The following is a 57671-nucleotide window of genomic DNA, read 5'->3' on the forward strand; positions in this document are numbered from 1 at the left end:
GTTATAGCGTTGGGGATCCACCTCTTCCCATTCCGAACAGAGAAGTTAAGCCCAACCACGTCGATGGTACTGCGTAAAAGTGGGAGAGTAGATAACCGCCGTTTTTGTCAGGTCGAAAGACTGAATGGTAGAAAGGAGTTAGTTCGTAAGAACTGACTCCTTTTCTGGTTTTATGACTATCCACAAATACATTATTTGTTTTTGATTTATATTAATTATGTGGACTTAGCAACAACTATTTGTGGAATAATTCTACGAAAGTATTCTTTATCAAAGATGCAGTTCTATCATGCAATAGGTTTATGTCGTTAATATTTAATAGTATAGCGTTTTTTAACAGATCGTATTGAACAATGGTACGATTATTTCATTCTTACAATAGAGAGATAGAACAATAGAAAATTTAAATGTCATTTATAGATATTAGTAATGGTAGGAGAAAGATTAGTAAAAGGAAGTATCGTATTAGTCGCCCTTTTAATGCTGGCAACAGGTTGTCGTAAAAAAGAAGAACCGTTGCGTCCCCTTGTCATTGTAGACAAGCCTCAGAAAGAAGATGTGCAAATATTTGGTGAATACGTAGGACGTATCCGTGCTGCGAGTTATGTAGAGATACATGCCCGTGTGGAAGGTTACCTCGAAAAGATGTTATTCGTAGAAGGTAAACAAGTTAAGCAGAACGAGCCTCTGTTTATAATCAATTCTGCACTTTATAAGGCACGTGTAGAAAAAGCAAGAGCACAGTTGAAGAAGAATGAAGCACAGGCGGCAAAAGCCAAAAGAGATGTGGAACGTTTGCAGCCCTTGTATGAACAACATGCCGCCAGTCAGTTGGATCTCGATAACGCATTGGCTTCCCTGGATGATTCAGAAGCTAATATAGCAATGAGTAGAGCTGACCTCGATCAGGCACAACTGGAACTCGGTTATACAACTGTAACTTCCCCGATCGCCGGATATATCAGTGAACGTTTTGTCGATGTCGGTGCCTTGGTGGGGCCCGGTGTTAATTCAAAACTGGCTGCTGTTGTAAAAAGCGATACGGTATTGGTTGACTTTAAAATGACAGCACTGGATTATTTGCGTGCTGAGCGTCGTAATATTAAATTTGGTGAGCAGGATACAACCCGTTCCTGGCAACCGACCGTCACTGTAACCCTTGCCGATAATTCTGAATATCCGGTAAAAGGAATTGTTGATTTCGCCGATCCGATCGTTGATCCACAAACAGGAACTTTCGGTGTACGTGCAGAATTAGCTAATCCGAATCAGAAATTACTTCCTGGACAGTTTACCCGTGTAAAACTATTATTAGATGTGCGTGAACGTGCAATCGTTGTTCCCCGGAAAGCTATCTCTATTGAACAGGGCGGTGTCTTTATTTATATTATCCGTCGTGACAATGTAGCGGAGAAACGTTTTGTACAGACAGGGCCGGAAATAGGAAATAATATTGTTATCGAGCGTGGTCTTGGTGAAAATGAATCCGTCGTTGTAGAAGGTTATCATAAGTTAGTTCCCGGTATGTTGGTTCGTCCGGTTCAGGTTGGTGATGATAAAGCAGTCGAAGCATATAGAGAGGAGGCAGGAGAATGAAACCGGGATTTTTTATAGATCGTCCCGTATTCTCGACTGTACTTTCTTTATTAATTGTTATAGTCGGGATTATCGGATTGATGTTGTTGCCGGTGGATCAGTATCCGCAGATCACGCCACCGGTTGTGAAGATTAGTGCCTCTTATCCGGGTGCCAGTGCCTTAACGGTGTCGCAGGCTGTCGCTACACCGATCGAACAGGAATTGAACGGTACTCCGGGTATGATCTATATGCAGAGTAGCAGTAGTAATTCCGGTGGTTTGACTATTACGGTCACTTTCGATGTGTCAGCAGATGCTGACCTGGCTGCCGTAGAAATACAGAATCGTGTGAAACTGGCGGAGTCGCGTCTTCCGTCCGATGTCGTACAAAACGGTATCACGGTGGAGAAGCAATCCGCCAGTCAGTTGATGACATTAAGTTTGAGTTCGGATGATCCTCGCTTTGACGAAATCTACCTGAGTAACTTTGCTACGATCAATGTGCTTGATGTTCTTCGCCGCATTCCGGGAGTGGGACGTGTGTCGAATATCGGTAGCCGTTATTATGGTATGCAGATATGGGTATATCCCGATCGTCTAGCCAATATGGGATTGACGGTGAAAGATATCCAGAATGCCTTGAAAGAACAAAACAGCGAATCGGCAGCCGGTGAGTTAGGAAAACAACCCGTTATCGATGTCGATGTCACTATACCTATTACGGCCCGTGGCCGTCTTTCGACGGTGAAGGAGTTTGAGGATATTGTCGTTCGTGCTAACCAGGACGGTTCTATCGTCCGTTTGCGTGATGTTGCCCGTATCTCATTGGAAGCCTCTTCCTATTCTACCGAAAGTGGAATAAATGGAGAGAATGCTGCTATCCTCGGCATTTATATGTTGCCGGGAGCTAATGCGCTGGAAGTCGCTGCGAACGTGAAGGAAGCGATGAAAGAGATCAGCCAGAACTTCCCGGAAGGGCTGGAATATAAATTCCCGTTTGATATGACGGAATATATTTCACAATCTATCCATGAAGTTTATAAGACATTGTTTGAAGCTTTGTTCCTGGTTGTATTGGTTGTGTTCCTGTCATTGCAGAACTGGCGAGCCGCTTTGATCCCGACTATTGCCGTACCTATTTCTTTGATCGGTACATTCGGGTTCATGTTGATCATGGGATTCTCATTGAATATGCTGACCTTGTTGGGATTGATCCTGGCTATCGGTATTGTGGTGGATGATGCCATTGTAGTTGTGGAAAATGTGGAGCGCGTAATGCATGAGGAAAAACTGACACCCCGCGAAGCTACCCATAAGGCAATGCATGAGTTGACCGGCGCCTTGATTGCAACTTCAATGGTACTGGCTGCCGTATTCGTCCCTGTAAGTTTCCTGAGCGGGATTACCGGTGCGTTATATCGCCAGTTCTCTATAACGATTGTCGTTTCAGTATTACTCTCAACGGTAGTCGCTTTGACATTGAGCCCTGCCATGTGTGCCTTGATCCTACGTCCGACAATCGGAAAGAAGAACTTCGTGTTCCGTAAAATCAATATCTGGTTACATAAAGGAAATAATAAATATATCCATTTATTGTCGAAGGCTATCGGGAATCCCAAACGGATACTGGCAGGCTTCGGTATGGTACTTGTTTTCATCTTTGTACTGAACCGTTTCATTCCGACCAGTTTTATACCTGAGGAAGACCAGGGTTTTTTTACAGTGGAATTGGTAATGCCCGAAGGAGCAACCCTTGAACGTACCCGTAAGGTGACCGACCGTGCTATCGAGTTTTTGGAGAAACAACCGGCTGTGGCCTATGTGCAAAACGTAACCGGTAGCAGTACCCGTGTGGGAACGTCACAAAGCCGTTCTACCCTTACCGTTATCCTGAAACCCTGGGAAGAGCGTAAGTCTTCCGGTATGGGAGTCGAAAATGTAATGGAAGTTGCCCGTAAGGAATTTGAATATTATCCGGAGATATTAGCTTATCTGAACCGTCCGCCTGTTATTCCCGGACTGGGAGAAAGCGGAGGCTTGGAAATGCAGCTGGAAGCTCGTGGAGAAGCCAGTTGGGAAAATCTGGTAAGTGCAACCGATACTTTTATGCTGTATGCATCGAAAGCTCCGGAACTGACCGGTGTGTCTTCGGCTTTGCAACCGCAGATCCCTCAGTTATATTTTGATGTGGATCGCGACCGCGCTAAGTTCCTGGGTATTCCGCTGACCGATATCTTTTCGACGATGAAAGCTTATCTGGGATCGGTATATGTGAATGACTTCAATATGTTCAATCGTATATATAAGGTCTATATTCAGGCGGAAGCACCTTACCGTGCGACTCCGGAAAGTCTGGGATTATTCTTTGTAAGAGCACAGAATGGTTCGATGGTTCCTTTGACCGCGTTAGGTACGACAAGTTATACAACCGGGCCCGGTACGATCAAGAAGTTCAATATGTTCTCTACGGCTGCGATCAGTGCCGTGGCTGCACCCGGATACAGTTCCGGAGAAGCGATGGCAGCTATGCAACAGATCGCCCGCGAACATCTGCCGGATAATATCGGTGTGGAATGGAGTGGATTGTCTTATCAGGAAAAGAAAGCCGGAGGACAGACCGGTATGGTGCTTGCACTTGTATTCCTGTTCGTTTTCCTTTTCCTGGCTGCACAGTATGAAAGTTGGATTGTACCGATTGCTGTATTGTTGTCGTTGCCGGTTGCTGCCTTGGGAGCTTATCTGGGGATTTGGGCTACCGGACTGCATAACGATATCTATTTCCAGATCGGGCTTGTTACCCTGATAGGTCTGGCGGCAAAGAATGCGATCCTGATCGTAGAGTTTGCCAAGGTGCAGGTGGATGCAGGTGTCGATGTCATCAAAGCGGCCATTCATGCAGCCCAGATGCGTTTCCGTCCCATTTTGATGACTTCCCTGGCTTTTGTATTGGGAATGCTTCCAATGGTATTGGCCAGCGGACCGGGTTCCGCTTCCCGTCATAGTCTCGGAACCGGAGTGTTCTTTGGTATGCTGGTGGTTATAACCGTGGGGATTGTGCTGGTACCGTTCTTCTTTGTTTTTATCTATAAGGTAAAAAAGGTATTGAGAATGGAGCGTGTCAGCCAGTTTCTCCCGAAAGAGAAATTTTTCCGAAAGAGAAAGCTGTTCCTTTTTATTGCGGTTGCGACGGTTGCGTTGGTTTCGCTTTCTTCCTGTAAGTTGGGAGAGAAGTATGCCCGTCCGGACTTGAATCTTCCGGTTCGGTTCGAAGGAGAATCGGATACTCTTTCCGTAGAGAACATTCCCTGGGAAAGTCTGTATGCCGATACAACTTTGCAGCGGTTGATAACAACAGCCTTGGAAAATAATAAAGATATGAAGATCGCAGCAGCCAGGATCAAAGAGATGATGGCAGCCAAACGCATCACTTTTGCCGAACAGTTCCCTGAAATCGGAGCGCGTATTTACGGACAGAAGGAGCGTTTGAACTATGGCGGTGATAATCCGAAACCCGATCCGGAATATGGGGCGAAGCTGACCCTCTCATGGGAACTCGACTTATGGGGAAACCTGCGTTGGGCGAATGAAGCCGGTATTGCAGCCTACCTGCAATCGGTAGAGGCCCGGCGTAGCCTCCAACTGACTTTAGTGGCGGAAGTGGCCGCTGCTTATTATGAATTGTGTGCTCTCGACCGGCAGTTGAATATTGTTCGTCAGACGTTGGAGGCCCGCCATGAAGGAGTTCGTTTGGCGAAACTTCGCTTTGAAGGTGGTCTGACATCTGAAACATCTTATAACCAGGCATTGGTAGAGTTGGCCCGTACAGAAACGCTTGTCCCCTCGCTGGAACGTCAGGTCAGGATAAAAGAAAACGATATTTCCCTTTTGTTGGGAGAATATCCCGGCTATATACCCCGTGGATTGTCTCTCGGCCAACAACGTCTGCCCGATGCATTGCCGGTAGGATTACCCTCTGCTTTGTTGGAGCGTCGTCCCGATATGCGGCAGGCCGAATTGAAACTGCGTGAAGCCAATGCCAAGGTAGGAGTTGCCTATACCGACCTGTTCCCGAAAATCAGTCTGACAGGTAACTTTGGTCTTGAAAGTGAAGAATTAGGCGACCTGTTGAAGAGTCCGGCCTGGTTCCTGGCGGGCGACCTGCTTCAACCGCTTTTTGCAATGGGAAAGAACAAGGCAAAGCTGAAAGTCTCGAAAGCCCGTTACGAACAGGAAGTTTACAGTTATCAGAAGAGTGTGATCGGTGCCTTTAAAGAGGTGAACGATGCTATTGTCACGATCCGCAAAGCAAAAGAGATTCGCTTCTCTCAGGAGCGGTTGGAGTCTGCGTCTGCTAAATACGTTAAGCTGGCAGAACTGCAATATATCAATGGAGTAACCAATTATATCGACGTATTGGATGCACAGCGTGGATATCTGGATGCCCAGATCAGCTTGAATAATGCCGTATTGAATGAACTGCTGGCGGTAGTTTATCTCTATAAGGCTTTGGGTGGAGGATATACAATTTCTTCGGAGGATATGCACTAAGGCCTGTTTGTCCGGGAAACGATCGTTTTGCAACCGGCCGGGACCCTGGTGGTATCGAAAACGATCGTTTTGATTGCCCCGTTGCCCTATTGGCATATTATTTACTGTTGTATAAACGTCAACTCTCAACTTATTCCTATCTTTGTATTTCTAAAAACAATAAAGACAGGAATCGCGATGCCATTAAATTTACAAAAGAATTTACCCGCTATTGAGCTTCTTAAAAAGGAACACATCTTTGTGATGGATTCCTTACGGGCTTCGGAACAGGATATCCGCCCTCTACGTGTGGTGGTATTAAACCTGATGCCGTTGAAGATAACGACGGAGACCGATCTGATCCGTCTGTTGAGTAATACACCTTTGCAGGTTGAGCTTGACTTTATGAAAATAAAGGGCCATACTCCAAAGAATACTCCGATCGAACACATGCAGGAGTTTTATAAGGACTTCGACGAAATAGGGAAAGATTATTACGACGGCATGATCATTACCGGTGCGCCGGTAGAGCAGATGCCTTTTGAGGAAGTGAGTTACTGGGAGGAAGTGACTACGATCTTCGACTGGGCACGTACGCATGTGACTTCTACATTATATATATGCTGGGCGGCACAGGCAGGGTTGTATCATTTCTATGGTGTACCCAAATATGATTTGCCGGCGAAGATGTTCGGTGTTTTCCGTCATACGTTGCGGGAGCCTTCTTTACAGATATTCCGTGGATTCGATGATGAGTTTTATGTACCTCACAGTCGTCATACGGAGATCCGCCGTGAAGATATCCGTAAGGTGCCGGAGCTGACGTTGCTTTCCGAAAGTGAAGAGTCGGGTGTTTACATGGCAATGTCGCGTGGAGGGCGTGAATTTTATATCACCGGACATTCGGAATATTCGCCTTATACATTGAGCGATGAATATATCCGCGACTTGAATAAGGGTCTTCCTATTTCGGTACCTCACAACTATTATCGTAATAATGATCCGGCCCAGGGCCCGGTTGTCCGTTGGCGTGGCCATGCCAACCTGCTCTTTACGAACTGGCTGAATTATTACGTTTATCAGGAAACCCCATTCAATATCGAAGATATCAAGAATCTGGGCAGCCTGTAAGGGCGGTTCGCGAACCGCCCCTACGGTCGCACCAATCAAATAACAACCAATAACAATATATGTCAATCAAACCTCGTCGTATAGAACTCCTGGCTCCGGCAAAGGATTTAACATGCGGCATCGAAGCTATCAATCATGGTGCCGATGCCGTGTATATCGGTGCTCCAAAATTTGGTGCGCGTGCTGCTGCCGGAAATTCATTGGACGATATTCGTACCCTTTGCGATTATGCTCATCTATATAATGTTCGTATCTATGTGGCTTTAAACACGATACTTCGGGAAGACGAATTACAGGAAGCGGAACAACTGATCTGGCAACTTTATCAGGTTGGAGCTGATGCTTTGATCGTGCAGGATATGGGAATTACCCGTCTGAACTTGCCCCCCATCCCTCTGCATGCAAGTACACAGACTGATAACCGGACACTGGAAAAGGTGAAATTCCTGGAAGCTGCCGGTTTTACCCAGGTCGTTCTGGCCCGTGAATTGTCGCTGAACGAGATCCGTCAGATTTCCGAACAGACGACTGTTCCGTTGGAAGTCTTTGTACATGGTGCTTTATGTGTCAGTTATAGCGGGCAATGTTACTTGAGTGCAGCACTTAGTGGGCGAAGTGCCAACAGGGGAGAATGTGCACAATATTGCCGTTTGCCCTATTCGATGGTGGATGCGAACGGGACAGAGATCGTACACGATAAACATTTATTGTCGCTCAAAGATATGAACCGCTCCGAGCAGTTGGAAGCGTTGCTGGATGCCGGAGTCTCTTCCCTTAAAATAGAGGGGCGATTGAAAGACGTCACTTATGTCAAAAATATAACTGCTTATTATCGTAAGAAGCTGGATACTATCTTGTCGCGACGTTCTGAGTACAGCCGTGCATCTGCCGGTAAAAGTACGTATGACTTTGAGCCGGTAGCAGAAAAAAGCTTCAACCGCGGATTTACCCCTTTCTTTTTGCATGAACGTACAAACGATATAACAGCCTTCAATACGCCGAAGTCATTGGGTGAACCTGTCGGAACCGTCAAGGAATTGAAAGGGAACTCGTTTACTGTTGCCGGTGTGAAGCAACTCAATAACGGGGATGGTCTGGTTTTCTTCAATAACCGGGGCGAACTGGAAGGATTCCGCGTGAACAGGGTCGAAGCAAATCGTGTCTTTCCGCTGGACATGCCGGACATAAAGCCGAAGACACCTCTTTATCGTAATTTCGATCAGGTATTTGAAAAGCAGTTGGCAAAACCGTCTGCCGAGCGTAAGCTTTCCGTAAAGATAGAGTTTTTGGATAACGCTTTCGGCTTTACCTTAGTGATGGAAGATGAAACAGGTGCACGGGTAATGCTTACTGAACCATTTACTAAAGAATTAGCCCGTCGTGACCAGTCAGACAATATCCGTACCCAGCTTTCTAAATTGGGTAATACACCGTTCGAAGCCTCGGAGGTTGTCGTACAGATGAGTGAAAACTGGTTCGTTCCTTCCTCTTTGTTGGCGGATATGCGTCGTAAAGCAGTGGAGAAGTTGCAGGCCGACCGTGCTATCCGCTATCGGCGGGAACTGGCACGTAAGGTGGAGCCGGCCAAAGAGATTCCGTTCCCTGAAAGGCAATTAACTTATCTGGGAAATGTGTCGAACAGCCGGGCAACTGCTTTTTACAAGGCACATGGAGTAGAGAGTGTTGCCGAAGCATTCGAATTGAAGCCTGAAAAGGATGTTCCATTGATGTTTACCAAACATTGCCTGCGGTATAGTATGGGATGGTGTCCGACTTATCAAAAACAGAAATCTCCGTATAAGGAACCGTACTATCTTCTATATAAAGACACCCGGCTCCGCCTGCAGTTCGATTGCAAGCGGTGCCAGATGTTGGTGTATAAAGCGGAAGAATAAGGAAAATATGCTACTTGTTGTTATAAACAATGATTCACTTTAAACTATAATATAACATCTACTAATTATGAAACGACATCTATTAGCCTTTGTACTTATCTTGTTTACTCTTGTATCTTGTGCAGATAAACCTCTCGATCCCTCTAAACCCGTCTATGTGACAGTAAAGACAACGATGGGTGATGTAACCGTTATGTTGTATGACGATACGCCGCTGCATCGGGATAACTTTATCAAACTGTGCCAATCCGGCGAATATGAAGGAATGTTGTTCCATCGCATTATCAAAGACTTTGTTGTGCAGGGCGGCGATCCTACCAGTAAAGCCCACGAACCCGGCGTATTATATGGCGATGGTGACGGAGGTTATACCGTTCCGGCCGAGATACTCCCGAACCATTTCAACAAACGCGGTGCCTTGATCGATGCTAAAGAAGGAGATGATGTGAATCCCGAACGTGCTTCTGCCGGTACTCAATTCTGCTTTGTACAGGGAAAAGTGCTGAGTGATGCCGAACTGGATCAGAAAGAAGCACGCATTAATGAAATCCGCCGCAATTGGCTATACTATAAATTCATGGATCAACTGAAGAAAGAAGATCCCTCGCTGGCTGTCGAGTCGATGGAAACGGAACTGACCAACCGTGCTTTGATCATGGTGGAAGATACTTTGGCTGAACTGGGACCGTACGTTATTCCGACCGAACAACGGGAGGTGTATAAGACGGTAGGAGGTGTTCCCCATCTGGATAGTTCGGTGACGATCTTTGGAGAAGTGGTTGATGGTTTCGATATTGTAGAGAAAATGTCACTGGTGAAAACCGATAAGAATGACCGTCCCGTACATGACGTTATGATCAAATCGACCAAGGTATTCCAGAAATAGGGTATTTCACAAAACAAGAAGCCTATTGTATGTTGTTCTATATAAAGTAATCAAACATACATATAGTCATGAAGAAAATAGTAATCATAGGTGCAACCGGCTATGTAGGTTCTGCCATTTTGAAAGAAGCATTAGGGAGAGGGCATCAGGTAAAAGCAATCGTACGGAATCCATCGAAACTGACAATCGTAAATCCGAAACTGACAGTTGTCGGGGGCGATGTTACCGATACCGATTTTCTATCCCGTGAATTGGCTAAGTCTGATGCTGTGATCAGTGCCTTCAATCCCGGTTGGTCGAATCCGGATATATATGATGAAACATTAAAAGGGTATGGATCCATCCTTTGTGCCGTGCGTAACTCGGGTGTTCACCGCTTTCTGATGGTGGGCGGTGCAGGAAGTCTGCTGGTCGCTCCGGGCCGTCTATTGATGGATGAACCGGATGTTCCTCAAAAGCTTTTACCAGGTATACGAAGCCTGGCTAAAGTCTATACAGACCTGTTGATTCCCGAAAAGTCGGTTGATTGGGTGTTCCTGAGTCCTGCGGCGAATATGGCGCCTGGTCAGCGTACTGGGAAATTCCGTTTGGGCAAAGATGAATTGATCGTCGACGAAAGTGGCGAGAGTGCTATCTCCGTCGAAGATTATGCCGTAGCTATGATCGACGAACTCGAACAGGAGAAACACCATAAAGAACGGTTTACCCTTGGGTATTAAGGTTAGTGCTTTGATGGTAGTTGTTTTACACTTATTATTATTATCTTTGCTAGGCAGTAAAGACAAGATAGAAGTAAAAAAGCATAATTATGACAAAGATTAAAAACATTGTATTCGATTTGGGAGGAGTCCTGATCGATCTGAGCCATGATCAGGCAGTCCGTCGTTTTGAAGAGATCGGTGTAGTGGATGCAGCGCAACTGCTTGATCCCTATGAGCAAAAAGGTATTTTTCTGGAAGTAGAGAACGGAATGATCACAGCCGACGAGTATTGCCAAAAATTGCGTGAACACACAGGAAAAGATTTGTCTTATGAAGAAATAAAACATGCCTGGTTAGGTTTTATTGTCGATGTTCCTCAATACAAGCTCGACCATCTGTTGAAACTCCGCGAACATTACAATGTTTATCTTTTAAGTAATACGAATCCGATCATTCAGGAAGGTTGGGCACGCACCGATCAGTTCAGTGCTGCCGGACGTCCCATCGGGGATTATTTTGATAAGATGTATACTTCCTATGAGGTGGGCGTGACTAAGCCTGATCGAAAAATCTTTGATTATATGATCGCAGATAGCGGTCTTATCCCATCCGAAACCCTTTTCGTCGATGATGCGAAGAGTAACGTGGAGGTAGGCCGTAGTCTTGGTTTTCAAACCTATCAACCTGCGAATGGAGAGGACTGGCGTGAGGCAGTCGATAAGATATTGAATCAGTAATTTCCTGGAGAATATAAGGAATACAAAAAAGCAGGCAGAAACAGTAATGCTTCTGCCTGCTTTTTATATATTTAAACGGCTATTTATTGGATACCGCGTTCGCGCAGTCTTTCCTGCCATTTCCAGGCAGAAGCCAATGTATCAGCCAATGTTTCTTTTGCAGTCCAACCCAATACTTTGTTAGCACGTTCCGGATTAGCCCACACCTTTTCGATATCACCTTCGCGACGGCCTACGATCTTGTGAGGAACTTTTACGCCGGTAGCTTTTTCGAATGTGTTGATCAGTTCCAATACGGTTACACCGTTTCCGGTTCCCAGGTTGAAATATTCAACATTTGCATCTGTTTTACCGCCCAGCATACGATCCATAGCGATCACGTGTGCTTTGGCCAGGTCGACAACGTTGATATAATCGCGGATACAAGAACCGTCAGGAGTATCGTAATCGTCACCGAATACACTTAGTTCCTTACGGATACCCATAGCAGTCTGAGTCAGATACGGGATCAGGTTCTGAGGAACACCGTTAGGTAATTCGCCGATTTCTGCACTCGGATGAGCACCGATCGGGTTGAAGTAACGCAGGATAATGCTCTTGAACGGAGCGTTTGCGTGAATTGTATCGCGGATGATTTCTTCGTTGATCTGTTTTGTATTACCGTAAGGAGAAGTAGCCGGTTTGATCGGTGCATCTTCTGTTACAGGCAGGTTTTCAGGATCCGGCTGTCCGTAAACGGTACAGGAAGAAGAGAACACAATGCCTTCGATATTGAATTCGGGCATCAGTTCCAACAGGTTGACCAGCGTAACAACGTTGTTGCGATAGTATTTCAACGGTTGTTGAACAGATTCGCCGACTGCTTTGCTGGCAGCGAACAGGATGATACCGTTGATACCCGGGTGAGCCTTCAAGGCTTCGCGGGTTCCTTCTTTATCTTTTAAATCCAGCTTGATGAATTCAGGGCGGATACCGGTGATCTTTTCGATGCCATCCAATACCTCGATATTGGAGTTTGACAGGTCGTCGATGATTACCACATCATAACCTGCATTCTGCAACTCAACTGTAGTGTGAGAGCCAATGTATCCGGTTCCACCTGCTACTAAGATTTTCTTTTTCATGCTAGTCTCTATTTAGATTAAATTATACGATTCCAGAGAATCCCATAAACGCCATAGCCAGTAAACCGGCTGTAATGAGCGCAATAGGGGTACCTTTCATACCTTCGGGAACGCGGGTCAAAGCCAACTGTTCTCTAATCCCTGCAAAGATAACTAAAGCTAGCGCAAATCCAATAGCTGTTGATATTGCATATACAACAGATTCCAATAAATTATACTCTTTTTGTATTACGAGGATAGCGACACCCAGGATACAACAGTTGGTGGTAATCAACGGAAGAAACACGCCGAGTGCTTGGTAGAGGGCCGGTGAAACTTTTTTGAGAATAATTTCCACCATCTGAACCAAAGCTGCGATGATCAGGATAAAGCTGATCGTCTGCATAAAGCCTAATCCGAACTTATCCAGGATATATTTCTGGACAAGGAAGGTGACGATAGTTGCGATAGTAAGCACGAATGTTACTGCTGCACCCATACCTGCTGCTGTTTCTACCTTTTTGGAAACGCCCAGGAAAGGACAGATTCCGAGGAACTGCGCTAATACAACGTTATTAACGAATACGGCTGCGATAAATATTAGTATATATTCCATATCTTTCGTTTTTTAATATCAGGCTTTACGCAATTTGTTTACAATAGCAATCAGGTAACCTAATGCGATGAAGGCACCCGGAGCCAGAACGAAGATCAGTGAACCATACTGTTCCGGCATCAAAGTTATACTGAATAGTTTACCGGTTCCCAACAGTTCACGAACGGCTCCCAGCAAAGTAAGTGCAAGGGTGAAACCTAATCCCATTCCTAATCCGTCGAAAGCAGAAGATATTACACCGTTTTTAGCAGCGAAAGCTTCTGCACGTCCCAGTACGATACAGTTTACAACGATCAATGGAATGAACAAGCCGAGACTGGCATACAATGCCGGAACGAAAGCTTCCATACACATTTGTACCACCGTTACGAATGTTGCGATCACGACGATGAAAGCCGGGATACGTACCATATCGGGGATCAGGTTCTTTAAAGCTGAAATAACCATGTTTGAACAGATCAGAACGAACATGGTAGCTAGTCCCATACTCATACCGTTCAGTGCTGAAGAGGTCGTACCCAAAGTAGGACACATACCCAGCAACAATACAAATGTCGGGTTTTCTTTGATGATACCGTTCATCAATACTTTCATATTATTCATTGTCGTTTCCTCCCTCTTTAGTGTTAGCGGTTGCACCTGTTACTCCATCGGTACCGGCGAATGCGCTGTAAGCGCGGTTCACTGCGTCCAGGAATGCACGGCTGGTGATGGTTGCTGCTGTGATAGCATCTACGTCGCCACCGTCCTTGGTTACTTTCAAGCCTCCGTCTGCCAGATTGCGTCCCAGCACACTTTGTTTGTTCTTATCCGTACTGAACCATTCCTGCATCTTGGCTCCGAGTCCCGGAGTTTCCGCATGTTGCAATACTGAATAGTTTAACAGTTTACCGGTTTTATCGAATCCGACGATCACTTTGATCTCGCCGCTAAATCCTTTCTTGGTGTTACTTTCAACGGCAGCACCTACGAATTCACCGCCTTTGGTAGCCGGATAGATCTTCAGTGAGTCGCCTTCGGCTGTAACGGCCATATAGGCATCTTCCGACGGTTTGTTGTCGAACTCAGGGGTAACAGCTTTGATAGCCGTTTCCAGCGCAGCCGCTTTGGAGGCGGCAATCGGACCGGTGGTGTACATGTTCACTCCGGCTAATATCGCTCCGGCCGCCACACAAATGATGGTAAGCGACAAAAGCATATTGGGTAATGTTGATTTTAGTTTTGCCATGCTTATTTCCCTCCAAAATGTTTAGGTTTGATATAACTGTTGATCAGCGGGGTAAATGCATTCATAATAAGAATAGCAAACGACATACCTTCCGGATAAGAACCGAACAAGCGGATCACTGTGGTCAGGATACCGATACCGACACCATACACCAGCATTCCGTTCTTGCTCATCGGGGAAGTCACATAGTCAGTCGCCATAAAGATAGCTCCCAACATCAAACCTCCCGACAGCAGGTGAACGAACGGGCTTGCGTATTGAACCGGATTGACCAGATGCATAATACCTGTAAATACAAATACCGTAACCAGGATGGAAACAGGAATCTGCCAGGTAATGATCTTTTTCCATAACATATAGCATAGTCCCAGAAGCAATGCCAATGCACTTACCTCACCGAGGCTACCGCCCATTTTACCGAGCAGCATATCGACGAGTGTAGGTAACTTGTCTAAAGCACCTTCGTTCATTAATGACAAGACGGTTGCACCCGTTGTAGCGTCTGTATAAGCTGTCAACTGACCAACTTCCGGCCAGGTTGTCATTTGTGCCGGGAAAGAGATCAACAGGAATACACGACCGACCAATGCCGGGTTGAAGATGTTGTTTCCTAATCCGCCGAACGACATCTTACCGATACCGATCGCAGCCAGCGCACCGATCAGGATGATCCATACGGGCAGGTTGGAGGGTAAGTTGAATGCGAGCAAGACACCGGTCAGGATAGCTGAACCGTCGCATACGGTCGGTTCCTTTTTCATCAGGAACTTCTGGATCAGATATTCAAAAAGGACACAGGCTATAACTGATGTTGCAGTAACGATCAATGCACCCAGTCCAAAATAGTAGAGGGATACCAGGAAAGCCGGAACAAGGGCAATCAGTACACCATACATATTTTTACTTATGCTGTCGCCGCCGTGGATATGGGGCGAAGGAGATACTATTAAATTATTTTCCATATTGCTCTTTATTATGACTTTCGTGCCCGTATAATACCCATTACTTTTCCTTTACCTGAACGGATATAATCCAGTAACGGACGGTTGGCCGGACAAGTATAACTACAAGAACCGCACTCGATACAGTCGGTTATATAATTCTTTTCTGCCAGATCCCATTCGGTGAATTCTGTTGCATTCATCAGCAGGGTAGGGTTGAGGCCCATCGGACAAACATTTACGCATTTGGCACAGCGGATGCAATCATATACCGGCTTGCGTACGGATTCCTCCTTAGTCAACAACAGTACTCCTGAACTACCTTTGGTAACCGGTACTTCCGGGCTGATCAGTGCTTTACCCATCATCGGACCGCCACCGATCACTTTACCTGTGTTTTCAGGGATACCGCCGGCCGCTTCAATCAGTGCACTGATCGGTGTGCCCATACGAACCAGGAAGTTGGATGGATTGGCAACCGCCTTACCTGTGACAGTTACGACACGTTCGAATAACGGTTTGTTTTTCATCACCGCTTCATATACCGCATAAGCTGTACCGACGTTCTGTACAACTGCCCCGGCAGAGATGGGGAGTGCCCCGCTCTTTACCTGTCGGCGGATCACAGCATCGATCAGCTGCTTTTCACCTCCCTGCGGATATTGTACTTTCAGCGGCATGATCTCGATTCCTTTATAGGCGGCAGCGAGTTTACCTAAATGAGCGATGGCATCGGGTTTGTTGTTTTCGATACCGATCACAGCCTTTGTTACGTTTACGGCTTTCATCAGCAGTGTAACACCAACCAGAATCTGCTCTGCTTTTTCCATCATCAATGAGTGGTCGGAAGTCAGATAAGGCTCGCATTCGACGGCATTGATGATAATGATTTCTGCTTTGCTTCCGGGAGGGGGCATTAGTTTGACCTGTGTCGGGAAAGTTGCACCTCCCAGACCAACGATGCCGGCGGCAGCAATTTTGTCAACAATCTCTTTGGATGGTAGCGGGCATTCTTTTACGAGTGCCTCGCTGCGATCGATGGATTCTTCCCATTCGTCACCTTCCACATCAATATAGATAGCGGGACGTTTGTATCCGCTAGCGTCGAGAGCATTGTCTATTTTGTTTACTTTACCGGATACCGACGAGTGGATATTTGCCGATACAAAACCTCCGGCTTTCGCCAGGAGCGTACCTACCTTGACCTGGTCACCTTTCTTTACCACAGCCTGGGCTGGAGCTCCGATATGCTGGCTCAATGGTATAATGACCTGCTTGGGTATAGCCAGTCCGGTGATTTTCTTTCCGGCAGACAATTTATTTTCGGGTGGATGTATACCGCCGATTCGAAATGTCCTTAGCATACTATTAGATTTTTATTTTTGAGTTGTTTCTTCTGTTGTTTTTGTTTCGGGCGCTGTTGCTGGCGTAGCTTCGGCTTTCGGTGCCGGTGCTGCTTTGGGCGTTACAGGCTTTACTTTGTCGGCGTCCACAGCCGGGGTAGCTTCTTTACGGGGCGGGAAGTTCAGTTCATGAATGGCTCCGGTAGGACATACGGCTACACATTTGCGGCACAGGCGGCATTTGCGGTAGTCGATGTAAGCCACATTGTTTTCAAGTGTGATTGCCTCGAACGGACATTCTTTCACACATTTACCACAACCGATACATGCATTGGCACAAGCTTTCTTGGCAACGCCTCCCTTGTCTTTATTCACACAGCTTACGAAAATACGGCGTGATTTCGGCCCTTTCTTGCGTAGTTCGATGATATTTTTCGGACAAGCCTTGACACAGGCACCGCAGGAAGTACATTTGTCCTCTACCACTTCCGGTAGTCCGGTAGTCGGATTGATGTGGATCGCATCGAAAGCACAAACTGTCACACAATCACCAAAGCCCAGGCAACCAAATGTACAGTTTGTTTCGCCACCATACAGGGAAGATGCAATGGTACAACTTTGTACGCCATCATAACGGTTGGTACGCGGACGGGCTTCACAGGTTCCGTTGCAACGGACAACGGCTACCATCGGTTCGGCTGCTGTAGCTTCCATACCAAGGATGGAGGCGACTTTTCCCATTGTTTCGGCTCCACCGACCGGACACAAAAGTCCTTCCAGCGAATCGGCTTTTACGCAGGCAGCAGCAAAGCCACCACAACCAGGATATCCGCAACCTCCGCAGTTGGCTCCGGGAAGTGCTTCCTGAACTTGTGCGATACGAGGATCTTCGTATACTTCGAACTTCTTGGAGGCGGCGTAGAGGAATACTGCACCGATGGCTCCAATGGCTCCTAATGAAATAACGGCAATTAAAATCATGATATTTGATCAATTAAGTTTTTTCAAGGTAAATATGAATTTTCTTTTTAGTTTTTCGCGTAAAAAGTATAGTATGCAGTAGTAGGGAACTAATAGTAATAGACCGGTTAACCCGCTGGTTGTTTCGTTCCATTGCAAATAATTTCCTGCTACAATGGCCGCGACTACAATGATCAACGGAAGAATGAAGGCCAGTAATACCGCTTGTAGTCCGAGTGAACTCTGACCGCTTAACGTAACTTCTTCGTTTACGTGGAATCTACCGGCGTTGGGATCGTTCACTTCAATGATTTTCTCTTTCTGGTCGGATGCGCTGCACATACCCTTTGCGTGGCAACCGGAACAGGCCGATTGTTGAATGATCCTGACAAAGATCGTATCGCCTTCGATCTTTTCGATTCTACCGTTGTGATTGATACTTTCGCTCATGTTTGTAATCTCGACATTGCAAAACCAGGGCAAAAGTAAGGATTATTTAGATAATATGTCACGATTAACAAAGTTTATTACAGAAATAATTGAGCTTTACTTACCATTTGTAATTAAAACCAAAGCTCAAGAGTTCATTGATCTGTAAATAACTGTCGAAGTCTTCGTTTTTCGCGATTCCGTCGTCATAACGTAAGTTAAGTGAAATGATGGTTGAGAAGAATCGGCTGATCGCCATATTCAGTCGGTTTTCAAATTCACCCTGGATACGTTTGTAGTCTGTCATATAATACAGGCGGGAATACCAGATGATATTCCGGCTAAACTGAAATGTCATAGTTGCATTGACGGTAGAACCGAATAAACTTTGCTTGTACGGGAATTCTTCCTGACCCTTTTTTTTCTGGAAATGACGACCCAAGTCGATATCTTTATCTAATGTACGTACGTACGTATAAGATAAAGGTGCGAGGTTGGCACTTAAAGTTACTTTTTTATGTTTTGACGACGCGAATGTTTTATCTAGGTCGTATTTCATACCGAGACCGATATTGATACTGAAAGGAGAGAGCAGTCCGGCTAGCTTAACATCCTGGTTTTCTGCATAACTGCTGAATAGCTGGGTTTTGAAATCCACATCCAGTGTATAGTACCACTTATTGAACGCTCTATAACCTAAGTTGCTATAAATACGGAACACATCATCTCCGACTTTATAGTCACGTAATGTGTCTTTAGGTGCTGTATATAAGTTATTCTTTATTTCGAGCGAGTTCGTAAACTTTATTTTATCCTTATTATAATTAAATGTAAACAGTTCACGGTTTGTCAGGTTCAGCGTGCTTACACCTCCTTTATGCCAGTTGGGGGAGATATAGTTTTGTGCAAACTGAATAGCACTTTCAAAATGAGAAGTCCAGTAGCGTATTTCCGGAATGAATTTTACCGGGGCATCTACGTCGCTGAAATCGGCTTCGCTTTCTATTTTGATTAGTTCCGGTTCGTAATGGGTTTTCTTGATTACTTTGGCTATAACTTTATCCTGAGGTAGGTCTCTCATCGAATAACGGAAGTAATCCGGATAGTTCGATTGTACATATTTATATGCTTTGTCTTCTATCTCCTTTTTCAACTCTTCCTGCTTGAATAAAGTATCGGGAGTGAACGGTAAAGGTAACTGTTCATTCTTTACCCAGAAGTTTTCTTTATAAAATGTAAGATCCTTCGGTAATAGTTCGCCTTTAAACACGATCGGCAAGAACAACGGGTTGACGATCACTGTATCGCGAAAGGTCATATTATTATCGAATATGGTAGAGGCGTCACGTACCAAGCGGGCCCAGTACATGGCTTCATCAGATATTTCCACTTCGTCCTTTTTAAGGAAACGAAGTAGATTCTCATTGGGTACGACCGGAGCGGAATACGACCGGTTCTGTTTTTCGAACTGTCCTCGCAGACTTATGATATTGTCCAGGTCCGGATCTTCTATTTCAATCATGGGGATAGTATCCGGTGCGTCACGTTGTGTTGTATTATTATTGACATTAGTTCCGGTAATAACAACCTTTTCCTGCGCTTCTGCCAGGCTTGCCAGTGATGTAAATATAGAAAACAAAATGAAGTACCTCTTGATAACCATAATACCTTATATTTTACACTCTTTAAGTATCTAGAGTGCGAAATTAGATAAAAAGTATGAGATGTGCTAATCTTTTACATGATATAACAATCTTAACTTATCTGTTTTTATAACGGGTAGTTAAACAAAATGTTATGTAAGTCAGAACTTTATATGCCGATGCCTTTCAACTAAGTTTTATATACCTTTCAACTAAATGTTTTGTTACCTAAAACTATTATTTTTTATGCATACAACTAAGTATAAGGTGTACTACTTATTATCTATTAGCTGTACTACATATATTATATAACATGTACTATATATATATTATAAGGTGTACAGATTATTATATGTATATCCTATTACTGATGAATACTGAGTTGTAATCCGGTTGTTAGTTTTATGGGAAGCGAGAAATAGTTTTCATGCATGTAGTATTTACCGGATGCCTATGCGGTTGTTTGTATTAAATTAGGGTCGAAAAAACTTCCATACCCTTGTCGTCTGAATGAAAATGACTAACTTTGCGGTTTCGAAATGCAAGTGAGCAATTAAAGATAATTAAAATATTACTATCGTGGCAGATACAAAGTACATCTTCGTTACGGGCGGCGTAGTCTCTTCATTAGGTAAGGGAATTATTGCTGCATCATTGGGTAAACTCCTTCAGGCAAGAGGCTATAAGGTTACTATCCAAAAGTTTGACCCCTACATTAATATCGACCCGGGAACATTGAATCCCTATGAGCACGGTGAATGTTATGTAACCGTAGACGGACATGAGGCGGACCTGGACTTGGGACACTACGAACGTTTCCTGAATGTGCCGACAACGCGGTCGAACAACATTACTACCGGACGTATTTATCAGAGTGTAATAAATAAAGAACGTAAAGGAGATTACCTGGGTAAAACAGTACAGGTGGTTCCTCATATTACCGATGAGATCAAGCGCAATGTAAAACTGTTGGGTTCGAAATATAAATTTGATTTTGTCATTACTGAAATCGGTGGTACGGTAGGTGATATCGAATCACTGCCTTTCATTGAAAGTGTACGTCAGTTAAAATGGGAACTGGGTAAGAACTGTATGTGCGTACATCTTACTTATGTACCCTACATTGCGGCAGCAAAAGAGTTTAAGACAAAACCGACACAGCATTCCGTGAAGCAATTGCAGGAATTAGGTATTCAGCCGGATGTCCTGGTATTGAGAACTGAACATTTGTTGAGCAATGATATCACACGTAAGGTTGCTTTGTTCTGTAATGTGGATGCAGATGCAGTCGTTCAGTCTGTCGACGTGCCGACAATCTATGAGGTGCCTCTGGTTCTCCAGCGTCAGAATATGGATGTAACTATCCTGAAGAAAATGGGATTGGAAGTAGGTCCGACTCCTGAAATGAAGCCTTGGAAGGAGTTTTTACAGAAGAAAACCAACGCTACCGAAACAGTTAAGATCGGTTTGGTGGGTAAATATGTAGAATTGCAGGATGCTTATAAGTCGATTGATGAATCGTTGTTGCAAGCTGCAATTTACAACGACCGCAAACTGGATCTGCATTTGTTCCATTCAGAAAAACTGAACGAAGCGAATGCTGCCGAACAATTGAAGGACATGGACGGTATACTGATCGCTCCGGGATTCGGACAACGGGGTATTGAAGGTAAGTTTGCCGCATTGAAATATGCACGCGAACACGATGTGCCTTGCCTGGGTATCTGTCTGGGTATGCAATGTATGGTTATTGAATTTGCGCGCGACGTATTAGGTTTGGCAGATGCAAACTCTACCGAGATGGAACCGAACACAGAATATAAAGTGATCGACCTGATGGAAGAACAGAAGAACGTAACCAATATGGGTGGTTCTATGCGTCTGGGGGCATACGATTGTATTTTGAAAAAAGATTCCAGAGCTTATAAAGCATACGGTAAAGAACATATCCAGGAACGTCATCGTCACCGTTTCGAGTTCAATGGTCAGTATCGTGAACAGTTTGAAGCTGCCGGTATGATGTGTACGGGTGAAAATCCGGAAACAGGATTGGTTGAAGTGGTTGAGATACCTGCGCTTAAATGGTTCGTAGGTGTTCAGTTCCACCCGGAATATAACAGTACGGTAGTTAATCCGAACCCGCTCTTTGTCAGCTTTGTAAAAGCCGCAATTGATAATAAATAAGAACGTTATAGATGGATAAAAACACATTATTAGGTTTTCTGCTTATTGGTATTGTTTTATTTGCATTTAGCTGGTTGAACAAACCGACGCCTGAGCAGTTGGAAGCGCAGCGCCGTTATCAGGACTCAATCGCTCAGATTGAACTGACCAAACAGCTTGATATGCAAAAAGAAGATAGCAAAAGCATAGCTGATAACTCTTTCGATAATTTGCCGGACTCTGTGAGAGAGGCCCGGCTGAAAAGTAATTTCGGAGTATTTGCCGATGCAATGACAGGTACCGACGATGTTACTGTTTTGGAAAATAGCCTCATTGAACTTCATGTCAGCAATAAAGGGGGACGTATCTCTTACGCTCGCCTGAAAGATTATACAACGTACGATGATAAGCCGCTGGTTCTTTTCGAAGGAAAAGATGCATCGCTCGATTTTACGTTGGTGACGGCTACTAACCGTGTATTGAATACCGGTGAAATGTATTTTACTCCGGTAAAGACACAAGATCCGAATCAGTTGATCATGCGTCTGAATACCGGTGAGGGTAGTTCGCTGGACTTTATCTATACGATCAAGCCGGACGACTATATGGTCCAGTTCGATATTAAAGGTTCCGGCCTGAACGGCGTACTGGCTCCAAGCACAACCGCTTTGGATATGGTCTGGAAACAAAAGATCCGCCAGCAGGAACAAGGTATCAAGTATGAAAACAGATATACTGCTTTGTATTATAAATTTCTGGCCGATGGCGTAGAGCAGTTGAGCGAAAGTAAAAGTGAAGATAAGAAGGTATCGGGCCGTCTGAAATGGATCGGTTATAAAGATAAGTTCTTCTCGTCTGTAATGATTTCCGGAGAAGGTTTCGAAAGTGCGACTTTCGATTCAAAGATGGTTGAGGCAGACGGTATCGTAAAAGAATTTAAGACTGCGACAGCTGTTCCTTTCGACCTGAGAGGAAATGAAGCAACGAGATTCCGTTATTTCTTCGGACCGAACAGTTATACTTTATTAAAGTCATTTGATAAAGGTGTTCCTGCGGACGATCAGTTGGATCTGGAGCAACTAGTTCCACTGGGTATGAGCGTGTTTCGCTGGGTGAACCAGTATTTCGTTATCCCGATGTTCGATTTCCTGGGTAAATATATCAGTAGTTATGGTTTGATCATCTTCCTGATGACAATAATCGTGAAATTGATCTTATTCCCGTTGACTTATAAATCTTATATGTCGTCTGCAAAAATGCGTGTGCTTCGCCCGCAGGTAGAGGAGTTGAATGTAAAGTATCCGGGACAGGATAAAGCAGTGGAACGTCAGCGTGCTACAATGGAATTATATAGCCGTGCCGGAGCAAGTCCGATGGCCGGATGTATCCCGATGTTGTTGCAGATGCCGGTATTGATTGCTTTGTTTATGTTCTTCCCGTCGGCAATCGAACTGCGTCAGCAGAGTTTCCTTTGGGCACATGACTTGTCAACTTATGATGCAATCTTCAGTTGGAGCAAATATATTCCTATTATCACTCCGTATTTTGGTAACCATATCAGCTTATTCTGTCTGCTGATGACAGCAACCAACATTGTATATACGAAATATAATATGGAAATGACTAATACCGGACAGCAACAAATGCCGGGAATGAAGGCAATGATGTATATGATGCCGGTGATGATGTTGGTATTCTTTAACCAGTATGCATCCGGTCTTACTTACTACTACTTTGTCTCTACTTTGTTTACGATTGTCCAGACACTGGTGTTCCGTTATACGATCAATGAAGATAAGTTGCTGGCCAAACTGGAAGCAAACAAGAAGAAACCGCAGAAAAAATCAGGCTTCATGAAACGTTTGGAAGAAGCGCAACGTGCTCAGCAGGAACAATTAAAGAAACAAAAACAGCAGAAAAAGAGATAAAAACTTTTTTGTTAGTATAAAAGAAAAGGTGTGTCGATCCGGGAGGTCAGGCGCACCTTTTCTTTTTCTTAAAGTTGAAGATGTTAATAAAAAATTGCATATTTTGATCAGGTTGTTGAATTTTAATGCCTGGGAGAGAGTTTTGTCGTTTTATATTCATATATTTGCAATATTAGGTTATTGGTCAACGTGTGGTTGTTAGGTTGTTGTTGACGACTTTTGAGGATTACGACAGGACCTTGTTTTATCGTTTCTAAAAAATACATAAGATGAGTAAGAAGGAAAAGCTTTTACAAGGAGTTGTAACTGGGGTCTTTGTATTATCATGTATCATTTTTTTCCAGTTTTTCGGTTCGGAACATTTGTTTGAAAAGGAGCAGGTCGTTGACTTATCGTCGCTATCTGGTGCTGTGTCCGAATGTCAGGGTAAACCGGCATTGCTGGCCTGTTCTTTGGCTAAAATACTCTCATCTTTAATGGTTCCTATCGGTGGGGGTGCCTTGTTGATTACTCTTATCCTGTTGTTAGAGTGGTGGGCTTTCACTTATATATTGAAACGTTTTCATGTAGGAGAGATGGCTTTTTTATATGCCTTGCTGCCTGTCGTGTTGGAGTGGGGGACTTATTGCAGTCAGAGGTATCATCTGGCTTCTATCTTATCGCTGGTGATTGTTTTATTATTGTTTTGTGGCTATATGACTATTAAGAATAAACTGTTGTCGATGCTGATAGGGTTTGCCTTATTGTTTATAGTGTATGCACTGGTTGGTAGCAGGCTGTTCATTTTCGTCATTCTGGTTTTGCTGTATGAAGCGGAGATAGGGGAAAAAAGATGGGTGTACTGGGCTTTACTATTGATAACAGGGATTGTTTTGCCTGAATTTCTTAAAAGTGTATATGGGCTTTCGGAAGCAGATGCATATCAATATCCCAATCCATGGCTTCCGGCCTTCTTTCCGGCTATAACAATTGCTTCCGTATTGGTTATTACACAGTTCAAGGCAATCCGGCATTTGCCTGCCAACGTATGGTCAGTATCTATTATGTCCGGACTGCTGGTGTTATTTGTTATAGTTTCTGTTTTTAGCCATGCTGTTCCCTAAGGAAAGCCAGAGCTTTTTCCATGTCTTCCGGCGTGTCGATACCGATCGTTTCCTGTGAAGTGATGCCGACTTTTATTCTATATCCGTTTTCAAGCCATCGGAGCTGTTCCAGGCTTTCAGCCAGTTCGAGCGGTGATTGTGGCAGGCCGGTAATTTCTTTTAATGTATCGGCGCGGTAGGCGTATAATCCGATATGTTTATAATAGGTGTGATTGGGCAGCCATTCCTGATAGTTCTTGCCTCTCATGTAGGGGATAATCGAACGGCTGAAGTACATGGCTTCACTGTTCTTATTCAGGACAACTTTCGGTGAGTTGGCATTGAATAGCATCGTTTCGAAGTCATCGTCCGGACGGAATGGTTTCACCAGAGTGGCGATTTGTGTGTCGGCATTCGAAAAACAAGCTTTCAATGTGTCTATTTGTTCCGGATGGATGAAAGGCTCGTCTCCTTGGATATTGACGATTACGTCGTAACCTTCACCTACTTTAGTATAAGCTTCGTAACAACGGTCTGTCCCGCTTCGGTGTTGATCGGAAGTCATAACAACTTCTCCGCCGAAAGACTTTACGGCAGCTTCAATGCGGTCATCGTCAGTTGCAACGCATACTGCATCCAGAACATCTTTTACTTGTTCGTAAACACGTTGTATCATAGGCTTTCCGGCCATATCAGCCAAAGGCTTTCCCGGAAAGCGGGTTGAGGCATATCTTGCCGGTATTATTCCGATAAATTTCATACTCCGGTTATTTATTTGTTTATTTATTAAATCGTTATTTTACTGTTTTTCCTTCACTGAGGCGTACCACTTTTTCGTGCTCACCTACAATCCATACAATGTCGTTTTGTTCAAAAACAGTAGTAGGAGGCGGATTTTTGATTGAATGGGCATCCCGCTCGATACCGATGACCAGACAACCGGAATTGTCACGTATTCCCGATTCGAGAATGGTTCGTCCGATCAGTCCGGAACCTTCGCTGATAAAGAACTGCTCCATGTTTACCTCTTTTGTTTCCTGTCGGTTATTCAAAGATTCTTTATAACGCTCTTCTATGTATTGCCGGAAATGGTTCAGTTCGTCGTCTGCACCGACTACGATCAGTTTGTCGAAAGGGTAAAGTCGTTCGTTTCCACCCGGGATATTGATACGTCGGTCTCCTCGGATGATAGTAACGATGTTTACGTTACATTTTTGCCGGAAATTCAATTCTTTCAGTGTCTTTCCCATACTGGGCGAATTTTGTTTGACTTCGAAGTCGGCCAGATGGAGATCACGTTCCAGCAAGTGACTTGCAAACCTTTGTTTGATGGGGGCATTACGTTCATTTTCCATTTCCCGTGCTGTCAGGTTGGTGAAAAAGTGACGTTCCATCAGGATAGATTGCTTTTTAAGCCATTTGGAGAGAATAACAAGGGTTATTACTGTTGCAGCGATAGCAAAGGCTATTCCGGCAGCAGCATTCAGCAGGCGCGCAACAGGAAGCATTACAAGGCCTATGCATAATATGATGCGTAATACGATCAGGGAAACCAGCGGGCCCCGGTTGTATTTGCTGTCGTGCCATAATTGCTCGTATTCGACGGAGTGGTTCTTTTTCATCATGATCGCCCGTAACATCGGTGAGATCAGTATGAGGATCAAAACCAGTGAGATGACTTCTCCTCGTATGCCGGGTAGCTTGCTGATGATGAATGGGGCGATGAATTGTAACCAGATAAATATCAGAACCAGTGTGACGGCTGTATAAGTTCCGACAATACGTATCAGCGCTTTCAATAGCTTGTTCCAGGCACTTTTCTGCCGGATCGTATTAGAACCGGAGGAATAACGTTCCAGAAAACTTTTCCAACTGGCAGGAATGGTGCGTTCTGCTATTTTGTAAGCAGGTTCAGCCATTCGTATCATATATGGAGTGAAAAAGGTCGTTATAACGGAAACGGCAACAACGATCGGATAAAGGAAATTGTCCGTCACTCCAAGAGTCAGGCCCAGAGAGGCGATAATGAAGGCAAATTCACCTATTTGTGCCAGTGAAAAACCGGATTGGATAGCGACTTTTATTGTCTGCCCTGATAATAGGACACCAAAGCTGCCGAATAATATCTGCCCAACCATTACAACGATCGTTAATATCAGGATCGGTATTTTATATTCCCAGAGTAATACCGGATCTATCAGCATACCCACCGAAACAAAGAAGATGGCTCCGAAAAGGTCCTTTACCGGTTTCACTATATGTTCTATATGTTCGGCATCGATCGTTTCAGCCAGGATCGATCCCATTACAAAAGCTCCTAATGCTGAAGAGAATCCGGCTTTAGTGGCAATCATCACCATTCCGAGGCAGAGGCCGAGGCTGACAATCAGTAATGTTTCATCATTGAGAAATTTCCTGGCTCTTTTCAGGAAAGAAGGAATCAGGTAAATACCCACAACGAAACAGAAAAGCAGGAAAACGGCGAGTTTGATCACGCTGTCCAGTAGTTCCATACCTTCGACATGCTTGCTGACGGCCAGGGTGGAAAGCAGTACCATTAACAGGACGGCAAATAAATCTTCTACCACCAAAATTCCGAATACTACACCTGCAAACCGCCGGTTGCGGAGTCCCATATCATCGAAGGCCTTAAATATAATTGTTGTGGACGACATGGAAAGCATTCCACCCAGAAAAAGACTATTCATATGCCCCCAACCCAGCGAAAGGCCTGTGATATATCCGAATGTCATCATTCCGATCACGACCGTTATTGCTCCGATAACAGCAGTACCCCCGACTTTCATCAGCTTTTTGAAACTGAAGTCAAGTCCTAACGCAAAAAGCAGGAATACAACACCTATATCTGCCCAGATACGGATACTTTCTATGTCTGTAACGGTGGGAATTTCTTTTATGGCTGGTCCGGCCAGGATTCCGGCAACAATGTAGCCAAGTACGACCGGTTGCTTCAATCTCTTGAAAAGCAAAGTAACAAGTCCTGCAGAAATCAATATTACTGCCAGGTCTGAAATTAATGAAGGAATCTGAGACATGCTTTCATTCTTTTTCCGTTGGCAAAGTTAGACATTTATTTTAATTTTGTCGGTCAAATAATGTGCCAAAATGAAGAAGAAACATCCGATAGAAGCATTGATAGAGCAGGGCGAGCATCAACAACTCGACTTTAAGTTCGAGGTGAGTGACAGTAAAAAGATAGCCCGCACCTTGTCTGCTTTTGCCAATACCGATGGCGGTCGGTTGCTGATAGGAGTGAAAGATAACGGAAATATTTCCGGTGTCCGTAGTGAGGAAGAGTATTATATGATAGAGGCCGCTTCAAAAATGTACACCCGTCCGGAAGTTCCTTTTGAAGCAACCCGTTGGGAGATAAACGGAAAAACCGTGCTGGAGGTTTATATAGCACCCAGTGAAGAGAAGCCTCATCTGGCACCGGATAAAGAAGATAAATATAAAGCTTATATCCGTGTAGCAGACGAAAATATATTGGCGAACGAAGTCCTTATGTTGTCCTGGGAAAAGAAGCATAAGCCGGATGGAACTTTACTGAAGATAAGTAAGCCGGTGGAACGTTTGTTTGTCTACCTCGATGAGCATCCGTATATTAATGTAAGCCAACTTTGCCGGATTGGCCGCGTAAATTATTACACGGCCAAGAATATCCTGAGTGATCTGTTGGCAATCGATGCCCTCCAGTATGTGGTTATAGATAAGCGTATCCTGTATCAACGTATACCGGGGGCAGATCTGCCTTTATAAATGTAATGTTTCTACGTATATCTGGGCATTCTCGAAACGGACGACTTTGACCTTTGTTCCCTTTTCTATAAAGCCGGAATCGGATACACCATCGTATAATTCATCGTCAATGATTACTTTGCCGGAAGGACGGAGCACTGTAAAGGCTGTTCCCTCTTTTCCGATAAGAGGTGTGAGGGAAGGAGAGGAGTGAGCTTCTTCCAGGTCTTTATGGAGTGCTACTTTCTGCATCAGGCCTTTTGCTCCGATTTTATTGGATAGCCAGATCGTTAAAACGAATCCGAGACCGAGTCCGAACAATACTGTCAGGCAGGCTTCTCCGATTTCTTTGGTAGAAACGCCTTCAAAGTTGAAATCCGTATTATTGAGTAGGCTAAGGGTCAGGCCTGCAACCAGGAAAATTATACCACTGATCCCGGCTATCCCAAAGCCGGGAATAACAAATATTTCTGCAGCAATAAGTAGCAATCCGATGATAAATACCAATATTTCCCAGTTTTGAGCCAATCCGTCCAGATACAAAGGTGCAAAATATAAGATAGCAGCAATAATAGCTGCCGCCGACGGAAACCCTAATCCCGGCGTTTGCATTTCAAAATAAATCCCACCTATAATAATAATGATAAGCAGTGATTGTAACATCGGATTCATGAGGAAACCTTTCAGGTCGTCGAACCAGGAAGGTTTATATGTCTTCAGTTCATAGGCGTTATATCCCAGATATTTGGTAATTACTTCATCGGGAGTTTCTGCTATCCCGTCACAATACCCCCATTGTTGTGCTTCGTCAGCGGTGAAGGTGAGCACTTTCCCTGTATCGATCAGGTTAGGGATGACTACCCGCTCGTCTACCATTGCTTCAGCAATCAGAGGGTTTCTTTTCCATTTGAAAGTGGTGTCTTTCCCCTGAATGATCGTGTCTTTTCCATGAGCTTCCGCTGTAGAACGTATCATGGAACGCATATACGACTGGTATTTGTCGGGCATGGCAGTTCCGGTTTGATTGACTACCGTAGCTGCACCGATATTGGCTCCTTTCCTCATAAAGATTTTTTCACAGGCAATCGAAATGAGTGCCCCGGCTGAGGCTGCGTTGTTATCGATAAAAACATAAACGGGAACTGGATTGTACAGGATTGCCGTACGCATTGAATCTGCCGCTTCGAGCAATCCGCCATATGTGTTCATATGGATCAGGACAGCGTCGGCGCCCAGTGAGTTTGCCTCTGTCAATCCGTTACTAAGATAAATACGAGTCGTATTATCTATCTCTTTTTTTATATCAATCTGGTAGATGAGGTGCGTATCTTTAGCTTCTGAAACAAAGGTTGTTACGAGTAGTATTAATAACGTGCACAAGATTCCTGAATTTTTCATCATATTGTCTAATTATCTATGTTTTTTATACATTGTTGAAAATTGTAACTTTAAACTTGTAAATTTTATAAATTCACAAGTTTAAAACTTGCAAATGTTGTTCATTCTCAGTGATATTTACTATAAATATATTAAGTTACGATTTTTAATATTAATATTCATCAAAGCTCCATTTTTTTCAGGAAAAATTCCTATATTTGTATTGTCTCTCGATAGTGAGAGGCAATACTTAACCGGTATTAACCTTTTATAAATAAGTAATAGTATGAATGCGTTGCAATTTCAGAAAAAATTACTGAGCATGCAAGAAAACATGATGAATTTTGCACTGATGCTCACTGCAAATCGGGATGATGCCCAAGATTTGATGCAAGACACAACGCTGAAGGTTTTAGACAATCAGGAAAAGTTCGTTGACAATATTAATTTCAAAGGATGGGTCCTGACCGTCATGCGTAACATTTTCATTAATAATTATCATAAGATAGTTCGTACGCAAACAGTAGTAGACCAAGGTGTTGATTTGTATAATTTGGATGTCGTAAATGATTCAGGATTTGACTCTCCGGACGGAGCCTATCAAATTCAAGAGATTACCAAGGCTATCAATGGGTTGAACGATGAACTTAAAGTTCCTTTCTCAATGTTTTTGAGTGGTTATAAATATAATGAGATCGCAGATAAATTGAATGTACCGCTGGGAACAGTAAAGAGTCGTATATTCTTTGCCCGCCAGGAATTGCAGAAAGTTTTGAAGGATTTTCGCCTTGGATAATGGTTAATATTCTAACAAACAAGTTAATAAAAAGAAGGAGTATTCGAAAGAGTGCTCCTTCTTTTTTAATATATGGATTATAAAAATGACATATTAATGAATAAATCCGTACTTTTGCCGCAAAAATCAAGAATATAATGAGAAGTTTTGCAAGTGATAACAACTCCGGCGTCCATCCGTTGATTATGGAAGCTGTGATTAAGGCTAATGAGGATCACGCAATAGGATATGGTGATGACCCCTGGACAGCAGCCGCTGTAGCAAAGATTAAAAGTATATTTGGCGAAGAGGCTTCCCCTTTCTTTGTTTTTAACGGTACCGGAGCCAATTCGGTGGCCTTGCAGGCTGTTACACGTCCTTTTAATAGTATATTGTGTGCAGAGACTGCACATATTAATGTAGATGAATGCGGTGCTCCGGCACGTATGACCGGATGTGCGGTAGTAACTATTCCGACAAGCGACGGCAAGCTCACCCCGGAGTTGATCAGGCCCCGTTTACATAACTTTGGCGTTTGCCATCATTCGCAACCTAAAGCGGTATATATTTCACAGGTCTCTGAATTAGGTACTGTTTACACGATAGAAGAGGTAAAAGCAATAGCAGATCTGTTGCATGCCCATAATATGTATCTTCATATGGACGGTGCCCGCTTGGCAAATGCCTGTGCTTACCTGAACTGCTCCATGAAGCAGGTTACAGTAGATGCAGGTGTGGATATTCTGAGTTTTGGCGGAACTAAAAATGGTATGATGATGGGAGAAGCTGTTATTTCGTTCCGTCCTGAAGTAACCGAAAATTTGCAATATTACAGAAAGCAATCTGCCCAGCTTGCATCTAAACTCCGTTATTTGTCTGCCCAGTTCATTCCTTATCTGGAAAATAACTTATGGCTTGAAAACGCCATGAAAGCTAATATCAGTGCTGCGAAATTAGCAGAAGCATTAAAGCAATATCCTCAGATACAATTTACACAGAAGGTAGAAACGAATCAGATATTCTTTACTATCCCTTCCGAACCTTTGAAGAAACTGCTGGAACGTTATTTCTTCTATATGTGGAATGAAGAAAATAATGAAGCACGTTTGGTTACTTCATGGGATACGACAGGAGAAGATATAGCCCAATTTGAACAGGATTTGAAAGACGTAATGGGAGAATGTTAATCACTAAACAATAAACATATGAAACACGGAAGTGGGTTGATGGCGGTACTTTTTATGTTATTGCCGTTATGCAACCTTTATTCACAGGAGAAGGATGCGAGGGAAGATAATACCTTGCGTATAATGAGTTATAATATTCGTAACGGGAGAGGAATGGATGATGTTTCCAACTTTCAACGTACGGCGGATGTAATCAATAAAGTGCGGCCAAATGTTGTCGCCGTACAGGAAGTGGACAGCGTGACAGCCAGAAGCGGCCGGACCGATGTATTACGTGTATTGGCAGACAAGACACTGATGTATCCGGTATATGCCCCAGCCATTGATTATGATGGAGGAAAATATGGTATCGGTATGTTGAGCAAGGAGAAACCACTTAGTCATCGTTATATATCTCTTCCGGGAAGAGAAGAAGAACGTGCTTTGCTGATCGTTGAGTTTGAAAAATATATTTATTGTTGTACCCACCTTTCCCTGACAGGGGAAGATCGTCTGGCTTCATTGGATATTCTTCGCAAGGAAGTTGCAAAAGCCAGTAAGCCCCTTTTTATTGCCGGTGATTTTAACGCTCACCCGGATTCGGAAGTCATTGAAGGTATACAGAGAGATTTTGTGATCCTGACAAATACCAAACAACCGACTTTTCCGGCAGATGAACCGACAGAAACAATCGATTATATTGCAGCTTATGCAAAGGATACTACGGCCTTTACACGCCTTTCCACGTGGGTTGTCAATGAACCGGCTGCCTCCGATCATCGTCCGATCGTAACGGATATCGTTTTCAAGCAACCGGCTGACAAGATTTTCCGTACGGAACCTTATTTACAGAATCCCGTAGGGAACGGAATTACGGTTATGTGGCAGACAACTGTTCCTACTTACAGTTGGGTCGAATATGGTACTAATAAGAATCAGTTGAAGAAAGCGCGTACTATCGTGGATGGTCAGGTGATCTGCAACGATTTACAGAATAAGATCAGACTGAATGATCTGGAACCGGGTAAGACTTATTATTATCGCATTTGCTCACAGGAAATCATGCTTTACCAGGCTTATAAGAAAGTCTTCGGAGAAACGGCTGTTTCCGATTTTCATACATTTACTTTGCCGGAATCATCTACTTCCGATTTTACAGCCATAATCTTTAATGACCTGCACAAACATTCTGAAACATTACAAGCGTTGTATGGCCAGGTAAAAGATATTGATTATGATTTTGTCATCTTTAACGGTGATTGTATCGACGATCCGGCCAATCATGATGAAGCAACACACTTCCTTTCCGAACTGAATGAAACAGTCGGGGCAGCCGATGTTCCTGTCTTTTATCTGCGTGGCAACCATGAGATTAGGAATGCTTATTCGATAGGTTTGCGCAAATTGTTCGATTATGTAGGTGATAAGACGTATGGCGCTTTCAACTGGGGCGATACACGTATCGTGATGTTGGATTGCGGTGAAGATAAGCCCGATGACTTTTGGGTTTATTACGGTCTGAATGATTTCTCCGCTTTGCGTGACGCCCAGGTCGGTTTCCTGAAAGAAGAGCTGGCATCCAAGCCTTTTAAACAAGCTGCTAAGCGCGTACTGATTCATCATGTGCCTATTTATGGAAAAGATGTAGACCGCTACAATCCTTGTCTGGAATTGTGGGGTGGTTTACTGGCCAAGGCTCCGTTCAATGTATGCATCAATGCGCATACTCACCGTCATGCTTATTATCCGAAAGGGGCTGCCAATGGAAACAACTTTCCGGTCATTGTAGGTGGTGGTTACCGGATGGATGGTGCAACAGTTATGGTCTTACAGAAGAAAGGTAAGGAAATGACGCTGCGGGTATTGAATGCTAAAGGCGAAACCCTCGAGGATTTAAAACTGTAATACATATATGAAGTAAATATGAAGATTAGCACTGAAGAGTTAGAAGAGACTATCATTCCGGTAAAAGAAACAGACCTGATTTACGGTATAGATGACCGACCCCCTTTGAAAGAGGCCTTGTTTGCAGCCTTGCAACATTTGCTGGCCATTTTCGTCGCAATCATCACACCGCCTCTTATTATAGCCGGAGCATTAAAGCTGGATCTTGAAACAACCGGATTTTTAGTGTCGATGGCTCTTTTCGCTTCCGGAGTGTCAACCTTTGTACAATGTAAACGGATAGGCCCGGTAGGAGCCGGGCTGCTCTGTATACAGGGAACCAGTTTTTCGTTTATCGGGCCGATCATTTCGGCGGGATTAGCAGGCGGTTTGCCACTGATCTTTGGTGTTTGTATGGCTGCTGCCCCTGTTGAAATGGTTATCAGCCGTACTTTTAAGTATATGCGTACTATCATAACTCCGCTGGTTTCAGGAATAGTCGTCTTGCTGATCGGATTAAGTCTGATTAAGGTCGGTGTGGTCTCTTGTGGAGGTGGTTTTGCGGCTATGGACAACGGAACGTTCGGAAGTTTGAAGAATATCGGAGTTGCCGCAACCGTTTTGTTGAGTGTATTATTCTTCAACCGTTGTAAGAATAAATACTTGCGTATGAGTTCGATCGTGCTGGGATTATGTATCGGTTACGGACTTTCTTTTGTATTGGGAATGGTAGATATGAGTGCTGCCACATCCCAAAACCTGGCGGGGTTCAATATTCCGATGCCTTTTAAATACGGATTGGATTTTAATATATCTTCTTTTATTGCTATCGGTTTGGTTTATTTGATCACAGCGATTGAAGCAACGGGTGATGTTACTGCCAATTCGATGATTTCTGGTAAATCCATTGAGGGTGAGGGGTATCTGAAACGTGTTTCAGGTGGCGTATTGGCCGACGGTGTAAATTCTTTTGTAGCCGGTATCTTTAATTCATTTCCAAACTCTATCTTTGCACAGAATAACGGAATTATCCAGCTTACCGGCGTTGCCAGCCGTTATGTAGGTTATTATATAGCCGGAATGCTGATCCTGCTGGGATTATTCCCGATTGTTGGTGTGGTGTTCTCTTTAATGCCTGATCCTGTTTTGGGAGGTGCAACCCTGTTGATGTTCGGTACTGTGGCCGCTGCGGGTATCCGTATTATTGCTTCGCAGGAGATCAACCGGAAGGCTACACTGGTTTTGGCTGTTAGCCTTTCTCTCGGATTAGGTGTGGAATTAATGCCTGATATCCTGAAAACGGCTCCGGAAGCTATAAAAGGTATTTTTGCATCCGGTATTACAACCGGCGGTCTAACTGCTATAATAGCCAACATTTTCATTCGTGTAAAAGAAGATAAAGAAGATAAAACACAATAAAAACAAATGGAATTACTTAAACAGCGTATTCTGCAAGACGGCAGATGTTATCCGGGAGGTATCCTGAAGGTGGACAGTTTTATAAATCACCAGATGGACCCGATGCTTCTGTACAAAGTTGCCGAAGAATTTATCAATCGATTCAAAGGAGAACATATCAATAAGATCGTAACGATTGAAGCAAGCGGTATCGCCCCGGCCATTATGGTTGGTTATATCCTGCAACTGCCGGTGGTATTTGTAAAGAAAAAGCAACCGAAGACGATGGAGAATATGCTGAGTACGGTAGTCCATTCCTTTACCAAAGACCGTGATTATTCTGTTTGTATCAGCAATAATTTCCTGACGGCAGACGACCATATCCTGTTTATCGACGACTTCCTTGCATTCGGTAATGCCGCTATGGGAATGATCGACCTGGCTCAACAGGCTGGTGCGACAATTTCCGGTATGGGTTTTATTATCGAAAAGGCATTTCAGGATGGAGGAAAAGCTTTGCGCGAATCAGGTATCCATGTGGAAAGTTTGGCTATTATCGACAACCTCGACGATTGTAAGATCACGATCCGTTAAAAAGAAACCAACTAATTGAGTAAAGATAATGAATACAGAAGTAAAAGAAAGATTACTCGACAGGGTGAAGACCAATCCCTATGTAAACCATTTGGGGGTACAATTCACTACTGTCGAAGATGGGATCGTTGAGGCACGTATGCCCTTGCACGATGAACAACGCCAATATAGTGGTGTTATTCATGGAGGTGTATTGGCTGCCTTGGCCGATACGATCGCCGGATTTGCCGCCTATACAATGACTCCGTTGGATAAAGATGTATTGACGGCAGAACTGAAAGTGTCCTTCCTGCGGGCAGCCTGGGGAAAAGAGTTGATTGCCAAAGGAACAGTGATCAAACCAGGACGACATGTACATTTCAGCGAATGTGAGATTTATTGTGATGATAAACTCGTAAGCAAAGCATCCGGCACATTCAGTGTCGTACAACCACAGGTGTAGACAAAATCAGTTTTATATCGAAAAGCGCAGGCAAGCAGTGTTTTTCATAATCGGCAGCTTCAGGATATCCTCTTGCTGCCTTTTTTCTATCCGTACGATGATGGCACGGTTAAAGCCCCCATGCCCGATAGCCAGGATACGTTTGCCCGGAAACTCGGTTTGCAGGAATTCCAGAAACTCTCCGGCTCTTTTATATAAAGCCTCCAGGCTTTCTACACTTTCAGGCAGGTTCTTGAAATCCATTTCGTTGGCAACCTTTCCGGTATAGACACCCCAGTCCATTTCACGGAGCAGGGGAGTCTGGACAGGTTCCAGCCCTTTACGACGGGCAACAGCCATGGCTGTATCGTAACTTCGTGCCAGGTCGCTACTGACAATCACGTCGATCTCTTCTTCTTCCAACAGGTCGGCAAGTTGTTCCGCCTGTTGTTTTCCCAACTCGGAGAGATGCCCGGGCATTTGTCCCTGCATGATACGCAACTTATTCTCTTCCGTCTCTCCGTGACGACTTAGTATAAGCGATATTGTTGAAGTCATATTATTTATACTTGATCCATTTTACCATTTCCTTTATACTCGGTTTCTTTCCATACATAAGGATACCGACCCGGTATATCTTGGCTGATAACCAGACAATGCCGATAGCCGAAGCATATAGTAAAGAAACAGATAATAACTTCTCCCACAAAGGTATTTCAAACGGGATACGTACCATCATGACGATCGGTGAAGTGAACGGTATCATCGAACACCAGAAAGCCAGCGGGCCGTCCGGATTCTCCATGCTGTAAATACCGGCATACAACGCAAAGATCATAAAAATTGTAACAGGTGCCATAAACTGTTGCGTATCTTCCTGGCTGTCTACAGCCGAACCGATAGCCGCGAATATGGATGCATATAACATATAACCGCCAATGAAATAGATAATAAAGGAAATACCTATTTCTGCGATATTGATGGAATTAATAATTCCCATAATCTCATTACCGGAAGAAGAGGCCAATGCATTCGTATCCACCATTCCCATCTGCGGGCCGGCTTGTAGGGCACTCATATCAGCCCCTCCCGAGAACATGAGTCCTCCTACGCTAACCAGTACGGTCGTGATAATCCCCCACAGGAATACCTGTGTCAGACCGACAAAACCAATACCGATAATTTTCCCCATCATCAGATCGAACGGACGGACTGAAGAAATCATTACCTCGATGATGCGGTTGGTCTTTTCTTCCATTACCCCTTGCATCACCATCGCACCATACATCATAATGAACATATAAATAATGAACGTGAATACCATTCCGATCACGGATGCTACGGTGGCCGACGATGTACTTTCCTGTCCGTCTTCGCTCCATTTGATGGTTTGCACATTAAAGTTGATCTTACTTTCCCGGATGATCTCTTTCAGATTGGGGATATTGAAGGAAGCAAGCTTTTCGCTTTCGAGTTGTTTACTTAATGTCTGGTTAACCAGCCGGCTCAGTTCGACGGGTACTTGCTTCTCCGAGTAGAGAGTTGCCGCCTTGGGGTTGTTCAACAAATCGTCTGTAATACTCAGGAAGGCGAATATTTCCTTATCACTGTTCCGGCGATAGTCGTCTAACGTCTTGTTGCTATGGACGAAGTGGTAACTTTCATTGTTTTCAAATAGCTGGGCATATTTTCCTGTCGTATCGATAATGGCGATATTACGAACCTCGTCTCCTTTGATAGTTGACAACCATAACGGAACGAACACCAGTGCAGCAAACAAAAACGGGGTTAATAGTGTAAGCAGGATAAACGACTTTTTACTTACCCGGCGCAGATACTCTCTTTTGATTATAAGTCCTATTTTATTCATGCCTGTGTCGTGTTTGTACCTGATACGGTGTTAATAAATATGTCGTTCATGGATGGTAACTCTTCGGTAAACGAGAGAATTTCTGCCTGTCCCGATAAAGTGGACAGTAGGGCAGAGTTGCTGATACCTTCCGCCTTATGGATTTGAAGTTCGCGTATCCCGCTCTGTTCTTTTTCGGAAAGTACGGTAAAGATATCTGTCTGATCGTTTTGCAGGGAGCTATCCGAGGTAATGCGCAAAGTAAACGTATTGTTCCGGAAACGGTTCCTTACTTCCGTTACATTTCCGGAAAGGACGACCTGTGAACGGTTGATCAGGGCTATATTATCGCATATTTCTTCCACTGATGCCATATTATGGGTGGAGAATATGATCGTATGTCCTTTCTCTTTCAGTTCCAGTATTTCCTGCTTCAGCCGTTCCGCATTCACCGGGTCGAAACCGCTGAACGGTTCGTCGAATATAAGCAGTGCCGGTTCATGAATAACGGTAATGATGAATTGAACTTTCTGTTGCATCCCTTTCGATAACTCTTCCAGTTTCTTGTTCCACCAGGGCATGATGTCGAACTTCTCGAACCATTGTGTCAGGCGTTTACGGGCCTCCTGATAAGATAAGCCTTTCAATTGTGCCAGGTAGATAGCCTGTTCGCCGACTTTCATTTTTTTATAAAGACCACGTTCTTCCGGCAGGTATCCGATCTGGTATATATCCTCCGGCTGCGATTCACGTCCGTTGAAACGAACGATCCCACTGTCGGGAGCCGTGATACGGTTGATGATACGGATCAGTGTGGTTTTGCCGGCACCATTAGGTCCGAGTAGTCCGAATATCTTTCCTTCGGGTACCTGGATGCTGACTTTGTTCAGGGCAAGATGATTGGCATACTGTTTTACCACATCTTCCGTTTCCAAAAAGTTCATAGGCTATAAGTTATTGTTACATTTTTAATACGATACGTTCTCCCAATTCTTTACTCAATACATTCTTTATCTCATTCAGGTGAGTCAGCTTTCTCATCAATTCGAACACCTGATCTTCATTTCCTTTCAGATGTGCTTCCTTGATGCCTAACTGGGTCTCTTTGATCTGGCGTATAATATAAGCATCCTTCATGGCATATATTTCACGTATAACCAGCTGATCCAGTTTGTCTTCTTCCTGTTCCAGTTCACGATACTTGCTATGATATTTGCTCAACTGATATTTTTCGCTTATCAGGTTCGCTGCCAAACGGCTGACGTTCGGGTCCGGATGGGCCAGGAAGTAACGGTTGGCAATAAATCCCTCGTTCTTGCATCTCTCGGCTGCTTCGTCGAGCATGCTTTTGAAGATCGGGGTATAGAAAGTCAGATCGTCACGTTCCAAGTCGTAACGGATATATTCGGCAACATGCATAACGATATGTTCGTTTGTATCCTCATCCACATAGTCGAACAATACTTTCTCGCCGTACCGCACGATATATTTCAGTAACGTAAGTTCGTATATCTCATAAGGCGAACGTTTCGGCTGAACGGCGCGGACCGCTTCCAGCGGTTGTACCGGCGGAAAATCGGGTGGTGGAACCTCCATAGGCCCTGTCTCTTCCATCGGATATTCTTCCATGGGTGGAGGAGGGGGCATATCGTCCGGTAACGGCGTTGCTTCGTCCGATGGCGGCAAAAAGCTATCCTCTACGATCGGCTGGTAACCGGGAATATCCGGATATTCCGGTATCATACTCATCGTATTCGATACCGGAGGTACGGGCTGTGTCTGGTTGTTTTGCCTTTCTTCCTTATTTAAACGGATTTTATTGACTTCGTTCAGCAACACCTGTTCGTCTATCTCCATCATCGCACTGCATTCGCGGATATAGATGGAACGGGCTATATTATCGGGGATGATGGCTACCGTGCGGATAATATCCGTGATCAGCGACGAACGTTTGATCGGGTCGGTTCCTGCATCATCCAGTAATAAGCGGGTTTTAAAACGGATAAAGTCCGTTTCGCTCTGCTTGATAAATTCAGCGAACTGGCTGGCATTATGTTTACGGGCGAACGAGTCCGGATCTTCACCGTCCGGCAGCAGAACCACCTTGACGTTCATTCCGTCTTCCAGCAACAGGTCGATACCGCGCAGGGCGGCTTTGATACCGGCGGCATCACCGTCATATAATACGGTGATATTATTGGTGAAACGATGTATAAGCCGTATCTGTCCCTGTGTAAGAGCCGTACCGGACGAGGCGACCACATTCTCTATACCCGCCTGGTGCATGGAGATCACATCGGTGTAACCCTCTACCAGGAAGCAGCGGTCTTCCTTCACCATTGACTGTTTGGCGAAATAGATACCGTAAAGCTCATTACTCTTATGGTAAATCTCGCTTTCGGGCGAGTTGACGTATTTGGCTGTTTTCTCGTCCTTTTTGAGCACGCGACCACCAAAAGCCACCACTTTACCGCTCAGAGTATGTACCGGGAAGATCACACGACCACGGAAACGGTCGTTCACTCCTCCGTTATCGTAAACAATGACTAACCCTGTTTTTTCAAGGAATTCTTTTTTATATCCGCTTTTTGTTGCCTCTTTATACAAGGCATCCCGTTGGTCGAGACTGTATCCGAGTTGGAATTTGCGGATGGTGTCTTCGCGGAATCCACGTTCGGCAAAGTAGCGTAGTCCGACGGTTTTTCCTTCTACATGTTCGTACAGCTGGGTTGTAAAGTATTGTTGTGCCCAACTGTTGACGATCAGCATACTTTCCCGGTCGCTTTTCTTTTGTTTTTCTTTATCGGTAAGTTCCCGTTCCTGTATCTCTATATTGTATTTCTTGGCAAGAAAACGTAAGGCATCGAAATAATTCAGCTGTTCATGCTTCATGATGAAGTGAACAGCCGTGCCGCCTTCGCCACAAGCAAAGCACTTGCAGATATTTTTGGCCGGAGAAACGTAGAAAGAGGGTGTTTTATCAGTATGGAACGGACATAATCCTACATAGTTTATCCCTCTTTTGCGTAGGGTAACGAATTCTGAAACAACATCCACAATGTTTGCAGCGTCAAGTATCCGGTCTATGGTAGGTTGATCGATCATTTATTTCCTTCCTTAATATAATGGGTCACAAATGTAGTGAATTTATTTGGAAACAACCAATGTCTGAACTTGGAAACGAAAATAGTGATTATCGGGATGCATAACTCATTTTATTTCGAGTAGTTGAATGTTTTAGTTAATAATCACTATATTTGCGGTTATTCCTATTATTAACAATTATATAAATAAACCTGCTATGAACGAAATTCTGATAATCCAAAGTAAGATCTACGAAATACGCGGTCAGAAGGTTATGCTCGACAGAGATTTGGCTGAATTGTATCAAGTAGAGACACGTGTATTAAATCAAGCTGTAAAGCGTAATATCGAACGGTTTCCTGAAGATTTCATGTTCAGACTGACCAGTAAAGAATGGGAAACAATGTCGTCACAATTTGTGATGACATCAGTTGGTAAGCGTCCGAAATCGGCTATACCATTTGTCTTTACTGAACATGGAGTTGTTATGCTATCGAGTGTACTTCGCAGTGATATAGCTATACAAACCAGTATTTTGATAACGCGTGCCTTTGTTGCTATCCGACATTTGACTATGAATTTTCCGATAGGTAAAATTGCAGAACTTCAACATGAAATGAAAGAGTTGAAGGAATATGTCGAAGAAGTGTTTACCGACTATAACGATATCAATGAAGATACCCGTATACAATTAGAATTGATTAATAAAACCCTAGCCGAGTTGCAAGTTCAAAAGAAACTCTCGGACAAGTCTCGTAATCCGGTAGGATTTGTCAAACCCAAGTAAATATCACGTTCATTAGAAGATTGTTATTCCCGTTCCGCCTATCCCCATTAAAGGAGTTGGTGGAACGTTTTTGTATGGAGTTGCGCAAAAAGCGTCCATTATGCAACAAAGATATAGAATATTTCCAGCAGACAAAAAAAGGAGATTATTTGTTTCAATAATAGAAAAATGTGAAACCTGCCTGTTCCATTATGACGGCGCCTGTAGGGGCGGTTCGCGAACCGCCCCTACCAACGACACTACATTCAAATCTGATAAATGCTGAACCTGTTGCTATCTCCATTGGTAGATTGTCAAATTATTAATAAGATTCTCCCTTATTATTTCTCGTTGTACATGAATAATACATATATTTGTAGAGTTATTAACATAAAACACTTAATTATGAAAGAATTAGATCCGAAAGCCATGGCAGAGAATGAAAGAAAAGAGTTGCAGGACCGGTATATCCGTTTCGATTGGGCTATCAAACGCTTGTTGCGTCAGAAGGTCAACTTCGGTGTGCTCAATGGTTTCCTGACCGTGATGTTGCGGGAAGAGGTCAGTATCCTCGAAATCCTCGAAAGCGAAAGCAACCAGGAGAGTGCCGACGATAAGTTCAATCGTGTCGACATCAAAGCCTTGAACAGTAAAGGCGAAATCATTATCGTCGAAATCCAGAACACCCGCGAAGTGCATTATCTCGAACGCATCCTCTATGGCGTAGCCAAAGCTATCACCGAGCATATCTCCCTGGGTGAAGGCTATCAGAAAGTGAAGAAAGTCTATTCCATCAGCATCCTTTATTTCGATCTCGGTGTCGGGACAGACTATTTCTATCACGGTCAGAACCATTTCACCGGTGTGCATACCGGCGACCGCCTGCGGATCAACGTGCGCGACCGCGACGCGGTCATCACCCGCCTGCCAGCTGAGATTTTTCCCGAATACATCCTGATTCGCGTAAACGAGTTCGACAAAGTAGCCACAACCCCTCTCGACGAATGGATCAAATACCTGAAAGACGGTACGATCCGTCCCGACACGACTACTCCGGGTCTTCGTGAAGCCCGGGAAAAACTGAAATACTACTCCATGTCCTCGCAGGAGCGTCATGCATACGACGAACATCTGAACGTAATCATGATCCAGAATGACGTTCTCGACACTGCCAAATGGGAGGGGCGGCTTGAAGGTTTGGCAGAAGGAAAGGCAGAAGGTTTGGCCGAAGGAAAAGCAGAAGGTCTTGCCGAAGGAAAAGCCGAAGCCTTGCGTCAGGCGGCTGCCAATATGAAACGCATGGGGATGGCGGCAGCCGATATTGCTAAATGTACAAAGTTGTCGGTGGAGGAGATAGAGAAGTTATAGCAAGTTTTGACCCTACTTTTCCCTTGATGGAAAAGTAGCCAAAAGATCAAGGCTGCACCTGGTTCGCTACTCCGCATCCTACGTTCGCTGTCGCCTCCGAACTCGCTTCGCTCAAACAGCGGATGCTCCGGGCGTTCACTCCGGTTGCTGCGTTTAACGCTCGCCAGCTGAGGCCTTTCAAAGGAAGCGGAGCTTCCTCTTAGGATTGCCGATACTGTCTGTTAAAATGAAAAGCTCCTGTTATATTATATAGGTGTCGGTATCGGCCATCCCTAAAGAACGCTTTGCGTTCTCTGACAGGCCTTCGGCGGGTGAGCGTCCGCGAAGGGGAAAGACGAAGCGACCCGGAAAAATCCGTTGTTTGAGCGAAGCGAGTTTCGGATTTTTCAAGCGTAGTCTTTCACCGTAGCAGCGAAGCCGGTGTAGCCTTGAACTTTTGGTTACTTTTCTTTCAAGAGAAAAGTAACATTCAACTTTGACAAACACTGAAACATACCAGTATCATTCATTCATCAAAAGGGAAAAAGAATCATGAAGTTGATCTTTTGGGGACTTTTTTTCGCGTTTTTAAGTCGAGTCGCTTGAGAAAGAGATTTTATTGTTGCGCTTTGATATTCTTTTTGTAGATGGAAAGTAACATAGTCCATCAAGAACTATGTTTAAGCGTTGCAAAGATATACAAAATAATGTAATCGCCAAAAATGTAGTCATTAAATTTATTGGCCTGAGAGTAATTATTCTACAAATATTACCTTTTTTGCTCACCTTTTTTATACTATCAGGGTACCAAAAGGAGTATTCTTTATTATTATGATTTCTCTGTTTATATGTCATTTGTACGCTGCAAACGATGTGTGGTTGCAGATAAGCCTTGATATATGGCTTGTTTGCCGTGGTTCTTGATGGACTAAACGGTTTTTATCAATCGGTATCAATCCTTAATTCACAGGAGGTTATGTTTTCGCCGAACTATCATAAATGGGGGAGAACCTTGTTTTACCCCATAATTTTTTACTTGGGAGATACTTATATAAATGATGTATCCTTTATCCGGGTTAACCGGTAATCCGGGAGAAAATGAGAAGATAGACTGGAACAAAATATATCAATAACTAAAAAACAGAGAGTTATGGCAAAAGACCCGACTCAGAAGACGAAGCTTACACTGAAAGCCCTCGATCTGGCACTAACCCAGGATATTACAAACGACTGTTACCTGCAACCTAAGTTGCAGAAATGTCTTAATATGCACGACCTCGCCAGTGAAGTAGCCGCCCTCAGCACCCGCCAGGAGGACGTGGAAGAAATAGCCCGTACCGGCAACCAGATCCTGCGACGTATGATCTGGTATCTCTCTTCCGGTTATAGCATCACCACCCTGTTGGGATATTTCCGTCCCACCTCTCAAGGTGTTTTTCTCGAAAGCGAACTCACGTCGGCCCCCGACCGCAACCGCCTGAAACTCGGTGTCGCCTACTCCATGAGCCAGGAAATGCGCCAGGCGCTTGCCGATGCCGAGATCGACGTCGAAATACAAAAGTCAGTCAGTGGCCCGCAACTGTTTACCGTGGTCAGTGCACAGGATGCACAAAATCCCGAAGCCGCAGCCCGTGGCGAAGGCATACCTGTCAGTGCAGGACAAACCTGTATTATTAAAGGTAAGCATATCAAGGTAGGTGGCGAAGGCGACCAGATAGGCATCACTATCCGTCGTACCGATGGCGATTCGGGCGAAACCAACTTCTTTCCTGTGTCGAAACTCTATCCCAATACACCTACACAAGTCGGTTTTGTGTTACCCGCTACGGCTGCCGACGGCTCCGTCTGGAGCGTTACTCTTTGCACGCAGCTTACCGGCAACGGCTCCACCCTGCTCAAAGAACCTCGTACGGCAACGATGCCGGGCCACTTTGTGGTAGGCGATGTGACCGATACACCCGGTGGTGGCAGTGGAGAGGATGACAGACCGGAGATCGAATAAATCAGGCGGTCTGTTCAAAGCCGAGTGAGCGACCCGCTCAAAGGTAAGAGAGCAAGCTACTCACTAGTAAGGGGGCGCCGCGCTCAAAGGAGAGTGAGCGACCCATTCAAAAGTAATCGTATTTTTTTAATTACACTATTATTAATATCAAGCAAAGTAAAATGAAAATGAAATCAGTTTTTCTGTCAATGCTGGCGATAGCGGCATTGGCTAGTAGTTGTTCAAAACAAGAATTCGTTGATCCCCCGGGTCCTCAGGAAGGTACTAAAAAGTTGGTAGACATCATCCTTAGCAGCGGTAAACAGACAAAGGCGGCAGGAGCTGCAACTGTGGCTGAAGATAAGACGATCAATGATGTTACCGTATTTTTCCTGAATCCTACGGACCAGATCGTTTCTAAGCAATGGGTTTCAGCAACCGGTTTGACGGATAATGAAGATGGGACTGCAAAAACGGCAACCGTAGAAACAAGAAGTACGGCCTCTCAAATGATGGTAATAGCCAACCTTGGAAATGACCGTACTACGGGAACTCTCAACGTCAGTACCAAAGCCCAACTCGAAGCGGTTGTGCAAAGCCTTATAAACACCGACACTCCTCCGCTTCCGGTACAGGTAAAAGGAGACGTTCTTATGTCGGGTATAGGAGCGGTTGAGGACATGACAGCCGATACGGGCGGAGGTAATTCGACTGCAACTTCAGCGGTTACTTTAAACTTCGTTGCTGCAAAAATCAATTTGTCGAAAATCGAATTAGGAGCTGACGTAAAAGGTATATACGGCACGGATTACAAATTCACACGCGCCTTTTTGCTGAACGTACAGACAAACTCCTGGTATTTTCCTACTGCTAACAGCTATATACCTACCCCGAAAGCGTATGCAAACGGAGTAGCATGGGAGGGTAACTGGGGAACAGATCCCGGTTACACTGTTGCTGCCGATTTCAATCAGTCACTTAACTATCCTGATATGAATGCAGCCAAAACAGATATTGCCCACTGGTATGTTTTCGAGAATAATCCGGCTTCGGTTGCCTCGTCAGAAAATCCGACAATCCTTGTTGTAGAGGTTGAATGGACAAAAACAAAGGCAGATCCTACTGAGGGTGTAGAAGAGGTAAAAGTAATGAAAATGTTCAACGTTATTTTCGCTCCCGGTGATAAAGGCGAAATCAAAGCAGGACAAGCTTATAATGTAGCCCTGACATTCAACGGTGACTTCCGTCCTGAAGACGAAGGTGGTAACGGTGGTGGTGGTGACGATAATCCGGACCAGCCGAACGTCAACGCGAATGTAGCTATCACGGTAACTCCGGCGGATTGGACAGATCAATCTACAGAGAAACCATTCGAGTAAACAGCTCTGAAAGAAAATCTATCAAACTGCCCTCTTCCGGTGCTTGACACAGGAAGAGGGCTTACAACCAGTTCCAGGCAAAACACGCTGGCATCGCTGCCGGTATATTATCTGCAATAAAATAAAAAAATGAACGAAAACAAACATACATATCCCGGTTCCTCCCCGTGGCGGTTGCGACACCTGTTGCCGCTGCTCCCAGCCGTGCTCTTGTTTACGGTCGCAGGTTGCTGGAAGGATAGTCTGCCCGGCGTAAGACAGTTGAAGCTCAATTTCTACAACGCTTCACAAGCCGGTTCCGGCGCGATTCGGGAGATAGAAGTTTTTGTATTCGACGACCAACAACAACTGAGTAACCGCGCCACCGGCACGATCGACGGGACACTCTCACTCGATCGCCCTCGAACCACGACCCTCCATTGCATAGCATGGGGAAACAGCAACGATAAAAGCCTCAGGCTCCCGGTGCTGCAACCAGGTGACCCGCTCGACGGAGCATACCTCACCCTCACACCGCTTTCGCCTGCAAAGGACGGAACGCAATACCTCAACACGCCCCCCAACTTGTTCAGGGGAGCCATCGAAACAGACAACAAAACGATCGCCAGCCAGCCCTCCTTCAATATGAAGATGCAGCCGACCACGGCGTCTATTAATATAACGATCAGCGGACTGGCGGAAAGCACCCCCACGGAAACAGGCGACTACGCCATCGTAGTCAACGGATCGCCTGCCCGCATCGACTTTGAAGGAAACTACAGCGGCAATGCCGTTCACCGCCTGACAGGTTCTTTCAATACCCAAAAAGAATACATCATCCCGCCCTTCCGCCTCTTCCCCTCTGTTGCAGGCAAAGGAATAAGGATCGACATCGACCACAATGGGAAACTGCTGGAAAGTATCACGAAGACAAGCAACGGACAGCCGCTCCTCCCCGAGAAAGGCAAGGAACTGGCGTTGCTTATCAAATTCATCCCCGGCGGTGTAGAGGTAAAACTGCCCGGAGAGGGGCCGACCGATGTTGAAGTGGTTTACCCAAAATAACAGTACCGGAATAATTCAGATAAAACAAACAGACAAGATATGCACATGAAACACCTATTGAAGATAAAATCAGCCGCAGCCATACTGTGTGCCGTCGTTCTCTTATGCGGCTGTAATAACGAGATACGAACAGGAGGCGACCAAAGTGGTGGCGAAGAAGGCGAATTCACGACAGTAAACCTGTCGGTAGGCCTTGCTGCAGGCGAGCAGACCCTCGTTTCCAAAGGATTGACCGATGGGCAGGAAAACGCTATACATAACCTATATATACTTGCATTCCAGCCGGATGAAGCTGGAGACCATAGACTGAGATACTATGCGACCGGGAGATCGGGAACCGGCGGTAACGGGCAATTCAACTTTACCCTCCGCCGCAGCGTATCAGGGGCAGCCGATACAAAACTGCTCCTGATCGCTAACCAAAACCCTTATTCACTGATAAACACAGGCATGACATATGAGGAGGTACAAACTGCTTTAACCAGTAGTGAGTTGATGGGTGGACCGGCATTTGCCGACACCGGAATACCGATGTTCGGCTTTGCCGGTAACAACCCCGACACACTGCTGGAAATAACCGAAGGAATGACACTCAGTGCCAACCTGCTGCGTGCCGTAGCCCGGGTGGATGTGGGAGTAGGTACTTACAAAGAAGCAACCGGTGAATGGGACAAAGGGAATGTCGATTTCGAGCTGACAGAAATTTATGTATTTAAACCTCAAAACAGGTATACGCTCATACCGCTTACAAACAATCTGGAATACATAAACGACATTCCCTCCGTCACCGACCCTTCACCGGTAGGGGAACAGAGTACTGCCAACTTTCAATACACTATTACAAACAACACCTCGTGCAAAGCCGAAATATACATCCCGGAAGTTCTCTTAATGGAGGGAACCGTCTACGACACGAACCATGAAGAACGTATCGCCCTCGTTATCGGAGGTACACACAAAAGTAAAAAAAACTACTACCGCATCGACTTCACGACTGCCCGGACCAATGCGGCAGGAACTCCCTTACACGACGTCTTGCGCAACCATATCTACCGCTACTCCATCACCAACGTAAGTCAAGCGGGATATACAACTGCCGGAGCTGCCTACAGCGGAAAACCGGTCGGACTGAATCTCACGGTCGACATTGTCGATTGGCAAGCTGGAGTCGAGAGCAAGCCTAATGCGAATATGTTGGTGAACATGAATTTCGGGGGAATAAACGGAGCAATTAAAACGGGTACGATGAAAGAGAACGGAGTTTCGAAAGAATTTACAGTCAAGGAGAAAACTGATAAATTTGTAACAGATGACTGGAAAGTTAAACCCGGGCTCCGGTATAACAATTTAATCGGAGAAGCCGCCGATAACCTCTACAACGGAACCTTCAATGGTGGCCTGTACACAGGTGTCCAGGATGCTTTCTCCAGGGAAGGCCCCTATGCAAAACTGGTTATCGCCCCCGATAACGCCACGGAAGCTGTCATGTGGAGAAGCACACCTAAAGGAACTCCCAAAAAGGACCGTGTATTGGATGCCAAAAAGGCCTGCTTGGACTACCGCGGACAAGGAAGGAGCGATTGGCGCCTGCCCAGGTTGTCGGAGCTGTGTCTCTTGTGGCTGAACAGGGTATCGATCAACCAGTCCAAAGGGTTTACTTCGCTTGGTGTCAGCAGTGTAACTTATTGGACCGGCACGGAGGGCGGAAAAAACGACAAGGCCTATGCCGTAAATGCAGCAGGGGAGATCACTCTAAATGAAAAGACAAAAAAGTTTTCGGTAAGATGCGTTCGTGAAATCAGATAATAACAACAGCTAATATGCACATAGATATGATCATAAGAAAAAAAACAACCCGGATATGGGTGATAATAAGTGTATGCTCCCTGGGGCTATACATCACCGCCTGTGATAACGGCGAGTTTCCCGGAAATGAGAAAGAGACGGAAGGCGTAGATATCCGCTTTACCGCTTCCATATCCGACAGCCCGTCCTCCAGAGCTGCTAACGGTGCCGATATTTTGACAGGAACGGCATTTCCCGATGGTACGCACAGATTCGGAATGTTCATCACCGACAAAGAAGGAGCTGCCGTGGCAACCGGTTCGAATGATAATATGAAAGTGATTCTCAATCGGGCAACCGGTTCGGATACATGGGACTTTTTCGATAAAAACGACCAGACACTCTCCCTGAAAATAAAACATGGAGATTTTATCAACCTGGTCGGTTATTCCCCGTGGACAGCGAATGCAACCGCTACCTCCGTACCTTTCGACCTGACCGGTGACGCAGCAACATGGAAAGACCTGCTTTATTTGTCATCGCCGACCGAAGAACAGCAGGTGCTCGATGCAAATCCTATCGAATTGACATTCTCCCATGCCTATTGCTGGGTGACGGTCGAGTTGTCGAAACTGACGGATAAGAACGAAGTGCCTGTTAAGGCTGTCAGCATCGAACATGGTTATAATGCTCAAAAAGGGGTAATAAACAAGGGGACTATTAATCCAAAGACCGGTGATGTAATCAACGGAACTCCGGGGCCTATTACGATAAATTGTGCTACTCCCGTAAGTATACCATTGGAAGGGGGTGGAACATCCCCCTCCGAATTCAGTTTCCTCATTCCGTCATTCATGAGTGCGGATATTAATGATTATGATATTGTGATACGGGTCACTACCGAGAACAACGGTGTTACCGAAGTCCTCGCCTTCCCCTTGGCAAAAGCAAATTTGAATAATGCAAATGCAAATCTGTACGGTTTCCAAAAAGGCATGCATAACACTTACCATATCATATATAATAATTCAGAAATGATACTTTCATTAGCCGACTGGCAGGAAAACTTTATTAATGCTTCGACATTGGGAGGAGGGGTATCGGGGACACCGATTGCAGTAGAACTTTTACCGTCCTGGGGCATGAATGCCCTTAAATTAGATCTGGCTAATCACATTTACCATACTTATCTGGGAGAAGTCGCTGAAAATAATAACGGAGAGTACATGACACTGGAAGTAACTGGTAAGCCGCCATTATTCAGTGGATGGCTTCCATTTATGCAAAAAGAAGCAATTTATCCCAAATTAATGGTTGCCCGAAATTTAGCAATGGGAGGGGCCCCCGTCCCCTGGAAGGATGAAACAACCGGAGTCCTTATGGCCAAACAGGCTTGCGCGGATCTTAGGGACGGAGGGTATAGAGATTGGCGTTTGCCCAGAGTAAGTGAATTGTTTTTCTTTGTATATCAGACGCCGGATGGCATTAAGTTAAATGCCGACCAACTTTGGAGTGCGACAGAATTTGATGCTGACAACTGTTATTCAACAAATAAAGGCAATGACGATCAGTGGATATTCCCTGTAAAATCTTCAAAAACAGAAAATCTTTATGTACGCTGCGTAAGAGACTATAACAAATCTAATTCCATAATTTAAACCCGGATAGCAATATGACCTACATGAAACAAATCATATACGCAATAAGCCTTATATTTCTGTTGGGTGCCTGCACAGACGAAAAATACGGCGACACTTTCTCACCGGAAGTCCATGAGCCGGGCGAACCTGTTCCTGTAGAACTGGTATTGAACACACAGCCTGTACAGTCCCCTTTGTCCTCAGGTACAAAAGCAGGCGGTGATGTCGTTAGCTCGACACAGGTATGCAAAGGGATGGAAATAAGTTTGGTGGGAACCCCGGTAACCCGGGCAACCGTTGAAAGCGAAATAAAGAATTTCCAGATATTTCAGTTTAGCGGTACTGAGCTGACAAGCACCTTGATAAGAAAACAATTCATTAACGGCAATTCCGTAAAAGATGTCTTACTATCACCATCCGTTCCGGGAAAGAAAGACAGGATCATCATAATAGCGAATGCCGGAAATAATACTTTTGGTTTGCAGGAAGGTACTTCAACCCTGAACGATTTAAAAGACAAGGCAATTGGCTACAATGAAGCTAACAAGGCCTTCCCTTCCCATTTCCCCTTACTCGATATCGGTACGGACGGTACTATACCCTTTTCCGGAAGTGCGGATGTGATTGTTGTTGCCAATAAACAGGTCGACATCATGCTTTATCGCACGGTAGCCCGGGCGAAGGTAAATATCTCCCTGTCATCCGAGATGCAAGGCAAAGGGTATACAACCTGGACCTACCAGTTTATGAGTATCCCCAAAAAGAGTTTTTATAGCCCGGAAAGCGGGCAGGTGCCCGCTTTCCCCGGGGAAAGCGTCGGATATGCTGATTATATACAAAAAACGATTTTATTTTCCAGTCCTATCGACGTGTATTTGCCGGTCAACCTTCACCAGCCGGTTCCGTTTACAACACCGGAAAGGCGGGTAATCAATGCTCCCGCAGGCGCAACCTATCTTCAGCTTATGGGGTTGAAAATGAATGGGAACGTTATCAACCGGTCGGTAATCTACCAGATCCATCTGGGAAGCAATTTCACCGACGATTACAGCATTTCGTCCAACTATTCATATACGTACAATATCAGATTAACAGGCGAGAACGATGATGACTCGCGTGTTATCAAGTTCATCCCCGGATACTTCGGCGGTGCTCTCAAAATGTATGATTCGAACGGTAATGTGACATCCAATCCGTCTAAAGTTCTCACCTGGCGATACGATAAGAAGATTGAAGTATATATTACCGATGTGAATGATCCGGGTGGTATTAAATGGCTGGCTTCCGGCACCATGCCCGACTTGAACAGTCTGATGGACGGGCGGCAGAATTCCTGGGATTTAAGAAATCAAACCTCCTATTCGGCACTGCAAAGATGCATCGCTCTGAATGGTACTCCGGCACCCTCGACTATCAGCGATATGGAATGGTACATGCCCTCTTATGGCCAGTCGCTCGGTATTTATGTAGCCGGATCGAGTACACTCAGAACATTGCCAAACACATATTACTGGTCGTCCACTGCCAACACCTCATTTGCATGGGGCACGCAAGTGTGGACCGGCGCGAGTACCATGCAAAACGGAGGTAGTCTTTATAACCTTCGATGTGTTAAAGATTTAATTCCAGGAAACTTAGTGGCTGAATAAAAGTATCGGTATGAATATTAAGACAGAACATATGAAACGTAAATTATACATAGTTGCCATCGCATTATGCCTGCTTCCGGCTGCTGCGGCGTTTGGACAGGAATTAAGAAAAGAGAAACTGAGAGGAACCGCTGGTACAGCCGACAAAGATTATGCCGTCTTTTATTCCGTCGGTATGTCCGAAAACAGCATCTGGCCGCTTGGTATGGATCTTTCGACAGACGGTGCAACTATCCGTCATACGCACGACGGAGGTAACGGGAGCAACACCGGTGTGGACGCTAAAATCCCCTTCCGCTTTATCATTGCTCCGGCAGATGGAGGTTCCCTGAATAATTGGGCGGTTGCCATGGGCTTCAACGCAGGTGCCAATACCAACATCGATCAGGACGGAAGTAGCGCTGCTACGGGATGCCGTAGTTACGGCACCACTGAATTTCCCGACGGCTGGCGCATGCCGACTCAGCGGGAGATGATGATAATGTGGTTGTTCAGGGAGGGGATAAACAGCATTTATACCGGTGGAAAGATCGGTAGTGACACGGAAACCCGGTACTGGAGCGCAACAGAGATGAATGCGACCAAGGCATGGTATCTGAATTTCAGTACCACCGTACCGCAATCGACTGTTGAGATAAAAAACACCGCTTTCAAATACAGGTGCGTAAGAGACTTTTAACTCCCAAAAGACAGACAAGATGAACCGAATAGACACCATACTGGAAAAGGAACGGACCAATACGGACAGGATCTTTTTATACCTGTGCCAGGATCGGCTGATGGCCTTTGGCTATTCAGCCTATTATGCAACTTTGCTTTTCCCCGAACTGGAAGTGGTTCAAGGTGATAATACCGCAGGTGTGAAATTTGTTTTCACCAACTTCCCGCCGACTTACCTGTTCTCGCTTTCCGAACGGTTGACGGCTTTAATAGGAGATGAATATATAGAAGTTGCCGTACCCCAAGAAATAAAATCTCACCGGGATCGATTCGGTGACTGGATGGACAAGATTCAAAAATAGTAAATATAAAATTATGAACAAGACAGACTTTATTACCGAGTTAGCAGCGCGTACCGGGCGACCGGCTACGGAAGTACGTAAATTTGTAGATAAATTTTTTGCACTTGCCACCGAAGTCCTGGCGCGTGAAGAAGATGTTTTATTTTTGGGGTTCGGCCGTTTTTCTCCCCGTAAACAAAATGCACGCTTGGTGCGTAACCCCAAAACCGGTGCTCCGGCTATGTTCAACGGGCGCACTACGGTTCGCTTTAAACCGGGTAAAGATCTTTTCAATATGATAAATCAGAAATGAAACATATAAAACGACTAACAACTGTCCTCTTGACCGCCTTGCTGCTGGCAGGGTGTCAGGAGGAATTACCTCATTCGGCAAGCATTGAAGCAGGAAAGGAAAACCTGTCGTTCACGCAGGCCAGCGGATCGCAGACGGTGAAGGTCACGACAAGCCATGCCTGGACTGCCGTTTCGTCGGGTGGCTGGTTGACCGTATCGCCGGATAAAGGCGAAGCGGGTACCCACGAACTGGCGCTGACGGCGGCAGCCAATGTGTCAACGTCGGCACGGATAGCGCAGGTGGATATACAGGTAGGCCATAAGATCAGTACGATCAAAGTGTCGCAGGCACAACGGGATGTACTGGGGTTGGACCGCAACTCGGATGTGGTGTCCTGGCCCGCAGGTTCCGTGGAGTTCACCCTTTCCACCAATCTGGCGGACTATAAGGTCACGAGTGATGCCGCATGGCTGCAACCTTCCAACCTGAAATCGACGAAGGAGGAGAAGCTGGTATTGGCTTACGAAGAGAATAAAAGTTATGAGGCACGTACCGGGACAGTGACCGTAAGCAGCGGCAAGCTCTCCTCGAAGGTTGTGGTGACGCAGGGAGGACGCGGAGCCTTGTATTTCGTGATCAGTCGCGACACGGTGGAAGCCGCCGACGTGCGGTACGAACTGTCTCTGATGAAGAATACGGAGTCGAACGGGCTGCGTCTCATCGACAATGCCCCGTGGATCAGCCTGCCTCCCCGTAGCAAAGCGGTGCCGGTGGAGGAACGTGTCCGGTTGACGCTTCAACCGAACACCAAGACGGAGCCGCGCAAGGCACGCCTGGTGATAAAGGATACGGGCACGGGTGTCCTGATTACTGATACATTTACGCTGGTGCAGCGGGGACGGGAGAATGTGCTTCAACCGGAAATGCAGTCGTACGAAGCTGCGGTAACGGGCGAAACGTTCGATATCCCGGTGACTGCCAGCGGCCCTTTTGAAGTGGAACTGCCCGGGGATGCTCCCTGGCTGAGCGGGTCGACCGGTGTACAACTGGGCGGCACGTTGCGGTTTAAGGTGGAAGAGAATACGCGGCCTGAAGCGCGTGAGGCGGTGATCGTCCTGCGCCTGCAGAGCGAGGTGCCTGTCGAAGCGACCATTACCGTTACGCAGGCGGCTGCCAAGGTAACGGACACGGATCTGATTCCCCGCCTGTATAACTTGCTGGAGGGGAGTGTGGTGATAGAAACCGTGCCGGTGAACCTGGGGGCTTTCCGGGCAACGATCGACTATGATGCCGGAGAGGTTTCGAACTGGGTACATGATATCTATTCCAGTGGCGGAAAACTGCATTTCCGGGTAGAAGATAATATGGCGACCGGCAAGCGCAGCGCCACGATCTCCCTGATTCCCGAGGATAAGGAAGCAGTGGAGATCCGGGTCAACCAGAGCGGTTCGGAAGGCGCTTATATCGAGCTGAATACACCGGGGACACTGGCTTCATTCATTGATTTTTCGAAGAAGTACAAATATGAGTCTATCCGCCTGGTCTCGGAGAACGGGATCAATGCGGATGATATCAATACGTTGCGCAATAAAGAGTTGGCGATTAAAGATATAAACCTGGCAGGTGTTGTTATGGTGAATCTGCCGGAGGGGGCGTTTGAAGGAAACCGGACATTGCAGAAAATAACGTTGCCCGAGGGATTGCTGTCGATAGGAAACGCGGCGTTCGCGGGTAGTCGTCTGAAAGAGATCAAGTATTCAGGGGCACTGATGCTACAGGTTATTGGCGAGCAGGCTTTCGAGGGATGTTCCGGTTTGAAGATCGACGGTGTCTTCACCTCCAGCCTACAGTCGATCGGTGAGCGTGCCTTTGCCGGTGCATTCACCGAGAGCGAGTCGAACGAGCTGAACTTAATGGGGGCCTCCGGCCTGCGGACGATCGGTAAGGATGCTTTCCGGGCGTGCAATACGTTGACAAAACTGATACTACCGATGAACCTGGTGGAGATTGGCGAAGGTGCTTTCTGCGAGTGTTATAATTTGTCGGGGACACTGACTTTGCCTACGTCACTGGCTACGATCGGTGGGGAAGGTTTCTATAATTGCAAGAACCTGACGGGAACGTTGGTGCTGCCGGCCTCCCTGAGTCAGTTGGGCGAACGTGCCTTTATGAGGTGTACGGCGCTGACGGAGCTGGATTTGTCGAACTGCCGTTTGACGATGATCGGTGCGGAGGTGTTCAAGGAGAGCCTGTCGACTACCTCCGGCAAACTAACGGTTCCTTCGGGGGTGAATCTTATCGCTGCCAGTGCCTTTGAAGATACGGGTTTTACGGAAGTAGACCTGCCAGCAACACTGGCGCTGATCGAGCGGAGGGCCTTTTATAATTGTAGGAATTTATTGACAGTAACCTGTCGCCGTACGGGAACACTGCCGGTATTGGATGCCGACTATCCGGCGGAAACATTCGGCGGGGTAGATATAGCGGGACAACGTACCCTAAAGGTCGATCCGCAGTCGGTAAAAAGCTACAAAAGTGATCCGTCATGGATGGAGGCGACACCGGCAGAGGGTAGTATCAAGTGGAGTATTGAAGGATATTAGCAAGATATTGAACCCCAAATGACAGGTTTTGTAGGGGCGGGGTTTACCCGCCCTTTGCGACAATAATATAACAACCGATGGAGAAGGGCGGGCAGACCCCGCCCCTACCAACGACACTACATTCAATTTTGATAAATATTGAAACATTCAAACCTTACAAAATCAAATAAACGAATAAAGATTTAATTATAATAAAATGTACAAACAATTACTATTACAAGGATGCCTGGGACTTGGCCTTGCACTTACTTCCTGTGCCGGACAGCGGCCACTGACAACGACGGTGGAGGCTGTAATCCCCGCTCAGGCTATTATCCCTATCGAACAGGAAACGGTGAACCCCGGTCAGCTATCCAACTCCGACATACGGAACCTTCAGATTCCGCAGTTGCGGGTCGATGCCGCTTCGGTCTACCGGGAAATGTTGCTCTATACCGACCTGGAAGACGAGAATGTACCCCAAAACATCACCGAACATCTGACGGCTTTCATCGACTATCCGGCAGGCAGCGTTAAGCTGAGTCCCAAATACGGGAATAACCGTGCCGAACTGGAAAAACTAAATGACCGCCTTCATCCGTTGCTGGATTCCCCGAAGAAATTGAGAGTCAAGTTAACCGGCTATGCCTCACCCGATGGCAGCACGAAAGAGAACGAACAACTGGCAGGCAACCGTACGATCCAGTTTAAGAACTATCTATTGAAACAATATAAACTTCCGGACGATGGCACAGTGTCGGTAGACTGGGGTGGTGAAGACTGGGAAGGGCTGCGTCGTGTGGTGGCCGCTTCAGACAAAGCGTATACGCGTCAGGTACTCGCTATCCTGGACGCAACGACTAATGCCGACGAGCGTCGTAAACAATTACGCAATCTGGAAAAAGGAGCCGTTTACAAAGATTTGGAGAAAAACGTCTTTGCCCGCTTGCGCCGGATCGAGTTGGCTGTAACGGGTGAAACGCAGGCAGTAAACGCAGCCGGACA

General features: G+C 45.3%; 46 protein-coding genes and 1 rRNA gene (1 of these 47 running past the window's edge). 31 read left to right on the plus strand and 16 right to left on the minus strand.

Features of this window, described 5'->3' with window-relative positions; translation table 11 throughout:
* The 8 genes from rrf to M1P97_RS00045 form a co-directional block, all read left to right on the plus strand.
* Window positions 1-104, plus strand: a 5S ribosomal RNA gene (gene rrf, locus M1P97_RS00005); the annotation flags it as partial.
* Window positions 105-429: 325 nt separating this feature from the next.
* Window positions 430-1596 (plus strand): efflux RND transporter periplasmic adaptor subunit, encoded by a 1167-nt coding sequence (locus M1P97_RS00010; RefSeq protein WP_249388052.1) that lies wholly within the window; start codon window positions 430-432, stop codon window positions 1594-1596.
* On the plus strand, window positions 1593-6125 hold the full coding sequence (locus M1P97_RS00015; protein WP_317241997.1) for a multidrug efflux RND transporter permease subunit: 4533 nt from the start codon (window positions 1593-1595) through the stop codon (window positions 6123-6125). The genes M1P97_RS00010 and M1P97_RS00015 overlap by 4 nt, the downstream gene beginning before the upstream one ends.
* Before the next feature lie 177 nt (window positions 6126-6302).
* Window positions 6303-7235, plus strand: coding sequence for a homoserine O-acetyltransferase MetA (gene metA / locus M1P97_RS00025; protein ID WP_195375150.1), 933 nt, complete (start codon window positions 6303-6305; stop codon window positions 7233-7235).
* A 59-nt stretch (window positions 7236-7294) separates the two neighbouring features.
* Window positions 7295-9130, plus strand: a complete 1836-nt coding sequence (locus tag M1P97_RS00030; protein ID WP_195375151.1) for a peptidase U32 family protein — start codon at window positions 7295-7297, stop codon at window positions 9128-9130.
* Between the two features lie 67 nt (window positions 9131-9197).
* A complete protein-coding gene (locus M1P97_RS00035) occupies window positions 9198-10016 on the plus strand; it encodes a peptidylprolyl isomerase (RefSeq protein WP_249388053.1) in 819 nt (272 codons plus the stop codon).
* Window positions 10017-10084: 68 nt separating this feature from the next.
* The gene (locus M1P97_RS00040) at window positions 10085-10735 is read left to right on the plus strand and encodes an NAD(P)-dependent oxidoreductase (RefSeq protein ID WP_249388054.1); all 651 of its coding nucleotides are present in this window, start codon (window positions 10085-10087) and stop codon (window positions 10733-10735) included.
* A gap of 89 nt (window positions 10736-10824) precedes the next feature.
* Window positions 10825-11454 (plus strand): HAD family hydrolase, encoded by a 630-nt coding sequence (locus M1P97_RS00045; RefSeq protein WP_195375154.1) that lies wholly within the window; start codon window positions 10825-10827, stop codon window positions 11452-11454.
* An 83-nt stretch (window positions 11455-11537) separates the two neighbouring features.
* Here M1P97_RS00045 and galE read toward each other — a convergent pair whose 3' ends face one another.
* The 9 genes from galE to M1P97_RS00090 form a co-directional block, all read right to left on the minus strand.
* Window positions 11538-12578: a UDP-glucose 4-epimerase GalE gene (gene galE, locus M1P97_RS00050; protein WP_075558431.1), complete on the minus strand. Its 1041-nt coding sequence runs from the start codon at window positions 12576-12578 to the stop codon at window positions 11538-11540.
* A gap of 22 nt (window positions 12579-12600) precedes the next feature.
* Window positions 12601-13173: an electron transport complex subunit RsxA gene (rsxA, locus tag M1P97_RS00055; protein WP_007657600.1), complete on the minus strand. Its 573-nt coding sequence runs from the start codon at window positions 13171-13173 to the stop codon at window positions 12601-12603.
* 18 nt (window positions 13174-13191) lie between these two features.
* The gene (locus M1P97_RS00060; RefSeq protein ID WP_195375155.1) at window positions 13192-13776 is read right to left on the minus strand and encodes an RnfABCDGE type electron transport complex subunit E; all 585 of its coding nucleotides are present in this window, start codon (window positions 13774-13776) and stop codon (window positions 13192-13194) included.
* The gene (locus tag M1P97_RS00065) at window positions 13769-14401 is read right to left on the minus strand and encodes an RnfABCDGE type electron transport complex subunit G (protein ID WP_195375156.1); all 633 of its coding nucleotides are present in this window, start codon (window positions 14399-14401) and stop codon (window positions 13769-13771) included. Before M1P97_RS00065 ends, M1P97_RS00060 begins: the two co-directional genes overlap by 8 nt.
* Before the next feature lie 2 nt (window positions 14402-14403).
* Complete coding sequence (locus M1P97_RS00070) at window positions 14404-15363, minus strand: RnfABCDGE type electron transport complex subunit D (protein ID WP_075558427.1); 960 nt, start codon at window positions 15361-15363, stop codon at window positions 14404-14406.
* An 11-nt stretch (window positions 15364-15374) separates the two neighbouring features.
* Window positions 15375-16706 (minus strand): electron transport complex subunit RsxC, encoded by a 1332-nt coding sequence (gene rsxC / locus M1P97_RS00075; RefSeq protein ID WP_249388055.1) that lies wholly within the window; start codon window positions 16704-16706, stop codon window positions 15375-15377.
* Between the two features lie 12 nt (window positions 16707-16718).
* Window positions 16719-17666, minus strand: coding sequence for a Fe-S cluster domain-containing protein (locus tag M1P97_RS00080; protein ID WP_195375158.1), 948 nt, complete (start codon window positions 17664-17666; stop codon window positions 16719-16721).
* Between the two features lie 9 nt (window positions 17667-17675).
* Complete coding sequence (locus M1P97_RS00085; protein ID WP_195375159.1) at window positions 17676-18095, minus strand: SoxR reducing system RseC family protein; 420 nt, start codon at window positions 18093-18095, stop codon at window positions 17676-17678.
* Window positions 18096-18195: 100 nt separating this feature from the next.
* Window positions 18196-19737, minus strand: coding sequence for a DUF3078 domain-containing protein (locus tag M1P97_RS00090; protein ID WP_249388056.1), 1542 nt, complete (start codon window positions 19735-19737; stop codon window positions 18196-18198).
* Window positions 19738-20296: 559 nt separating this feature from the next.
* Here M1P97_RS00090 and M1P97_RS00095 point away from each other — a divergent pair.
* The 3 genes from M1P97_RS00095 (at window position 20297) to M1P97_RS00105 (ending at window position 24911) form a co-directional block, all read left to right on the plus strand.
* Entirely contained in the window at window positions 20297-21901 is a 1605-nt protein-coding gene (locus M1P97_RS00095; protein WP_195375161.1) for a CTP synthase, read from the plus strand.
* 11 nt (window positions 21902-21912) lie between these two features.
* Complete coding sequence (gene yidC / locus M1P97_RS00100; protein ID WP_249388057.1) at window positions 21913-23808, plus strand: membrane protein insertase YidC; 1896 nt, start codon at window positions 21913-21915, stop codon at window positions 23806-23808.
* A gap of 269 nt (window positions 23809-24077) precedes the next feature.
* A complete protein-coding gene (locus M1P97_RS00105) occupies window positions 24078-24911 on the plus strand; it encodes a DUF6057 family protein (RefSeq protein ID WP_249388058.1) in 834 nt (277 codons plus the stop codon).
* Here M1P97_RS00105 and kdsB read toward each other — a convergent pair.
* Both kdsB and M1P97_RS00115 read right to left on the minus strand, forming a co-directional pair.
* Complete coding sequence (kdsB, locus tag M1P97_RS00110; protein WP_249388059.1) at window positions 24892-25650, minus strand: 3-deoxy-manno-octulosonate cytidylyltransferase; 759 nt, start codon at window positions 25648-25650, stop codon at window positions 24892-24894. The two genes, M1P97_RS00105 and kdsB, sit on opposite strands and share 20 nt — an antisense overlap.
* A 34-nt stretch (window positions 25651-25684) precedes the next feature.
* Entirely contained in the window at window positions 25685-27946 is a 2262-nt protein-coding gene (locus M1P97_RS00115; RefSeq protein WP_195375165.1) for a cation:proton antiporter domain-containing protein, read from the minus strand.
* Between the two features lie 70 nt (window positions 27947-28016).
* Between M1P97_RS00115 and M1P97_RS00120 the strand changes: the two genes are divergently transcribed.
* Window positions 28017-28670, plus strand: a complete 654-nt coding sequence (locus M1P97_RS00120) for an AlbA family DNA-binding domain-containing protein (RefSeq protein ID WP_075558418.1) — start codon at window positions 28017-28019, stop codon at window positions 28668-28670.
* Here the strand turns inward: M1P97_RS00120 and M1P97_RS00125 are convergent.
* Entirely contained in the window at window positions 28665-30050 is a 1386-nt protein-coding gene (locus M1P97_RS00125) for an NfeD family protein (RefSeq protein WP_249388060.1), read from the minus strand. The two genes, M1P97_RS00120 and M1P97_RS00125, sit on opposite strands and share 6 nt — an antisense overlap.
* Before the next feature lie 262 nt (window positions 30051-30312).
* On the opposite strand from M1P97_RS00125, the gene M1P97_RS00130 reads away from it, so the two are divergent.
* The 6 genes from M1P97_RS00130 to M1P97_RS00155 all read left to right on the plus strand — a co-directional run bounded on the left by M1P97_RS00130 (window position 30313) and on the right by M1P97_RS00155 (window position 36285).
* The gene (locus tag M1P97_RS00130) at window positions 30313-30822 is read left to right on the plus strand and encodes an RNA polymerase sigma factor (RefSeq protein WP_028728578.1); all 510 of its coding nucleotides are present in this window, start codon (window positions 30313-30315) and stop codon (window positions 30820-30822) included.
* A 137-nt stretch (window positions 30823-30959) separates the two neighbouring features.
* Complete coding sequence (locus tag M1P97_RS00135) at window positions 30960-31988, plus strand: threonine aldolase family protein (protein ID WP_249388061.1); 1029 nt, start codon at window positions 30960-30962, stop codon at window positions 31986-31988.
* A gap of 54 nt (window positions 31989-32042) precedes the next feature.
* Window positions 32043-33872: an endonuclease/exonuclease/phosphatase family protein gene (locus tag M1P97_RS00140; RefSeq protein WP_195375175.1), complete on the plus strand. Its 1830-nt coding sequence runs from the start codon at window positions 32043-32045 to the stop codon at window positions 33870-33872.
* A gap of 18 nt (window positions 33873-33890) precedes the next feature.
* Complete coding sequence (locus tag M1P97_RS00145; protein ID WP_195375168.1) at window positions 33891-35270, plus strand: nucleobase:cation symporter-2 family protein; 1380 nt, start codon at window positions 33891-33893, stop codon at window positions 35268-35270.
* Window positions 35271-35276: 6 nt separating this feature from the next.
* A complete protein-coding gene (xpt, locus tag M1P97_RS00150; RefSeq protein ID WP_195375169.1) occupies window positions 35277-35843 on the plus strand; it encodes a xanthine phosphoribosyltransferase in 567 nt (188 codons plus the stop codon).
* A gap of 28 nt (window positions 35844-35871) precedes the next feature.
* Window positions 35872-36285 carry a PaaI family thioesterase gene (locus tag M1P97_RS00155; RefSeq protein WP_075558412.1) on the plus strand — a complete coding sequence of 138 codons (414 nt, stop codon included), beginning with the start codon at window positions 35872-35874 and terminating at the stop codon, window positions 36283-36285.
* A 12-nt stretch (window positions 36286-36297) separates the two neighbouring features.
* Here M1P97_RS00155 and M1P97_RS00160 read toward each other — a convergent pair whose 3' ends face one another.
* Genes M1P97_RS00160 through dnaG form a run of 4 tightly spaced genes read right to left on the minus strand, consistent with a single transcriptional unit; the run spans window position 36298 to window position 41218 of the window.
* A complete protein-coding gene (locus M1P97_RS00160) occupies window positions 36298-36822 on the minus strand; it encodes a histidine phosphatase family protein (RefSeq protein ID WP_195375171.1) in 525 nt (174 codons plus the stop codon).
* A 1-nt stretch (window position 36823) separates the two neighbouring features.
* The gene (locus M1P97_RS00165; RefSeq protein WP_195375172.1) at window positions 36824-38134 is read right to left on the minus strand and encodes an ABC transporter permease; all 1311 of its coding nucleotides are present in this window, start codon (window positions 38132-38134) and stop codon (window positions 36824-36826) included.
* Window positions 38131-39057 (minus strand): ABC transporter ATP-binding protein, encoded by a 927-nt coding sequence (locus M1P97_RS00170; RefSeq protein WP_195375173.1) that lies wholly within the window; start codon window positions 39055-39057, stop codon window positions 38131-38133. The genes M1P97_RS00165 and M1P97_RS00170 overlap by 4 nt, the downstream gene beginning before the upstream one ends.
* Window positions 39058-39073: 16 nt before the next feature.
* Entirely contained in the window at window positions 39074-41218 is a 2145-nt protein-coding gene (dnaG, locus tag M1P97_RS00175; protein WP_249388062.1) for a DNA primase, read from the minus strand.
* Between the two features lie 196 nt (window positions 41219-41414).
* Here dnaG and M1P97_RS00180 point away from each other — a divergent pair, with 196 nt between their 5' ends.
* The 13 genes from M1P97_RS00180 to M1P97_RS00240 form a co-directional block, all read left to right on the plus strand.
* Entirely contained in the window at window positions 41415-41984 is a 570-nt protein-coding gene (locus tag M1P97_RS00180; protein WP_249388063.1) for an ORF6N domain-containing protein, read from the plus strand.
* Window positions 41985-42368: 384 nt separating this feature from the next.
* Complete coding sequence (locus tag M1P97_RS00185; RefSeq protein WP_249388064.1) at window positions 42369-43331, plus strand: Rpn family recombination-promoting nuclease/putative transposase; 963 nt, start codon at window positions 42369-42371, stop codon at window positions 43329-43331.
* 1129 nt (window positions 43332-44460) lie between these two features.
* A complete protein-coding gene (locus tag M1P97_RS00190; protein ID WP_249388065.1) occupies window positions 44461-45312 on the plus strand; it encodes a DUF4469 domain-containing protein in 852 nt (283 codons plus the stop codon).
* Between the two features lie 161 nt (window positions 45313-45473).
* On the plus strand, window positions 45474-46670 hold the full coding sequence (locus M1P97_RS00195) for a fimbrial protein (protein WP_249388066.1): 1197 nt from the start codon (window positions 45474-45476) through the stop codon (window positions 46668-46670).
* A 129-nt stretch (window positions 46671-46799) separates the two neighbouring features.
* Window positions 46800-47714, plus strand: coding sequence for a FimB/Mfa2 family fimbrial subunit (locus M1P97_RS00200; RefSeq protein ID WP_249388067.1), 915 nt, complete (start codon window positions 46800-46802; stop codon window positions 47712-47714).
* A gap of 45 nt (window positions 47715-47759) precedes the next feature.
* Window positions 47760-49520, plus strand: a complete 1761-nt coding sequence (locus tag M1P97_RS00205; RefSeq protein ID WP_249388068.1) for an Lcl domain-containing protein — start codon at window positions 47760-47762, stop codon at window positions 49518-49520.
* Window positions 49521-49546: 26 nt separating this feature from the next.
* Complete coding sequence (locus M1P97_RS00210; protein WP_249388069.1) at window positions 49547-51157, plus strand: fimbrillin family protein; 1611 nt, start codon at window positions 49547-49549, stop codon at window positions 51155-51157.
* Window positions 51158-51180: 23 nt separating this feature from the next.
* Window positions 51181-52788 (plus strand): DUF4906 domain-containing protein, encoded by a 1608-nt coding sequence (locus M1P97_RS00215; protein ID WP_249388070.1) that lies wholly within the window; start codon window positions 51181-51183, stop codon window positions 52786-52788.
* A gap of 31 nt (window positions 52789-52819) precedes the next feature.
* Window positions 52820-53467, plus strand: coding sequence for a DUF1566 domain-containing protein (locus M1P97_RS00220; RefSeq protein WP_249388071.1), 648 nt, complete (start codon window positions 52820-52822; stop codon window positions 53465-53467).
* Between the two features lie 19 nt (window positions 53468-53486).
* Complete coding sequence (locus tag M1P97_RS00225) at window positions 53487-53810, plus strand: hypothetical protein (protein ID WP_249388072.1); 324 nt, start codon at window positions 53487-53489, stop codon at window positions 53808-53810.
* A 13-nt stretch (window positions 53811-53823) separates the two neighbouring features.
* Window positions 53824-54102 (plus strand): HU family DNA-binding protein, encoded by a 279-nt coding sequence (locus M1P97_RS00230; protein WP_249388073.1) that lies wholly within the window; start codon window positions 53824-53826, stop codon window positions 54100-54102.
* Window positions 54099-56687: a leucine-rich repeat protein gene (locus M1P97_RS00235; RefSeq protein WP_249388074.1), complete on the plus strand. Its 2589-nt coding sequence runs from the start codon at window positions 54099-54101 to the stop codon at window positions 56685-56687. Before M1P97_RS00230 ends, M1P97_RS00235 begins: the two co-directional genes overlap by 4 nt.
* 196 nt (window positions 56688-56883) lie before the next feature.
* A protein-coding gene (locus M1P97_RS00240; RefSeq protein ID WP_249388075.1) for an OmpA family protein crosses the window boundary here: on the plus strand, window positions 56884-57671 show its 5' portion. Its footprint extends 397 nt past the window's final position; 788 of the gene's 1185 nt are visible here — the first part of the coding sequence; it begins with the start codon at window positions 56884-56886; the stop codon falls past the right edge of the window.

Origin of the sequence: Parabacteroides leei, assembly GCF_023369805.1 — a bacterium.
GTDB classification, from domain to species: Bacteria; Bacteroidota; Bacteroidia; order Bacteroidales; family Tannerellaceae; genus Parabacteroides; species Parabacteroides leei.

What these genes read in the sequence shown, in the direction of transcription:
- M1P97_RS00195 (WP_249388066.1), top strand. Translation starts at nt 45,474, where the DNA reads ATGAAAATGAAATCAGTTTTTCTGTCAATGCTGGCGATAGCGGCATTG.
- M1P97_RS00105 (WP_249388058.1), top strand. Translation starts at nt 24,078, where the DNA reads ATGAGTAAGAAGGAAAAGCTTTTACAAGGAGTTGTAACTGGGGTCTTT.
- M1P97_RS00160 (WP_195375171.1), bottom strand. Translation starts at nt 36,822, where the DNA reads ATGACTTCAACAATATCGCTTATACTAAGTCGTCACGGAGAGACGGAA.
- M1P97_RS00085 (WP_195375159.1), bottom strand. Translation starts at nt 18,095, where the DNA reads ATGAGCGAAAGTATCAATCACAACGGTAGAATCGAAAAGATCGAAGGC.
- M1P97_RS00015 (WP_317241997.1), top strand. Translation starts at nt 1,593, where the DNA reads ATGAAACCGGGATTTTTTATAGATCGTCCCGTATTCTCGACTGTACTT.
- M1P97_RS00205 (WP_249388068.1), top strand. Translation starts at nt 47,760, where the DNA reads ATGAAACACCTATTGAAGATAAAATCAGCCGCAGCCATACTGTGTGCC.
- M1P97_RS00200 (WP_249388067.1), top strand. Translation starts at nt 46,800, where the DNA reads ATGAACGAAAACAAACATACATATCCCGGTTCCTCCCCGTGGCGGTTG.
- M1P97_RS00035 (WP_249388053.1), top strand. Translation starts at nt 9,198, where the DNA reads ATGAAACGACATCTATTAGCCTTTGTACTTATCTTGTTTACTCTTGTA.
- M1P97_RS00185 (WP_249388064.1), top strand. Translation starts at nt 42,369, where the DNA reads ATGAAAGAATTAGATCCGAAAGCCATGGCAGAGAATGAAAGAAAAGAG.
- M1P97_RS00235 (WP_249388074.1), top strand. Translation starts at nt 54,099, where the DNA reads ATGAAACATATAAAACGACTAACAACTGTCCTCTTGACCGCCTTGCTG.
- M1P97_RS00010 (WP_249388052.1), top strand. Translation starts at nt 430, where the DNA reads ATGGTAGGAGAAAGATTAGTAAAAGGAAGTATCGTATTAGTCGCCCTT.
- M1P97_RS00170 (WP_195375173.1), bottom strand. Translation starts at nt 39,057, where the DNA reads ATGAACTTTTTGGAAACGGAAGATGTGGTAAAACAGTATGCCAATCAT.
- M1P97_RS00225 (WP_249388072.1), top strand. Translation starts at nt 53,487, where the DNA reads ATGAACCGAATAGACACCATACTGGAAAAGGAACGGACCAATACGGAC.
- rsxC (WP_249388055.1), bottom strand. Translation starts at nt 16,706, where the DNA reads ATGCTAAGGACATTTCGAATCGGCGGTATACATCCACCCGAAAATAAA.
- M1P97_RS00145 (WP_195375168.1), top strand. Translation starts at nt 33,891, where the DNA reads ATGAAGATTAGCACTGAAGAGTTAGAAGAGACTATCATTCCGGTAAAA.
- M1P97_RS00060 (WP_195375155.1), bottom strand. Translation starts at nt 13,776, where the DNA reads ATGAATAATATGAAAGTATTGATGAACGGTATCATCAAAGAAAACCCG.
- kdsB (WP_249388059.1), bottom strand. Translation starts at nt 25,650, where the DNA reads ATGAAATTTATCGGAATAATACCGGCAAGATATGCCTCAACCCGCTTT.
- yidC (WP_249388057.1), top strand. Translation starts at nt 21,913, where the DNA reads ATGGATAAAAACACATTATTAGGTTTTCTGCTTATTGGTATTGTTTTA.
- M1P97_RS00045 (WP_195375154.1), top strand. Translation starts at nt 10,825, where the DNA reads ATGACAAAGATTAAAAACATTGTATTCGATTTGGGAGGAGTCCTGATC.
- rsxA (WP_007657600.1), bottom strand. Translation starts at nt 13,173, where the DNA reads ATGGAATATATACTAATATTTATCGCAGCCGTATTCGTTAATAACGTT.
- M1P97_RS00180 (WP_249388063.1), top strand. Translation starts at nt 41,415, where the DNA reads ATGAACGAAATTCTGATAATCCAAAGTAAGATCTACGAAATACGCGGT.
- M1P97_RS00220 (WP_249388071.1), top strand. Translation starts at nt 52,820, where the DNA reads ATGAAACGTAAATTATACATAGTTGCCATCGCATTATGCCTGCTTCCG.
- M1P97_RS00040 (WP_249388054.1), top strand. Translation starts at nt 10,085, where the DNA reads ATGAAGAAAATAGTAATCATAGGTGCAACCGGCTATGTAGGTTCTGCC.
- M1P97_RS00030 (WP_195375151.1), top strand. Translation starts at nt 7,295, where the DNA reads ATGTCAATCAAACCTCGTCGTATAGAACTCCTGGCTCCGGCAAAGGAT.
- xpt (WP_195375169.1), top strand. Translation starts at nt 35,277, where the DNA reads ATGGAATTACTTAAACAGCGTATTCTGCAAGACGGCAGATGTTATCCG.
- M1P97_RS00215 (WP_249388070.1), top strand. Translation starts at nt 51,181, where the DNA reads ATGAAACAAATCATATACGCAATAAGCCTTATATTTCTGTTGGGTGCC.
- M1P97_RS00065 (WP_195375156.1), bottom strand. Translation starts at nt 14,401, where the DNA reads ATGGCAAAACTAAAATCAACATTACCCAATATGCTTTTGTCGCTTACC.
- M1P97_RS00230 (WP_249388073.1), top strand. Translation starts at nt 53,824, where the DNA reads ATGAACAAGACAGACTTTATTACCGAGTTAGCAGCGCGTACCGGGCGA.
- M1P97_RS00080 (WP_195375158.1), bottom strand. Translation starts at nt 17,666, where the DNA reads ATGATTTTAATTGCCGTTATTTCATTAGGAGCCATTGGAGCCATCGGT.
- M1P97_RS00190 (WP_249388065.1), top strand. Translation starts at nt 44,461, where the DNA reads ATGGCAAAAGACCCGACTCAGAAGACGAAGCTTACACTGAAAGCCCTC.
- M1P97_RS00125 (WP_249388060.1), bottom strand. Translation starts at nt 30,050, where the DNA reads ATGATGAAAAATTCAGGAATCTTGTGCACGTTATTAATACTACTCGTA.
- M1P97_RS00120 (WP_075558418.1), top strand. Translation starts at nt 28,017, where the DNA reads ATGAAGAAGAAACATCCGATAGAAGCATTGATAGAGCAGGGCGAGCAT.
- M1P97_RS00135 (WP_249388061.1), top strand. Translation starts at nt 30,960, where the DNA reads ATGAGAAGTTTTGCAAGTGATAACAACTCCGGCGTCCATCCGTTGATT.
- M1P97_RS00210 (WP_249388069.1), top strand. Translation starts at nt 49,547, where the DNA reads ATGATCATAAGAAAAAAAACAACCCGGATATGGGTGATAATAAGTGTA.
- M1P97_RS00130 (WP_028728578.1), top strand. Translation starts at nt 30,313, where the DNA reads ATGAATGCGTTGCAATTTCAGAAAAAATTACTGAGCATGCAAGAAAAC.
- M1P97_RS00115 (WP_195375165.1), bottom strand. Translation starts at nt 27,946, where the DNA reads ATGTCTCAGATTCCTTCATTAATTTCAGACCTGGCAGTAATATTGATT.
- M1P97_RS00140 (WP_195375175.1), top strand. Translation starts at nt 32,043, where the DNA reads ATGTTATTGCCGTTATGCAACCTTTATTCACAGGAGAAGGATGCGAGG.
- dnaG (WP_249388062.1), bottom strand. Translation starts at nt 41,218, where the DNA reads ATGATCGATCAACCTACCATAGACCGGATACTTGACGCTGCAAACATT.
- M1P97_RS00070 (WP_075558427.1), bottom strand. Translation starts at nt 15,363, where the DNA reads ATGGAAAATAATTTAATAGTATCTCCTTCGCCCCATATCCACGGCGGC.
- M1P97_RS00090 (WP_249388056.1), bottom strand. Translation starts at nt 19,737, where the DNA reads ATGGTTATCAAGAGGTACTTCATTTTGTTTTCTATATTTACATCACTG.
- galE (WP_075558431.1), bottom strand. Translation starts at nt 12,578, where the DNA reads ATGAAAAAGAAAATCTTAGTAGCAGGTGGAACCGGATACATTGGCTCT.
- metA (WP_195375150.1), top strand. Translation starts at nt 6,303, where the DNA reads ATGCCATTAAATTTACAAAAGAATTTACCCGCTATTGAGCTTCTTAAA.
- M1P97_RS00155 (WP_075558412.1), top strand. Translation starts at nt 35,872, where the DNA reads ATGAATACAGAAGTAAAAGAAAGATTACTCGACAGGGTGAAGACCAAT.
- M1P97_RS00165 (WP_195375172.1), bottom strand. Translation starts at nt 38,134, where the DNA reads ATGAATAAAATAGGACTTATAATCAAAAGAGAGTATCTGCGCCGGGTA.